The organism is Pseudoxanthomonas sp. PXM04 (genome assembly GCF_014851695.1).
GTDB classification, from domain to species: Bacteria; Pseudomonadota; Gammaproteobacteria; order Xanthomonadales; family Xanthomonadaceae; genus Pseudoxanthomonas_A; species Pseudoxanthomonas_A beigongshangi.
In genome coordinates, this window is record NZ_JACVAG010000005.1 from 339,400 (window position 1) to 396,114 (window position 56,715).

The 56,715-nt window shown below is 68.3% G+C and carries 47 protein-coding genes and 1 pseudogene (1 of these 48 only partly in view); 5 read left to right on the top strand and 43 right to left on the bottom strand.

The window, feature by feature from the left end; translation table 11 throughout:
* The 8 genes from flgH to IB228_RS14440 all read right to left on the bottom strand — a co-directional run.
* On the bottom strand, window positions 1–562 hold the 5' portion of the coding sequence (gene flgH / locus IB228_RS14405; protein WP_192198982.1) for a flagellar basal body L-ring protein FlgH. Its footprint begins 125 nt before the window's first position; only the first 562 of its 687 coding nucleotides appear in the window; it begins with the start codon at window positions 560–562; its stop codon lies off the left edge, out of view.
* Between the two features lie 8 nt (window positions 563–570).
* A complete protein-coding gene (flgG, locus tag IB228_RS14410) occupies window positions 571–1,356 on the bottom strand; it encodes a flagellar basal-body rod protein FlgG (RefSeq protein WP_141452527.1) in 786 nt (261 codons plus the stop codon).
* 196 nt (window positions 1,357–1,552) lie between these two features.
* Window positions 1,553–2,305: a flagellar basal body rod protein FlgF gene (locus tag IB228_RS14415; RefSeq protein WP_192198983.1), complete on the bottom strand. Its 753-nt coding sequence runs from the start codon at window positions 2,303–2,305 to the stop codon at window positions 1,553–1,555.
* Between the two features lie 110 nt (window positions 2,306–2,415).
* Window positions 2,416–3,636: a flagellar hook protein FlgE gene (flgE, locus tag IB228_RS14420; protein WP_183637044.1), complete on the bottom strand. Its 1,221-nt coding sequence runs from the start codon at window positions 3,634–3,636 to the stop codon at window positions 2,416–2,418.
* A 51-nt stretch (window positions 3,637–3,687) separates the two neighbouring features.
* A complete protein-coding gene (locus tag IB228_RS14425; RefSeq protein ID WP_192198984.1) occupies window positions 3,688–4,368 on the bottom strand; it encodes a flagellar hook capping FlgD N-terminal domain-containing protein in 681 nt (226 codons plus the stop codon).
* 26 nt (window positions 4,369–4,394) lie between these two features.
* On the bottom strand, window positions 4,395–4,802 hold the full coding sequence (gene flgC / locus IB228_RS14430) for a flagellar basal body rod protein FlgC (protein WP_192198985.1): 408 nt from the start codon (window positions 4,800–4,802) through the stop codon (window positions 4,395–4,397).
* Between the two features lie 3 nt (window positions 4,803–4,805).
* Entirely contained in the window at window positions 4,806–5,195 is a 390-nt protein-coding gene (gene flgB / locus IB228_RS14435) for a flagellar basal body rod protein FlgB (RefSeq protein WP_192198986.1), read from the bottom strand.
* A gap of 298 nt (window positions 5,196–5,493) precedes the next feature.
* On the bottom strand, window positions 5,494–6,447 hold the full coding sequence (locus tag IB228_RS14440) for a chemotaxis protein (protein ID WP_183637035.1): 954 nt from the start codon (window positions 6,445–6,447) through the stop codon (window positions 5,494–5,496).
* A gap of 194 nt (window positions 6,448–6,641) precedes the next feature.
* Between IB228_RS14440 and flgA the strand changes: the two genes are divergently transcribed.
* The 4 genes from flgA (at window position 6,642) to IB228_RS14460 (ending at window position 9,434) form a co-directional block, all read left to right on the top strand.
* Window positions 6,642–7,283 (top strand): flagellar basal body P-ring formation chaperone FlgA, encoded by a 642-nt coding sequence (gene flgA / locus IB228_RS14445; RefSeq protein WP_183637032.1) that lies wholly within the window; start codon window positions 6,642–6,644, stop codon window positions 7,281–7,283.
* A gap of 166 nt (window positions 7,284–7,449) precedes the next feature.
* A complete protein-coding gene (gene flgM / locus IB228_RS14450) occupies window positions 7,450–7,758 on the top strand; it encodes a flagellar biosynthesis anti-sigma factor FlgM (RefSeq protein WP_141452535.1) in 309 nt (102 codons plus the stop codon).
* Window positions 7,755–8,105, top strand: coding sequence for a flagellar protein FlgN (locus tag IB228_RS14455; RefSeq protein ID WP_192198987.1), 351 nt, complete (start codon window positions 7,755–7,757; stop codon window positions 8,103–8,105). The genes flgM and IB228_RS14455 overlap by 4 nt, the downstream gene beginning before the upstream one ends.
* A gap of 168 nt (window positions 8,106–8,273) precedes the next feature.
* On the top strand, window positions 8,274–9,434 hold the full coding sequence (locus IB228_RS14460; protein WP_192199019.1) for an ATP-binding protein: 1,161 nt from the start codon (window positions 8,274–8,276) through the stop codon (window positions 9,432–9,434).
* Between the two features lie 101 nt (window positions 9,435–9,535).
* On the opposite strand, the gene IB228_RS14465 is transcribed toward IB228_RS14460, so the two are convergent.
* The 33 genes and pseudogenes from IB228_RS14465 to IB228_RS14625 all read right to left on the bottom strand — a co-directional run bounded on the left by IB228_RS14465 (window position 9,536) and on the right by IB228_RS14625 (window position 54,148).
* Entirely contained in the window at window positions 9,536–11,251 is a 1,716-nt protein-coding gene (locus tag IB228_RS14465; RefSeq protein WP_192198988.1) for an EAL domain-containing protein, read from the bottom strand.
* A gap of 2 nt (window positions 11,252–11,253) precedes the next feature.
* Window positions 11,254–11,913, bottom strand: a complete 660-nt coding sequence (locus tag IB228_RS14470) for a histidine kinase (RefSeq protein WP_192198989.1) — start codon at window positions 11,911–11,913, stop codon at window positions 11,254–11,256.
* A 138-nt stretch (window positions 11,914–12,051) separates the two neighbouring features.
* A complete protein-coding gene (locus IB228_RS14475) occupies window positions 12,052–13,242 on the bottom strand; it encodes a methyl-accepting chemotaxis protein (RefSeq protein WP_183637020.1) in 1,191 nt (396 codons plus the stop codon).
* 138 nt (window positions 13,243–13,380) lie between these two features.
* Complete coding sequence (locus tag IB228_RS14480; RefSeq protein WP_192198990.1) at window positions 13,381–14,454, bottom strand: chemotaxis response regulator protein-glutamate methylesterase; 1,074 nt, start codon at window positions 14,452–14,454, stop codon at window positions 13,381–13,383.
* Window positions 14,454–15,056, bottom strand: a complete 603-nt coding sequence (gene cheD / locus IB228_RS14485) for a chemoreceptor glutamine deamidase CheD (RefSeq protein ID WP_183637014.1) — start codon at window positions 15,054–15,056, stop codon at window positions 14,454–14,456. The genes IB228_RS14480 and cheD overlap by 1 nt, the downstream gene beginning before the upstream one ends.
* Window positions 15,053–15,937: a CheR family methyltransferase gene (locus IB228_RS14490; RefSeq protein WP_183637012.1), complete on the bottom strand. Its 885-nt coding sequence runs from the start codon at window positions 15,935–15,937 to the stop codon at window positions 15,053–15,055. Before IB228_RS14490 ends, cheD begins: the two co-directional genes overlap by 4 nt.
* A gap of 215 nt (window positions 15,938–16,152) precedes the next feature.
* Window positions 16,153–18,441 carry a methyl-accepting chemotaxis protein gene (locus IB228_RS14495; protein ID WP_183637009.1) on the bottom strand — a complete coding sequence of 763 codons (2,289 nt, stop codon included), beginning with the start codon at window positions 18,439–18,441 and terminating at the stop codon, window positions 16,153–16,155.
* A gap of 106 nt (window positions 18,442–18,547) precedes the next feature.
* Window positions 18,548–18,952 (bottom strand): hypothetical protein, encoded by a 405-nt coding sequence (locus IB228_RS14500; RefSeq protein WP_183637007.1) that lies wholly within the window; start codon window positions 18,950–18,952, stop codon window positions 18,548–18,550.
* Between the two features lie 131 nt (window positions 18,953–19,083).
* The gene (locus IB228_RS14505) at window positions 19,084–20,619 is read right to left on the bottom strand and encodes a diguanylate cyclase (protein ID WP_192198991.1); all 1,536 of its coding nucleotides are present in this window, start codon (window positions 20,617–20,619) and stop codon (window positions 19,084–19,086) included.
* A complete protein-coding gene (locus tag IB228_RS14510; protein ID WP_192198992.1) occupies window positions 20,616–23,213 on the bottom strand; it encodes an EAL domain-containing protein in 2,598 nt (865 codons plus the stop codon). The genes IB228_RS14505 and IB228_RS14510 overlap by 4 nt, the downstream gene beginning before the upstream one ends.
* Window positions 23,214–23,418: 205 nt before the next feature.
* On the bottom strand, window positions 23,419–25,710 hold the full coding sequence (locus tag IB228_RS14515) for a methyl-accepting chemotaxis protein (protein ID WP_192198993.1): 2,292 nt from the start codon (window positions 25,708–25,710) through the stop codon (window positions 23,419–23,421).
* 581 nt (window positions 25,711–26,291) lie between these two features.
* Window positions 26,292–26,768: a chemotaxis protein CheW gene (locus IB228_RS14520; protein WP_141452547.1), complete on the bottom strand. Its 477-nt coding sequence runs from the start codon at window positions 26,766–26,768 to the stop codon at window positions 26,292–26,294.
* A gap of 134 nt (window positions 26,769–26,902) precedes the next feature.
* Window positions 26,903–27,682: a flagellar brake protein gene (locus IB228_RS14525; protein WP_192198994.1), complete on the bottom strand. Its 780-nt coding sequence runs from the start codon at window positions 27,680–27,682 to the stop codon at window positions 26,903–26,905.
* A gap of 317 nt (window positions 27,683–27,999) precedes the next feature.
* The gene (locus IB228_RS14530; RefSeq protein WP_192198995.1) at window positions 28,000–30,645 is read right to left on the bottom strand and encodes a methyl-accepting chemotaxis protein; all 2,646 of its coding nucleotides are present in this window, start codon (window positions 30,643–30,645) and stop codon (window positions 28,000–28,002) included.
* Between the two features lie 522 nt (window positions 30,646–31,167).
* Entirely contained in the window at window positions 31,168–33,414 is a 2,247-nt protein-coding gene (locus IB228_RS14535; protein ID WP_192198996.1) for a methyl-accepting chemotaxis protein, read from the bottom strand.
* A gap of 208 nt (window positions 33,415–33,622) precedes the next feature.
* Complete coding sequence (locus IB228_RS14540; protein ID WP_192198997.1) at window positions 33,623–34,846, bottom strand: porin; 1,224 nt, start codon at window positions 34,844–34,846, stop codon at window positions 33,623–33,625.
* Window positions 34,847–34,938: 92 nt separating this feature from the next.
* Window positions 34,939–36,912 carry a chemotaxis protein CheA gene (locus IB228_RS14545; RefSeq protein WP_183636987.1) on the bottom strand — a complete coding sequence of 658 codons (1,974 nt, stop codon included), beginning with the start codon at window positions 36,910–36,912 and terminating at the stop codon, window positions 34,939–34,941.
* A 58-nt stretch (window positions 36,913–36,970) separates the two neighbouring features.
* Window positions 36,971–37,336, bottom strand: a complete 366-nt coding sequence (locus tag IB228_RS14550; RefSeq protein WP_183636985.1) for a response regulator — start codon at window positions 37,334–37,336, stop codon at window positions 36,971–36,973.
* Window positions 37,333–37,644: an STAS domain-containing protein gene (locus IB228_RS14555; protein ID WP_183636982.1), complete on the bottom strand. Its 312-nt coding sequence runs from the start codon at window positions 37,642–37,644 to the stop codon at window positions 37,333–37,335. The genes IB228_RS14550 and IB228_RS14555 overlap by 4 nt, the downstream gene beginning before the upstream one ends.
* A 349-nt stretch (window positions 37,645–37,993) precedes the next feature.
* Window positions 37,994–39,271 (bottom strand): chemotaxis protein CheW, encoded by a 1,278-nt coding sequence (locus IB228_RS20085; RefSeq protein ID WP_192198998.1) that lies wholly within the window; start codon window positions 39,269–39,271, stop codon window positions 37,994–37,996.
* Entirely contained in the window at window positions 39,268–40,050 is a 783-nt protein-coding gene (locus IB228_RS14565; RefSeq protein WP_192198999.1) for a ParA family protein, read from the bottom strand. Before IB228_RS14565 ends, IB228_RS20085 begins: the two co-directional genes overlap by 4 nt.
* Entirely contained in the window at window positions 40,050–41,018 is a 969-nt protein-coding gene (gene motD, locus IB228_RS14570; protein WP_183636976.1) for a flagellar motor protein MotD, read from the bottom strand. Before motD ends, IB228_RS14565 begins: the two co-directional genes overlap by 1 nt.
* A gap of 12 nt (window positions 41,019–41,030) precedes the next feature.
* Window positions 41,031–41,771, bottom strand: coding sequence for a flagellar motor protein (locus IB228_RS14575; RefSeq protein WP_183636974.1), 741 nt, complete (start codon window positions 41,769–41,771; stop codon window positions 41,031–41,033).
* 353 nt (window positions 41,772–42,124) lie between these two features.
* A complete protein-coding gene (locus IB228_RS14580) occupies window positions 42,125–43,969 on the bottom strand; it encodes a chemotaxis protein CheA (protein WP_192199000.1) in 1,845 nt (614 codons plus the stop codon).
* Between the two features lie 38 nt (window positions 43,970–44,007).
* Window positions 44,008–44,622: a protein phosphatase CheZ gene (locus tag IB228_RS14585; protein WP_183636970.1), complete on the bottom strand. Its 615-nt coding sequence runs from the start codon at window positions 44,620–44,622 to the stop codon at window positions 44,008–44,010.
* Window positions 44,622–45,002: a chemotaxis response regulator CheY gene (gene cheY / locus IB228_RS14590; protein ID WP_141452861.1), complete on the bottom strand. Its 381-nt coding sequence runs from the start codon at window positions 45,000–45,002 to the stop codon at window positions 44,622–44,624. Before cheY ends, IB228_RS14585 begins: the two co-directional genes overlap by 1 nt.
* Before the next feature lie 372 nt (window positions 45,003–45,374).
* Entirely contained in the window at window positions 45,375–46,121 is a 747-nt protein-coding gene (locus IB228_RS14595) for an RNA polymerase sigma factor FliA (protein ID WP_183636968.1), read from the bottom strand.
* Window positions 46,118–46,930: pseudogene (locus IB228_RS14600) on the bottom strand (MinD/ParA family protein); the annotation flags it as partial. The pseudogene IB228_RS14600 and the gene IB228_RS14595, both read right to left, overlap by 4 nt.
* 55 nt (window positions 46,931–46,985) lie before the next feature.
* Window positions 46,986–48,515: a flagellar biosynthesis protein FlhF gene (gene flhF / locus IB228_RS14605; protein ID WP_192199001.1), complete on the bottom strand. Its 1,530-nt coding sequence runs from the start codon at window positions 48,513–48,515 to the stop codon at window positions 46,986–46,988.
* Between the two features lie 165 nt (window positions 48,516–48,680).
* The gene (gene flhA, locus IB228_RS14610) at window positions 48,681–50,762 is read right to left on the bottom strand and encodes a flagellar biosynthesis protein FlhA (protein WP_192199002.1); all 2,082 of its coding nucleotides are present in this window, start codon (window positions 50,760–50,762) and stop codon (window positions 48,681–48,683) included.
* The gene (gene flhB, locus IB228_RS14615) at window positions 50,759–51,889 is read right to left on the bottom strand and encodes a flagellar biosynthesis protein FlhB (RefSeq protein ID WP_192199003.1); all 1,131 of its coding nucleotides are present in this window, start codon (window positions 51,887–51,889) and stop codon (window positions 50,759–50,761) included. Before flhB ends, flhA begins: the two co-directional genes overlap by 4 nt.
* A gap of 225 nt (window positions 51,890–52,114) precedes the next feature.
* Window positions 52,115–53,095: a GGDEF domain-containing protein gene (locus IB228_RS14620; RefSeq protein ID WP_192199004.1), complete on the bottom strand. Its 981-nt coding sequence runs from the start codon at window positions 53,093–53,095 to the stop codon at window positions 52,115–52,117.
* A gap of 285 nt (window positions 53,096–53,380) precedes the next feature.
* A complete protein-coding gene (locus IB228_RS14625; protein ID WP_192199005.1) occupies window positions 53,381–54,148 on the bottom strand; it encodes a hypothetical protein in 768 nt (255 codons plus the stop codon).
* A gap of 144 nt (window positions 54,149–54,292) precedes the next feature.
* Here IB228_RS14625 and IB228_RS14630 point away from each other — a divergent pair, with 144 nt between their 5' ends.
* Complete coding sequence (locus IB228_RS14630) at window positions 54,293–55,147, top strand: LysR family transcriptional regulator (protein ID WP_183636954.1); 855 nt, start codon at window positions 54,293–54,295, stop codon at window positions 55,145–55,147.
* Between the two features lie 226 nt (window positions 55,148–55,373).
* Here IB228_RS14630 and fliR read toward each other — a convergent pair whose 3' ends face one another.
* Both fliR and IB228_RS14640 read right to left on the bottom strand, forming a co-directional pair.
* The gene (gene fliR, locus IB228_RS14635) at window positions 55,374–56,165 is read right to left on the bottom strand and encodes a flagellar biosynthetic protein FliR (RefSeq protein WP_141452584.1); all 792 of its coding nucleotides are present in this window, start codon (window positions 56,163–56,165) and stop codon (window positions 55,374–55,376) included.
* 144 nt (window positions 56,166–56,309) lie between these two features.
* Window positions 56,310–56,579: a flagellar biosynthetic protein FliQ gene (locus tag IB228_RS14640; RefSeq protein WP_183636952.1), complete on the bottom strand. Its 270-nt coding sequence runs from the start codon at window positions 56,577–56,579 to the stop codon at window positions 56,310–56,312.
* Between the last annotated feature and the right edge of the window lie 136 nt (window positions 56,580–56,715).

Here is a 56,715-nt window from a genome sequence, read left to right on the forward strand (position 1 = left end):
TGTCCGGCGAAATGTCGGCCGGGCGCACGATGCCCTGGATCTGGACGAGCTCGTCGCCCTGGTTCAGGCGCATGTTCTTCTGGCCCTGCACCACCAGGTTGCCGTTGGGCAGGCGCTGGATGACGGTGACGGTCACGCTGCCCTGCAGGCGATTGCTCTGCGCGCTCTTGCCATTGCCGTTGAAGCCGCGATCACCCTTGACCGAGGCGCTCAGCAGATCGCGGCCGTTGTAGGTCAACGGCGCGCCGGCGATGTTCGGCGCCGCCATGGTGACCTCGCTGGTCTTGTCGACCTGGGTGGTCGCGCTGGTCTGCGCGTTGGTGTTCTCGATCAGGTTGATCGTCAGCAGGTCGCCGACGTCGCGAGCGCGACGGTCGGAGTACAGGTTCAGGCCCGGGCCGGCGCGGTAGATCGCGCCGGAGGTGGGTTCGGCCTGCGCCGCCATCACCACCTGCACCGGCTGCATCGGCGCGAACGGGCGCACGTCGCCGAACGAGCGCGAACAGCCGGCCAGCGCGAAGACGCAGCAGGCGAGGGTGGCGGTGCGGGACAGGCGGGTCATGGCGGGCCTCAGACGTTGTTGTTCAGATAGCCGAGCATGGAGTCGGTGGTGGAGATGGCCTTGGCGTTCATTTCGTAGGCGCGCTGGGTTTCGATCATGCTGACCAGCTCTTCCACCACGTTGACGTTGGAACCTTCCAGCGAGCCCTGCACCAGGTTGCCCAGGCCATTGAGGCCGGGCGTGCCGTTCTGGGCGGGGCCGGAGGCGGTGGTTTCGACGTACAGGTTCTCGCCCTTGGCCTGCAGGCCGGACGGATTGACGAAGTCGGTGAGGGTGAGCGATCCGATTTCCACCGCCTGCGCCTCGCCGGCCATGGTCACGCTGACCGTGCCGTCGTTGCCGATGGTCATCGACTGCGCGCCCTCCGGCACCTGGATGCCGGGCTGTACGGCATAGCCGCTGTTGGTGACCAGTTCGCCCTGGGCGTTGATCTGGAACGAGCCATCACGGGTGTAGGCGGGCGTGCCATCGGGCAGCATCACCTCGAAGAAACCGCGGCCGTTGACCATCACGTCCAGCGAGCGCCCGGTCTGCTGCGGATTGCCCTGCTGGAAATCCTTGGAGGTGGCGACCACGCGCACGCCGGTGCCCAGCTGCACGCCGGACGGCAACTGGGTCTGCTGCGAGGTCGAACCGCCGGGCTGGCGCAGCTGCTGGTACAGCAGATCCTCGAAGCTGGCGCGGTCGCGCTTGAAGCCGGTGGTGTTGGTGTTGGCCAGGTTGTTGGAGACCACGGACATGCGCGTCTGCTGCGCATCGAGCCCGGTCTTGGCGACCCAGAGTGCCTGGTTCATGGCGTGGTCCTTTGAGCGATGGGATTGGGGATTCGGGATTGGGGATTCGACGTGGGCGTCGGATCCTTCTTCGCATGGGGAAGAGGCAAGGTCCGTGCCAACCCGGTGGTCGGGATTTCGACGCGGACAAGAACCGGGACGACGGCCACAAAGTCGCTGTTACCAATCCCTAATCCCGACTCCCCAATCACGGCCCCTAACCCCCCAGCCGCAGCAACTGATTCGACGATTGCGCCATGTCGTCGCCGGTGCGGATGACCTTGACCTGCATTTCGAACTGGCGCTGGAGCTGGATCATCTGCACCAGGGCGCCGGCGGCGTCGACGTTGCTGCCTTCGAGCACGCCGGTGGTCAGGCTGTTGCCCTGCGCCATCGGCGGGGGCGGCTGGGTGGGGTCGGCCGGACGCATCAGGCCGTCGGCGCCGCGCGCCAGTTGCGAGGCCGGCACGTCGACGATGCGCATGCGGGCGACCATCGCCATGGTCTGCGGGCCTTCGCCCTGCGGCACGATGGAAATGGTGCCGTCGGCGCCGAGATCGAAGGACTGCGCCGGCGGGATGGCGATCGGATTGCCGTTCTCATCGAGCACGGCGCGGCCCCCGTTGGTGACCAGCTGGCCGTTGGGGGTGACGCTGAGTTCGCCGTTGCGGGTATAGGCGGTGCCGCCGTCCGGCGCCTGCACGGCCAGCCAGCGGCCCGGTTGCAGCGAGACGTCCAGCGAACGGCCGGTGACCAACTGGGTGCCGGTGCGCGAATCGAAACCCGGATCCGTCAGCACCGCGTCCACGCGTGAGGGAAATCCCTGGCCGGGAATCTTGAACGCCTCGGTCGCGGCCAGGGCGGCCTTGAATCCCTTGGTGTCGACGTTGGCGAGGTTGTGCGACACCGCGCCCTGGGCCTGCAGCGAGGCGCGGGCGCCGGTCATGGCGACGTAGAGGGCTTTGTCCATGGGCAGGGATTCGGGATTGGGGATTCGGGATTGGGGAAGAGCGGGGAACGGAGCGGGATGGGGCGCGCTTTAGACAAATCCCCAATCCCGAATCCCGAATCCCCCCGTCATCAACGGATGTTGATGACGGTCTGCGTGATCTGATCCTGGGTGGACAGCATCTGCGAGTTGGCCTGGAAGTTGCGCTGGGCGACGATCATGTTGACCAGTTGTTCGGTCAGGTCGACGGTCGAGGCTTCCAGCGCGCCGGAGGCGACCTGGCCGAAGTCGGACGTGCCCGGCGCGCCGGTGCGCGGTTCACCCGAGGCGTAGCTGTGGGTCCAGGTGTTGTTGCCCTGCGAGACCAGGCCCTGCGGGTTGGTGAAGTTGGTCAGCGCGACCTGGCCGATGGCGCGGTCCACGCCGTTGGAGTAGCGCGCGAACACCACGCCTTCCGGCGACACGGTGAATTCGTTGAGCTTGCCGCTGGCGTAGCCATCCTGCCGCTGATCCTTCTTGGCGAAGGCTTCGCCGTACTGGTTGGTGCCGGTGATGTCCAGGGTCATGTTGAGCACGCCGGCTCCGGTGGTCGGGGTGAATGGCGCCAGGGCGATGCGGCCGTTGGCCGGCAGGGTCAGCGCGCCGTTGTTGTCGAACTGCACGGTGGTGGCCGGACCCATCGAGGTGCCGTCGACGTAGACGTGGGCTTGCCATTCGTTCGGATTGGCGGTCTTCACGTAATAGACCGACTGCTGGTGGGCCACGCCGAGCGAGTCGTACACGGTGACCGAGGTGGTCTCGTTGTAGCTGTTGCCGTCGTTGGGCGTGAACGGCGTGATGGTCGGCTGCGCGGCGTTGCCGGGCAGAGTGACGCCCAGGTTGACCAGGGTGGTCGGCGCCGGCGGGCTGTCGCTGGTCAGCAGTTGCAGGTCGACCAGGCGGCCGGTATCGAAACCGCTGCCGTCGGCGCGAGGCGGGAACACCTGCAGGCGGAAGCCGTCCGGGGTGGTGACGAAACCATTGGGATCGCGCTGGAAGTTGCCCGCGCGGGTGTAGACGTTGGTGCCGTTGTTGCTGACCGTGAAGAAGCCTTCGCGGTCCACCGCCAGATCCAGGTAGCGGCCGGTCTGGTTGATGTCGCCCTGCGAGAACTGCTGGGCCACGTTGGTCAGACGCACGCCGGCGCCGATGCCGTTGCGCAGCAGGCCATAGCCGGTGGTGGAAAACACTTCGGCGAACTCGGCACGCGATTCCTTGAATCCGGTGGTGCCGACATTGGCGATGTTGTGCGAGGTGACGTTGAGGTCGGCGTTGGCCGCCTTCATGCCGGAGAGCGAACTGTTGAAAGCCATGGAAAACTCCTTAGCGGATGCCGGGTCGGAATGGCCCGTGGATGTCAGGGATCAGGAAGCCGACTTGCCGATGCGCAGCACGTAGTCGAGCGGAGCGGTGCCCAGGCCGGGCAGGTTGAGATACAGGCCGTCGGAACCGATGGTCACGCTTTCCACGGTGGAATCGACGTAGGTGTTGAGTTTGGTGGCCTTGCCGGTGTCGTCGGTGTGGGTGGCCTTGATCGCATACATGCCTTCCGGTGCGCGTTCGCCGTTGGCCTTCACGCCGTCCCAGGCGAACGCGGTCTCGCCCTTGGCGGCGTCGAGTTCGATGGTGTCCACGACCACGCCGCTGGCGTCGGTGATTTCCACCTTGAGCGTGCCGGTGGCGGGCGACATGACCAGGCCGGTGGCGCTGCCCTGCGCGCCGAGCGCGATCTTTTCCGACGGCACCAGCACGTCGTGGCCGACCAGCGAGGCGCCCTTGAGCACCTGGTCGCCGGTCAGGGCGGTGGTGAAACCGTTGACGGTGGTGTTGAGTTCGCTGATGCCCTGCACGGTGGAGAACTGCGCGAGCTGGCCGATGAATTCGCTGTTGGACAGCGGCTTGAGCGGATCCTGGTGCTTGAGCTGCTCGGTCATCAGGCGCATGAATTCGGCCTGGCCCAGGCTTTCCTTCTTCTTGTTCGATCCGGTGCCGGTGGTGCTGTTGTTGATCGCGGCAAAGGGATCGCCATTCACGGCGGTGGTCATGCGGTTGCTCCGGTAGGCGGGACGCGTCAGCGGCCTATGGTCAGCGTGGCCAGCGCCAGTTCCTTGGCGGTGTTGAGGACTTCGACGCCGGCCTGGTAGCCACGCGAAGCGGAAATGAGGTTGACCATCTGCGCGACCGGATCCACGTCCGGCGCATAGACGTAGCCTTCGGCGTCGGCCATCGGGTGGCCGGGCTCGTAGCGCTTGATCGGCGGGGCTTCGCTCTGGGTGATCTCCTTGACCTGCACCGAGGTCAGCGAGCCGTCGGCGTTGAGCGGGCGGGCCTGGAAGATCGGTTCGATCGGCTTGTACACCGCCTCCGGCGAGGAGGCGATGGAATCGGCGTTGGAGAGATTGCTGGCGATGGTGTTCAGGCGCACCGACTGCGCCTGCAGGGCCGAACCGGCGACGTCGAAGATCGGCAGGTTGCTCATGGCTTATTGCCCCGTGATGGCGGTGAGCATGGTGCGCACCTTGGATTCGATGAAACTCAGCGAGGCGCGGTACTCCAGCGCGGCGCGGCCGTAGGCGGCGCGCTCGGTGTCGGCGTCGACGGTGTTGCCGTCCAGGCTGGGCTGCACGCCCTGGCGTTCGTAGATCTGCGGGCCGAATTCCAGTCCGTTCAGATGGCGCCCGTCGGTGGTCTGCAACGGCGCGGCCTGGCGGGCGGCGGCGTTCTCCAGCACGGCCTGGAAGTTGAGATCCTTGGCCTTGTAGTTGGGGGTGTCCGCATTGCTGAGGTTGCTGGCGATCAACTGCATGCGCTGCTCGCGCAGCGGCAGGGCGGCGGCATGGACACCCAGGTAATCGCGGATGGGATTGGACATTGGCGGGCCCCGTTGGGAACGTTGCCCGGGTGGGTGCAAGGCTTGTGCCAGTCCGGGGGAGATGCTTCCCCCACTAAGTGCCGGTGCCATTCCTTCTCATGGGGAACGATGGGCACCTTGTGGCTTTGCCTCCCCCTTTAAAAAAGGGGGACCGAGGGGGATTTGCTCTTCGCCGGTGCTCCTGGCACCGCGCGCAAATCCCCCGTCGTCCGCTGACGCGGCCGCCCGCCCCCTTTTCCAAAGGGGGCTATCAATCCCGAATCCCGAATCCCCAATCCCGGCGGCCAACCGGCCGCCGTCAGGCCGCCCGCTTCGTCGCCACCACCTGCTTCAGCCGGTTCAGCACGTAGTCCGCCAGTTCGTGCGGGCTGTACTTGGCGACGAAGGCGTTGGCGCCGACCCGTTCGACCATGGCGTTGTTGAACACGCCCGAGAGCGAGGTGTGCAGAAGTACGTACAGACCGGCCAGGCCGGGGTGGCGACGGATTTCCGTCGTCAGGGTGTAGCCGTCCATGGCCGGCATTTCGATGTCGGAGATGACCATGGCGTAGCGCTCGGCCGGGTCCTCGCCGGCGGCGTGGATCTGCACGAGGTGGTCGAGCGCCTGCTTGCCGTCGGAAAGCAGGGTGGCGCTCACCCCCAACTGGTCCAGCACGCTGCGGATCTGCGAACGGGCCACCCGCGAGTCGTCCACCACCAGCACCTGCAACGGCGGGGCGTCGGCCGGCAGCGCCATTTCCGGCGCCAGCGGCGCGTCCATGCGCGCCTGCGAGATGTCGGCCAGCACGCTTTCCACGTCGATCACCTGGATCAGCTCGCCCTGGAAGCGGGTGACCGCGGTCAGGTAGCTGGCCTCCGCGCCGAGTTCCGGCGGCGGGTGGATGTCCTCGACCGCGATGTTGACGATGCGCTCGACGTCGCTGACCAGGAAGCCCTGCACCGATCGGTTGAACTCGGTGACCACCAGGTAGTTGGGCGCGCGCGCCGGATCCGGATCGCGCTCGGGATGGCCGATGCTCAGGCCCAGGTCCAGCACCGGAATCGAACGCCCGCGCACGTCGGCCGCGCCGGCGAACTCGGCGGGCAGGCCGGGCAGCTGGAACAGCGGCGGACGGCGCAGGACCTCCTGCACCTTGAACACGTTGACGCCAAAAAGCTGACGCCCGCCCAGGCGGAACAGCAACAGGGCGAGCCGGTTGTGGCCGGCCAGGCGGGTGCGCTGGTCGATGCGGTTGAGCAGATCCTGGGTCATGCAGGCATATCGGCCGGGTTGCGCACGGCTTGAGCGGTGCGGGGGCGTCCGGCGGCAGGGAAGGGCTCGTCCTCGAGGGACGGCGGTCACGCAGTCGATTTCGCCGACGCGCACCGCGGCAGGCGCGAGGACCGCCGGTTTCGGCACATCGCTTGCATTCCTTGTCGCCGATGAACCGACGATGGAGCCCGCTCATGCGACGACTCGTGCTGCTGCCCGCGCTGCTGGCGGCGTTTGCCGTGCCCGCCGCGGACTTCCAGCCGGTGGACAGCATCCGCCAGGCCGCGATTGGCGCGATGGCGTCGGCCGGCGAGGCGGAAGCGACGCTGGACCCGAACCTGCGCCTGCCGCGTTGCGCCGCGCCGCTGGAAGCGCGGGTGCAGAACAGTGGTTCGGTCGAGGTCGGTTGCCCGCAGGGCTGGCGCCTGTTCGTGCCGGTGCGGGTACGCCGCAGCCAGACCGTGCTGGTGCTCAATCGCGGCATCGCACCGGGGCAGGTGGTGACCGCCGATGCGTTTGTCGCCGAAACCCGTGACGGCGGCCGTATCGCCGCCGGCGCCTTGACCGACCCGGCCCAGGCCGTGGGCCAGGTGGCGCGGCGGATGTTGACCGCCGGCTCGGTGCTGGGAGCCAACGATCTGGTCGCGCCGCGATTGATCCGGCGCGGCGACAACGTGGCGCTGGTGTCGCGTCGCGGTGGCGTCGAGGTACGGGTGGCCGGCAAGGCGCTGGCCGACGCCGGCGAGAACGAACGGGTGACGGTGGAAAACCTGTCCTCGCGCCGGGTGGTACAGGGCGTGGTAGGCCCGGGCGGCGACGTCTGGGTGAGCCGTTGAGGAAAAAAATGGAATCGGCCCTAAAGTCCCCGGACGGGCGGCCGATACCGAGCTGGCAGGGAAGTACGCCTCGGGTGCGCTTCCGATAGAAAAATGTGGATTCCGTCACTAAAGCTTTGCCTTTGACGGCCGATATGCTGTTTGAACCCGCAACAGGTAGACCGACATGAGCCAGAAAATCGAAGGCAACGCGCCTTCTGCCATCCGCACCACCGGTCCGATCGGTGGCAAGGTGGCGGCGTCCGGCGCCGAACGTTCCCGGCCGGTGGAAGCCAGCGCGGGTGGCGACAGCCTGCGCCTGACCGGCGAAGCCACTGGTCTGCAGGCACTGCAGCGCGAGCTGTCCTCGGCCTCCGCGGTGGATACCGCGCGGGTCCAGCAGGTCCGCGATGCGCTCCAGGCCGGTACGTACCGGATCAATGCCGAGGCGATCGCTGACGGCATGCTGAGCCTGGAACGCCAGCTCGGCCAATGAGCGCCGAACTGGAGACCCAGTTCGAGCGTCTGGCCTCGGCGCTAGCCGAGGAGCGCCGCGCGATCCTGGAACACGATGTCGAAGCCCTGGTGTGCTCGACCCGGGAGAAGCTGGCCTCGCTGCGCGAACTGGAAAACCGCATGCCCGCGGCCGCGTCCGCGCCGTTCGAGCAGCGGCTGCGCGAGCTGTCGGAGGCCAACCAGTCCAACGGCGCGCTGCTGGCGCGGCGTCGCCGCGAAGTGAACTGGGCACTGCGTCACCTTGGGCGCAGCGAAAGCAGCGGCGCCTACGACGCCAACGGACAGACCGAAGTCCTGCGCGGCAGCCGCCCGATCGCGGTGGCCTGAGGCGCGCGGTGCGCGCGGCTTGCCGCCGCCGCGACGCTTGCCGATACTGACGGCCCCTTTTTGCCGCAACTCCCTTTCGCGGGGTCATCCGTCGTGAGTGTTTCCTCCGCTTCCCGTCTTCCCGCGGACATCCCGTCCTTCGTCGACATCCAGGCGCTCACCGAGCTGATGGACGATGGCGTGCTGCTGTGCCGCGGCGATGATCGCGCGCTGCATGCCAATGCCTCCGCGCTGGCACTGCTGCCCGAGGGCGAGGAGCCGGAATCGTTGCAGGCCGTACTGGAGCTGGTGCCGGCCGAGGCGCGCCGCGCCGCCCGCGCGACGGGACGCTGGAACGGCGAACTGGCGCTGGAGGATGGCCGCATCCTGCAACTGCGCATCTACCATCACCACGCGCCCGGCGACGACGGCTACGCGCTGATCCTGTTCCACGACATCAGCGAAGGTCACGCGCGCCAGCAGGAGTTGCAGCGCCGGCACGCCCAGTTGCGGCAGACCCTGATCCGCCTGGCCGGTACCCAGGAGCAACTGGTGCAGTCGGAAAAGATGGCGTCCATCGGCCAGCTGGCCGCCGGCGTGGCGCACGAGATCAACAATCCGATCGGCTACGTGCATTCCAACCTGGGATCGCTGCAGGAATACCTGCACAGCCTGTTCGCCCTGATCGAAATCTACGAGCGCGCCCTGCGCGCGCCGGACCCGAAGGCGCTGCTGCCGGAAATCGACGACATGCGCTCGCGCTTCGACATCGACTTCATCACCAGCGACCTGCCGCAGCTGATGTCGGAGTCGCGCGAGGGCATCGAGCGGGTGACCCAGATCGTGCGCAGCCTCAAGGACTTCTCCTACTCCGGGCGCGACGACTCCTGGAAGCTGGCGGATCTGCACCACGGCCTGGACTCGACCATCAACATCATCTGGAACGAGCTCAAGTACAAGGTCACCCTGGAAAAGCGTTACGGCAAGCTGCCGCTGGTGCAGTGCCTGCCGTCCGAGCTCAACCAGGTGTTCATGAACATCCTGCTCAATGCCGGCCACGCGATCGAGGAAAAGGGCCGCATCAGCGTCACCACCGGGCTGGCCGGCGAAGAGGCGTGGATCGAGATCGCGGATACCGGCAGCGGCATGCCCGAGAGCATCCTGCAGAACATCTTCGATCCCTTCTTCACCACCAAGCCGGTCGGCAGTGGCACCGGCCTGGGCCTGTCGATTTCCTACGGCATCGTGAAGAAGCACAACGGCCGCATCGAGGTGGACAGCAAGCCCGGTGAAGGTTCGCGTTTCCGCATCACCCTGCCGGTGCGGCAGCCGGTGAAGGACGCGGGCTGAGGTTCGCGTGGGGTTTGGCGAATGGCAAGGGCAGCCGAGCAGGCCCGGCTCTACGCATCGGTAGAGCGGAGCTTGCTCCGCTGCTCCCCGAACCGAGGCAATCAGCCAACCACGCGGTGGTGCGGCTGGTTCTCGTAGGCGGTGAAGGCCTGGCGGATGTGCTCGCGCAGGTCGTCGTCGTTCCAGGGCTTGGTCAGGAAGCGGTAGATTTCGCCGCGGTTGATCGCTTCGGTGACGGTGGCCAGATCGGTGTAGCCGGACAGCACCAGGCGCACGGTGTCCGGATACAGCACGCGCACGCGGCCGAGGAACTCGGTGCCGCTCATGTCGGACATGCGCTGGTCGGACAGGATCACCTGCACGTCGTTGGTGGCCAGCAGCTCGAAGGCGTCGTTGACGCTGGAGGCGGCCAGGATGCGGTAGCCGTCGCGGCGGAACAGGCGCACCAGCGAACGCAGGATGTTCTCTTCGTCATCGAGCAGCAGCAGGGTGCGATCCGGCTTGGTGGCGGCGAAGGCGTCGGCGCGAAGGTAGCGCCGGCGCAGCACCGCGCCGGCATCCTCGGCCGACATCGGTTCGCCGAACAGGTGGCCCTGGAACATGTCGCAATGGTTGCGGCGCAGGAAACCCAGCTGGATGTCGGTTTCCACGCCGTGCGCGATCACCTTCATGCCCAGCTGGTGGCCCATCGCGATGATCGCGCAGGTGATGGCGACCTCGCGGTTGCTGGCCGGAACGCCCTTAACGAAGCTGCGATCGATCTTGATCTTGTCGACCGCGAAGCGCACCAGCGAATCCAGGTTGGAATCGCCCATGCCGAAGTCGTCCAGGGTCAGGCGCACGCCTTCGCGGTGCAGGCTGGCGAGGGTGCGATGGACCAGGTGGGTATCCTTGGCCAGCGCGTTCTGGCGTACTTCCAGCACCACCATCTGCGCCGGGATGCCGGCGACCTGCATCGCCTCCAGCACTTCCATGACGAAGTTGGGGCGCAGCAGCTGCAGGGTGGAGACGTTGATCGCGATCTCGAAGTCGTCGAAGCCCCAATCGCGCCAGACCCGTGCCTGCCGGAACGCCTCGCGCAGCACCCAGTCGCCGATCTGCACGATCACCCCGAGTTTCTCGGCCACATGCATGAAGCGCTCGGGGACCAGCACGCCCAGTGCCGGTGAATGCCAGCGCAGCAGCGCTTCCATGCCGACCACGCGGCCGTCGTGGGCGTTGATCTGCGGCTGGTAGTGCAGGCGGAACTCGTTGTTGTCGATCGCGTTGACGATCTGGCGCGCGATGATGCTGTCGCTGCGGATGCTGATGGCGGCGTCGCGGGCATAGCGGCGGACCAGGTTCAGGCCCTCGTGCTTGGCCTGGCCGACCGCGGTCTCCGCGCATTGCAGCAGGCCGGTGACGGTGGTGGCGTCTTCCGGGCACAGCGCCATGCCGACGGTGGCGGTGAGGAACAGCGTATAGGGCAGCACCGCCATCGGCAGTTCGACCTGATCGCGCACGAATGCGCCGAACGCATCCGGCGACGGCACCTGGGGCAGCCGCGGCATGGCGACGATGAACTCGTCGCTGCCCTGGCGCCAGACCCGCGCCTCCGGGCCCAACTGGGTGGACAGGTGCTGGCCGAGCAGCAGCAGCGCCTGGTCGCCGACATCGGCGCCCATGTTCTCGTTGATGGAGCGGAAGTGATCGATGTCGACGTGCAGCAGCATCAGCGGCGTGCCGCCCTGCACGGCGGACTCGACCATGGCCTGAAGATCCGGATCCAGCGCGCCAAGGCGGGCGATCGATGGCGGCGCGACGGGGTAGGCGGACATGCTCAAGCTTCCGCCATCGTGGCGGGCAGTTCCACCCGCAGGCGCATTCCGGCCTGTGCCTCGCCGGGCAGGTGGAGCGCGAGGCCGGCGGCGGTGGCACGCGATTGCAGCAGGGCGGCAGTCAGCGGATCCGGCGCAGGACCGTCGTGGTGGACTTCCAGCACGGCGACGCCGCCGCGCGCGGCGGACAGCCGCAGTTCCAGCGAGGCGAGCGTGGGCAGCGGCAACAGCAGATCCTGCACCAGGCGAAACGCGGCCAGTTCGATCGCGGGCTCCGCGCGCGGCGCCGGGTCGGCCATTTGCAGCCGCGGAGCCACCCCCCAGCGTGCCTGCCAGCGCTCGGCTTCCCCACGCAGCGAGGCGGCCAGTCCGAGGGTGTCGATCTGCGGGGGGCGCAGATCCGCGTAGAGGTCGCGCAGGCGGGCGACGGTGTCGTCGGCGATGCGCACGATGTCGGCCAGATCCTGGCGACGCTGGACGGCGTCGTCCTCATCGCCGGCCAGGTGGGCGGACATCTTGATCGCCGACAGCGCCTGGCCGATTTCGTTGTGCAGGGCCCGGGCGACGACACGGCGCTCGGCTTCCTGGCGCGCGTACAGCTCGCGCAGGGCGTCCGCGGGGATGGATGGCGTATCGGGGGCGGCGGGTGTGCGGGCCGTCATTGGCAACGGTCAGGTGGACAACCGCGCCAGTATGCCAGTTGCCCGCCGGACCGGCGCGGCGGATACGACGACGCCGGCACCGCGGAGGCGGTACCGGCGTCGCGGAAAACGGATGTGTCGGAACGTATTCGTCAGAAATCAGAACAGTTCGACGGTGCCCGCGCCCATGTTCTGCTGCGCCACCGGCTTGTGCGGCGGGCGTTCCCATTCGCTGCGGCGGTCGCGCAGGCGGCTGCCGATATGGCGCAGGGCCGAGAGCAGCTCCTGGTCCATGACGCCGCCACTGCGATGCAACAGTTCTTGCAGGGCCAGGGCTTCCTGGTTGATGGTGGTCAGGCGGTCCAGGTGGGTGACCGCACTGCCCAGCGACTGGGTGGCGATGTCCTCGAACTGCAGGGCGCGCACCGCCTCGGCCACGCTCAGGTCGATGGCATGGCCGCACTGGGAGATCTCGCGCATGCCGTCGCCCAGCGAGGCGTTGATGGCGGCGACCTGGGTCAGCATGTTGGCCGCTTCACCGCGGGCCTCGCGGGACCGGTCGAGATCGCGCGAGGCCATGTGCGAGACGGTCTCGCGGACCTTGGCGATGGCGTCCTTGGAGCTGTGGGCCAGTTTGCGGATCTGCTCGTTGAACGCGGTCGAGCGTTCGGACAGGTTGCGCACCTCGTCGGCGACCACCGCGAAGCCGCGACCGGCCTCGCCGGCGCGGGCGGCTTCGATGGCGGCGTTGAGCGCCAGCAGGTTGGTCTGGTCGGCGATCGACTTGACGTCCTCCAGCAGCGAGAAGATGCCGTCCAGGTGCTGGGCCATCTCGTCGATGTGGTGCACGGTGGTGGTGCTCTGGCCGCTGACCTGCTCGAGCGCTTCCACCAGTTGCTCCATGCGCTGGCTGGCGTGCTGGGCGAAGCGGGCCACGTCCACCCCGGCGCGGTCGCCGTCGCCGGCGCGGTCGACGATGCGCGACACCGCCAGGCTCTGCTCGCGGGACTTGCGCATCATCGCGTCGAAGCTTTCGCCCAGGCCGCCGACCGCGTCGCGGATCAGGCCGCGCGCGCGGTCGATCTCGGCGCGAGAGCCATCGATTTCATTGCCGACGAAGCGACGCAGTTCGTTCAGCAGGCTGTCCTGCTCGCGCAGGATGCTGGTGTGCTCCGCGCTGGGTTTCTGCGCGCCCCAGACCGACAGGAAGGCGAACAGCAGCCAGGCCAGCGTCATCGTGGTCAGGATGGCCCATTGGACCGCACCGGGCCAGTCGAAGGCGACCGACAGCGGGAACACCAGCGTCAGGATCAAGGGAGCGGCAAGACGAACCAGGATGCGCGAATACATGGGTGCTCTCTGCTGAATCACGGTATGGATATCGGCCATGGGGGATGGCTCTTTAGCGTTCGTCGCGGCAATGCGCGATGCGCGGGGAAAACTGTGACCTGGGTGGAGATCCGCCGGGAAAACGGCGGAAACGGGCGGTCAGCGCGATTGCGCGGACAGTTGCACCAGGCGTTCGGCGACGGCGTCGAGCGGTACGGTTTCGCTGGCCGCGCCCAGCCGCACGGCCGCGCCGGGCATGCCCCAGACCACGCTGGTGGCTTCGTCCTGGACGAAGGTCGGGGCGCCGGCCTGGGCGATTTCCAGCAGGCCGCGCGCGCCGTCATCGCCCATGCCGGTGAGGATCACGCCGATGGCGTTGTCGCCGGCGGCGTGCGCCACCGAACGGAACAGCACGTCCACCGCCGGCTTGTGCCGGTTGACCGGCGGACCATCGTCGATCCGGCAGCGCCAGCGCGCACCGTCGCGGATCACCCGCAGGTGGCGCCCGCCGGGCGGCAGGTAGGCATGGCCGGGCAGGATCGCCTCGCCGTCGCCGGCTTCGCGCACGGCCATCGCCGAATGCCGATCCAGGCGTTCGGCGAAGGCGCGGCTGAAGCCGGCGGGGATGTGTTGGGTCATGACGATCGCCGGGGCATCGGCGGGCATCTGCTCCAGCACCACCCGCAACGCCTCGGTGCCGCCGGCGGAGGCGCCGATGGCGATCAGGCGATCGGTGGTCTGGAAACGCAGCGCCCGCGCAGGCTGCGCGGCGGGCAACACCGCGTCGGCGCTCTGGCGCACGCTGGCCGGGCGCGCCAGCGGGCGCACCTTGGCGCGCGCCGCGGCCTTGACCTTGGCGATGATTTCGTCGGCGTAGGACTCCAGTCCGCGGACCACGTCGAGCTTGGGTTTGGAGACGAAGTCCACCGCGCCCAGCGCCAGCGCCTGCAGGGTGGTGTCGGCACCGCGCTCGGTCAGCGAGGAGATCATCACCACCGGCAGCGGACGCAGCCGCATCAGGTTTTCCAGGAACGCCAGCCCGTCCATGCGCGGCATTTCCACGTCCAGGGTGATCACGTCCGGATTCAGGCGCTTGATCTTGTCGCGCGCGATCAGCGGATCGCTGGCCGAGCCGACCACCTCGATGCCGGCGTCGCTGGACAGGATCTCGGTGAGCATCTGCCGTACGACGGCCGAGTCGTCGACGATCAGGACCTTGCAGGGCGCACCCATCAGAACAGCTCCACGCCACCGCTGACCGGCGTGCGCGACAGGCGGGCGCGGGCGGCGGATTCGGCGGCGGCCACTTCGGCGTCGTGGGCGTGCGGCAGGCGCTGCACCACCACCCGGCCGGTGGCGGGGAAGAACCATACCTTGCGCGGATGGATGCCGCACAGGTCCTCGGCGACCACCGGGATGCGTTCGATGTCCAGGTAGCGGCGGACGAACTCGGCGTTGCGGGTTCCGACCGGATTGCTGGTGAATCCCTTCAGCACATTGGCGCCGCCGAACACCTTGGCCTCCAGGCGCGCGCGGCTCGCGCCGCGCTTGAGCAGGTCGTTGATCAGCAATTCCATGGCGAAGCTGCCGTAGCGCGAAGGAGCGCCATCGTTGGCCTGGCCGTCGGGCAACAGGAAGTGGTTCATGCCGCCCAGCTTGAGCAGCGGATCCCGGATGCAGGCGGCCACGCAGGAGCCGAGCACGGTGACCAGCGCGGTGTCGTCATCGACCACCAGGTACTGGGTGGGCAGCAGCTTGGCGGCCGGGGTCTGGAAGCGGGCGTCGTGGTAGCGCAGCACGCTGCCGTCGGCGAAGGCGAGGGCGGCGGCGCTCATCCGCGTGCCCCGGCGCGGCGGTACAGGGTGCGCCCGCACGGCTGGATGATGTCGGCGGCGTGCAGGTAGTTTTCGGAATGGCCGGTATAGAGCATGCCGTCGTCGGCCAGGTGCGGCACCAGCCGCGACAGGATGCCGCGCTGGGTCGGCTTGTCGAAATAGATCATCACGTTGCGGCAGAAGATCGCGGTGTACGGACCTTCCACGTCGTAGCGCGGCGCCAGCAGGTTGAGCGGGCGGAACTCGATCAGTTGGCGCAGGGCCGGATGGATGCGGCAATGGCCTTCGTTCGGGCCGGTGCCGCGCTGGAAGTAACGGCGACGCAGGCCGTCGTCCAGCCCGGCGATGCGTTCCAGCGGATAGATGCCGCGCCCGCCGGTCGCCAGCACCTGGGTGTCCACGTCGGTGGCGAGGATGCGCACCGGCGGCGCCATCGTGCCGAAGGCCTCGCACGCGGTGATGGCGATGGAGTAGGGCTCCTCGCCGGTCGAGGCGGCGCATGACCACAGCCGCAGCGTGCCCGCGCCGCTGCGGCGTTCCAGTTCATCGCGCAGGCGATCGAAATGATGCGGTTCGCGGAAGAACGAGGTCAGATTGGTGGTCAGCGCGTTGGTGAACGCCTGCCATTCGTCGCCACCGTCGCTTTCCAGCTGATCCAGGTATTCGCGGAAGCTGCGCAGGCCGAGCGCGCGCAGGCGCCGCGAGAGCCGTCCGTAGACCATGTCGCGCTTGCCGTCGGCGAGCGCGATGCCCGCGCGCTGGCGGATCAGATCGCAGACGCGGCGGAAATCGCGATCGCCGAACTCGAACTCGCGCCCATGCGCGCGCGGGAGTTCGTCATCGTGCGTGGCGGTGTCGCGGGAACGGAGCGGGGCGGACATGGAGGACTCGTCGTAGCGCCGAGCTTGCTCGGCTGAAGGGAGAGCGGATGGGGCGGTGTTTCGCGTTCGGTGGAGCAAATCCCCCTCAAGCCCCTTCTTCGCTTTCAACAGCCGCATGGCTGGTCAAGGGGGAGGCGTAGAGCCGAGCTTGCTCGGCTGTCGGGATGTTGAGCCGATGGGGACATCGTGGAGCGGAGCAAGCTCCGCTCCGTGGATCAGAACTCCTGCCAATCGTCTCCTTCGGTGGCGAGCGCCGCTTCCACGATCGCGGCAGGGGTCTGACGCGATGAGGTGGATCCCATCCGGGCAGGAGCGGCCTCCGGCCGCGAGCTCTTGGCGGGGTGGGTACCGTTCGCGCGAGAAGCTCGCGCCGGGGACGGCGCTCCCACCGACGGGGATGCGGCCATCGCGCTGTCTTCGATGACGAACACATCGACGGCTTCGGCCAGGCCCTGCGCCTGCTGCTCCATGCTGCGGGCGGCGGCGGAGGCTTCCTCGACCAGGGCTGCGTTCTGCTGGGTGGTCTCGTCCATCTGGGTGATGGTCTGGTTGACCTGCTCGATGCCGGCGGATTGCTCCTGCGAGGCGGCGGCAATCTCGGCCATGATGTCGGTGACCCGCTGGACCGAGGCGACAATCTCGCCCATGGTCGCGCCGGCCTGGTTGACCAGCGCCGAGCCGGTGGCCACCTGGTCCACCGAGGCTTCAATCAGTCCCTTGATTTCCTTGGCCGCATTGGCGCTGCGCTGGGCCAGGGTGCGCACCTCCGAGGCCACCACCGCAAAGCCCCGGCCCTGTTCGCCGGCGCGGGCCGCTTCCACCGCCGCATTGAGGGCCAGGATGTTGGTCTGGAAGGCGATGCCGTCGATGACGGCGATGATTTCGGCAATCTTGCGCGAGGCCGCTTCGATGTCGCGCATGGTGGTGACGACCTGGCCGACGACGTTGCCGCCTTGCGAAGCCACCGAGGCGGCGCCGATGGCGAGCTGGTTGGCCTGGCGGGCGGAGTCGGCGTTCTGGCGCACGGTGGAGGTCAGTTCCTCCATGGAGGCGGCGGTTTCCTCCAGGTTGGCGGCCTGCTGCTCGGTGCGGCGGGACAAATCCGCATTTCCCGAAGCAATCTCGCCGGCGGCGGTGTTGATGGCGGTGGAGGCGTCTTGAATCCGGCTGACGATGTCGGTGAGCTGGGCGACGGTGGCGTTGGCGTCGTCGCGCATGCGGGCGAAGACGCCGTGGAAGTCGCCGTCCATGCGGGTGGTCAAATCGCCGCGGGCGATGGCCTGCAAGAGTTGGGAGACCTGGTCCAGGTTGCCGTCGGTGGTTTCCATCAACTGGTTCAGGCCGGCGACCATGTCGCGGAAGTCGTACTGGTAGCGGTCGACCTCGCCGCGCTGGCTGAAGTCGCCGGCGGCCGCGGCGCTGGCCAGGCGCTTGATTTCGGCGTTGATGGCCGAAAGGCTCGCCTTGGTGGCGTCCATGGTTTCGGTCAGCGTCGCCTTCTCGCCGGGCAGGCGATCCATGTCCGGGCTCAGATCACCGATGGCATAGCGCTGCATGATCCGCTGCGCGCTGCCAATCGCTTCCAGGTGCGAGGCGACCAGCGCGTTGGTGTCGCGCACCATCCGGCCGTACTCGCCCGGGAACGCGCTGTCGTCCATGCGGTAGCTGATGGAACCTTCGTCATGGCGCTGCGCCATCTCCGACTGCGCGGCGATGACCGACTGCACCTGGTGCTGCATGCGCTGCATCGAGGCCAGCAGTTCGCCGACCTCGTCCTTGCGCGAGGTGTCGATGCTGCCGTCCAGCTTGCCGCGCGAAACGTCGTTGGCCACCCGCACGGCCTCGCCGACCGCGCGGGCGATGGCGCGGGCGAAGAACCAGGCCAGGACCAGGCCGCCGACGATGCCGGCCACCAGCATGATCAGCAACAGCGAGCTGGACGCGGTGTAGGTGCTGGCGGAGTTCCGGGCGGTGACGGCGGTCTGGCGGTTGACTTCCTTCAGCAGGGCATCCAGCGAGGCGGCCGCCTTGGCGTGCGCGTTCCAGGTGCCGCCGATGAAGGTATCGATGGCGTCGTCCTGCAGATCCAGCTCCAGCATCTCGTTGACGTCCTGGTAGGACTTGTACGCCTTGCCCCAGTCGGCCACGAAGGCCTCGTAGGCCTTGCGCTCGGCGGCGGTGGAAATCAGCGGCTTGTAGGCGGCGATGGCCTTGTCGATCTCCCCATGGATGCGCTTGGCCCGGCCACGCGCATCATTCTTCACCGCGTCGCTGGCGCGGACCAGGGTGGTGAAGGAGGTGGCGCGGTATTCGCCGATCAGGCCACGCAGCGCGCCCGCGGTGCTCACGCTGGGCAGCGTGTTGTCCGCCATCTCGCGGGTCACGCCGTTGAGCGACTTCAGGCCGATGAAGGAGGAGACGCCCTGCACCAGCATCAGCACGAGCACGATGCCGAAGGCCAGCATCATCTTCTGGGTCAGGCGGAGGTTCTGGATCCACTGCATGAAAGGTTTCCTCGGTCCGGGGCGGACGACGTCGCGGGCGGAGTGGCTGGCGAAGGAAGGGGACACCGGCGGCCCGCAGCGCGGCGCCGCCGACGGGAACGGGCGATCAGCGCATCGATGCCAGCTTGAGGTTGCTCGGCGAGGTCACCACGATTTCGGCGCGCGAGCTGTCGCGCTGGATGCTGCCGATCACGCACACGTCCTTGCCTTCCAGGGTTTCCGGCGCGGGCTTGAACTTGCCGCGGTCCGAACCCGGGATGCGGGCGGTGAAGGTGTGGCGCGGGAAGTCGCCGCCCATGTACAGGAAGGTCGGGGTGCCTTCGGAGTTTTCGGCGAAACGGGCCTTGCCGACCTTGCCGCAGACGGTGCCGTCGCGGCCGGCGAAACGCACCGCCTTGTCGGCCGGGATGGCGTCGGTGATCTGGGCCTGGCCGTTGGCGCGCTCGGCCGGCAGCAGAAGGGCGGCGCCCACGACGGCGGCCGACAGGGTAACGAGGGTGGCGATCTTCATGGGTGCTCTCCGGGAAGGGACAATCGATGACGCCGAAGGCGTCTTGAAGGCAGTCATCGGCCCCTCCGGGGCGAACTTGAGTCGGCGCGGCCGCCGGCCCGCGTGTTCGCGGACGGCGTCACATTTTTGCGTCAGGCCGGACTGGCCAGACCGGTCGGTGCGGCCGCCACCAGGGTGGTCAGGATCCAGCCGTCGTTGAAACACACCTCGATGCCCTGGAAGCGGACACCGTCCAGGGTCGTCACCGGGAACAGCCGGCGTGGCGCGCGACGGCGCTGCCGCTGCACGTCCCGCAGCCAGGTTTCGGGATCGCTGTCCAATGCCACGCCCTGCCGCAGGCGATGCGCATGGCGGATGACGTCGGCGAAGCGGACCACGCCCGGTGGAATGCCGTGCAGGCGGATGTAGGCGTCGTTGGCCATCACCAACTGATCGTCCGGGTTGTACATCGCCACCGGGGTATCGGCGATGTCGATGCCCTGCAGCAACTGCGCCAGCACCGCGGGGTCGCGCGGCGACAGCGCCGGGCGCAGGGGCGAACGTGGCGGCGAACGCGGCGGGGTGCCGTCGATTGCGGAGGAAGCGGCGGGCGCGGCGCTGCGTTCGGCGATGCGGTCGCGGCCGTCGTACTTGGCGCGATACAGGGTCAGGTCGGCCTGGCGGATCCAGGTCTCCGGACTGTCGATGTCGGCGGACAGCTCGGCCACGCCGAAGCTGGCGGTGATGGTGCGATGGCGTGAAAGCGGCGCCTCGTGCAGGCGCCGATGCAGCCGGCGGACCACTTCCATCGCCTCGGGCAGCGGCGTCAGCGGCAACAGGATGCCGAACTCCTCGCCGCCGTAGCGTCCGGGCACGTCGATGTCGCGCAGATTGGTGCGCAGCAGATCCGCGAACCGGCGGATCACGGAATCGCCCTCCGCGTGGCCGTACAGATCGTTGATCTGCTTGAAGTGATCCAGATCCGCCAGCACCAGCGTGGCGGGCTGGCCGGTGCGGCGGCTGCGGGCGAATTCCGCGCGCACGGTGTCTTCCCAGTGGCTGCGGTTGAACAACCCGGACAGCCCGTCGTGCCAGCCGCGCAGTTCCAGTTCGTTGCGGCGGTGGTGCAGGCCGCGGGTGACGTCGTAGCCGACGTGCAGCAGGGCCAGCGGCGCCAGCAACGCCAGCGGCAAGCTGGCCAGGAACGAGAGCCCGTCCAGCCCCGGCAACCAGTGCAGGCCGTAGATGGGAATGCCCACCAGCACGCCCAGCGCGAAGGCCAGCAGATTGCCCGCGAGCAGGCGCGGGCCGCCGCCGAACATGGCGGCAAAGCAGGTCACCGCGAGCAGCGCCGCGCTGATCGGCAGGTTGAACGCGATCAGCGGCAGCGCCATCCCGGCGAGTACGCCATCGACCAGGACGTTCTGCATCTCCGCGCGGTTGGGATGGCGGCTGCGGCGATAGCGCCAGCGCGCCAGGTGCGGCCAGCCCAGGCCGATCAGCAAGGTGCTGATCCAGTGTCCGGACGAGACCTGCAGCGTCCACATCGCCGGCACCATCGCCGCCAGCGCCAGCGCGCTGGCGATGACATGCAGCAGGTACAGCCGATGCGGATAGATGAGGTGCGGTGTGAGCGAATACGCCGCCGGCAACCGCTGCACCGGCGGCGTGCGCGGGACGGCGCTCATGGCGCGTGCGCGGCCTCGTCCCCGGACACCGGCATCGTCACGTAGTCGTTGTTGCCCAGCCAGTGCTCCAGTGCCGGCGCGGGCAGCGGCGCGGAGAACAGGTAGCCTTGCAGCACCGGGAAGCCCTGTTCGGCCAGGAACGCATGCTGCGCACCGGTTTCCACGCCCTCGGCCACCACCTTCATGCTCAGGCTCTCGCCGATGCGCAGCACCGAGGTGGTCAGGGTGCGGGCGATGGCGCTGCTGTCGATGTCGCGGACGAAGCTCTGGTCGAGCTTGAGCTCGTAGATGGGCAGTCGGTGCAGGTGGCTGAGGCTGGAGTAGCCGGTGCCGAAATCGTCCAGCGACAGGCGCACGCCCATCACGTAGATCGCCTCGATGTTCTCCAGCACGTCCGGATTGGGATCCAGCATCACGCTCTCGGTGATTTCCAGGATCAGATCATCCGGGTGCAGGCCGTGGGCATCCAGGCAACTGGCGATCTGCAGCGACAGATCCGGATCGCGGAAATTGATCGCCGAGACGTTCACCGCCACCCGCGGCACCCGCAGTCCACGACCGCGCCAGTCGGCCATCTGCGCGCAGGCGTGTTCCAGCACCCACAGGCTGAGGTCGGCGATCAGGCCGCATTCCTCGGCCACCGGCACGAAGCGCGAGGGCGGCACGGTGCCCAGCTCCGGATGCTCCCAGCGCAGCAGCGCTTCCACGCCATACAGGGTGGGTTCGCCGCCGCCGCTGATCTGCGGCTGGTAGTGCAGGCTGAACTGGTCGGCCAGCAACGCCTCGCGCATCGCGGTTTCCAGCGATACGCGTTCCTGCGCGACCCGGTTCATGTCGCCGCTGAAGAAGCGCACGCTGCCGCCGCCGTCGGACTTGGCGCGATACATCGCCATGTCGGCGTGGCGCAGCAGCAGATCGATGTCGCGGCCGTCGTCTGGATAGATCGCCACGCCGATGCTAGCGCTGGGATGCAGGGTCATCACGCCGGCGGTGGCCGGGCGCGCGATGGCGCCCAGCAGGCGTTCGGCGACGCTGGCGGCCTGTTCGGTCGAACATTGCGGCAACACCGCGACGAACTCGTCGCCAGCCTGGCGGCCGATCAGGTTGGGGCCGGGCAGTTCCTCGGCCAGGCGCGCGGCGATGTCGCGCAGCAGGCCGTCGCCGGCGGCGTGGCCCTGCGCCTCGTTGACGCGCTTGAAGCGATCCACGTCGATGAACAGGACCGCCGCCTGGGCGCTCAGCTGGGCGGAGTTGGCCAGGACTTGTTCGGCCTTGGCGCTGAACATGATCCGGTTGGGCAGGCCGGTCAGGGTGTCGTAGAAGGCGAGTTGGTGGACCCGCTCGTTGGTCTGCTCGCGTTCCATCGCAAGCGCGCACAGGTGCAGGCAGGTGTCGGCGATGCGGCGGTGCAGATCATTGGGTTCGCCCCGTTCCCGATAGTAGAAGCAGAGCGTGCCGAGCACGCGCCCGCTGCTGGATTTGATCGGGCTGGAGAAGCAGGCATGCAGGCCGTTGCCGAGCAGCAGATCGCGGAAGCCCAGCATCAGCGGATCGGTGGCGACGTCCGGCACGTGCACCGGGCGGCCGCGCCAGGCGGCGGTGCCGCAGGCGCCCACGCGCGGTCCGATCGCCAGGCCATCGCAGGCGGCCACCAGCGCGGCCGGCAGGCTGGGCGCGGCCAGCGGCCGCAGCCGGCCATCGCCATCCACCGCCAGCACGGACACCGCGACTTCCGGGGCGATGCGCTCGACTTCCCGGCACATCAGGGTCATCACGTCGGCCACCGGCTGCTCGCGCACCATTGCGTCCAGCACCTTGTGATGCAGGACCTGGTGGGCCTTGGTCTGGGTGATGTCGGTCAGCACGCTGACCAACCCGATGGTGCGGCCGTCGTCATCGAGGACCGGATTGATCGCGGCCGATACCCACAACGGACGTCCGCTCTTGGTGTAGAGCAGCACTTCGGTCTGCATGCCTTCCGACAGTGCGAGCGAGCGCTCGATGAGGTCGCCCAACTGCGGCTCGGTGTGCGGGCCGGAAAGCACTTCGCTGGGCTTGCGGTTGCGCAGGTCTTCCAGCTCGTAGCCCAGCATGCGGGTGAAGCCGCTGTTGACGTACAGGACCTGGCGGTTGGGTGCGCTGACGAAGATGGCGTTGTCGCTGCGATCCACCACCAGCGAAAGCTGGCGCATGCGCTCACGCTGCAGGCGCACGTCGGTGAAGTCGCGCAGTGCGGCGGTGTGGAACTGGCGGCCGCCGGCTTCGACCGGCGACATCGTCAGCGAGGCGGTGATGCGGCGGCCGTCGCCGCGTTCCAGCATCACCTCGCGATGGCCGCCAATCCAATGCGCGGCGCAGGCGTGGTCGGACAGATCCGCGCCACCTTCGACCGGACAAGGCAGGAAGTGGTGCAGCGGCTGCCCCAGCGCCTGCGTCCGCGGCACGCCCCAGAGCTTCTCGGCGGCGGTATTGAACAGCACGATGCGATTGCGCTCGTCGAGCACGAGTACCGCGTCGTTGGACTGCTCCAGGGTCTGGAACAGCAGATCGAATGCGGTGTCGGCCGAGGCGGGCGCGTACACGGATGCTTTCATGCCCTGTCACCGCGCAAGGAGCACCGCCCCGATGCGAGGATCGGGCGGGCATGGCGGCGATGGGGAGGAAAGTCGGGGCTCATGCGCCATCCGTTGGTTCCAGGCGGGATCAGATATCGGCCACGGACGCGTTCGCTTGAGGCCGACATGCCCGGTGGTCGGACCAATGGCATGTCGGGCGCGGTCATGGGCGACTCGTGGTTGCTCAGAAGGTCTGCCACTCCGCGTCCGCCAGTGCGGGCGCGGGTTCGCGATGCGGCATGGGCTGGCGTGGGGAGAGCGTGCGGCTGGAGGCCACGCGGGTAGGAGCGGCCTCCGGCCGCGAGCTCTTGGCGGGGTGGGTACCGTTCGTGCGAGAAGCTCGCGCCGGGGACGGCGCTCCCACCGACGGGTTGCTGTCTTCGATGACGAACACATCGACGGCTTCGGCCAGGCCCTGCGCCTGCTGCTCCATGCTGCGGGCGGCGGCGGAGGCTTCCTCGACCAGGGCGGCGTTCTGCTGGGTGGTCTCGTCCATCTGGGTGATGGTCTGGTTGACCTGTTCGATGCCGGCGGACTGCTCCTGCGAAGCGGCGGCAATCTCGGCCATGATGTCGGTGACCCGCTGGACCGAGGCGACAATCTCGCCCATGGTCGCGCCGGCCTGGTTGACCAGCGCCGAGCCGGTGGCCACCTGGTCCACCGAGGCTTCAATCAGCCCCTTGATTTCCTTGGCCGCGTTGGCGCTGCGCTGGGCCAGGGTGCGTACCTCCGAGGCCACCACCGCAAAGCCGCGGCCCTGTTCGCCGGCGCGGGCGGCTTCCACCGCCGCATTGAGGGCCAGGATGTTGGTCTGGAAGGCGATGCCGTCGATGACGGCGATGATTTCGGCAATCTTGCGCGAGGCCGCTTCGATGTCGCGCATGGTGGTGACGACTTGGCCGACGACGTTGCCGCCCTGGGAGGCCACCGAGGCGGCGCCGATGGCGAGCTGGTTGGCCTGGCGGGCGGAGTCGGCGTTCTGGCGGACGGTGGAGGTCAGTTCCTCCATGGAGGCGGCGGTTTCTTCCAGGTTGGCGGCCTGCTGCTCGGTGCGGCGGGACAGGTCGGCGTTGCCGGAGGCGATTTCCCCTGCCGCCGTGTTGATGGCGGTGGAGGCGTCTTGAATCCGGCTGACGATGTCGGTGAGCTGGGCGACGGTGGCGTTGGCGTCATCGCGCATGCGGGCGAAGACGCCGTGGAAGTCGCCGTCCATGCGGGTGGTCAGGTCGCCGCGGGCGATGGCCTGGAGCAGCTGGGAGACCTGGTCCAGGTTGCCGTCGGTGGTTTCCATCAACTGGTTCAAGCCGGCGACCATGTCGCGGAAGTCGTACTGGTAGCGGTCGACCTCGCCGCGCTGGCTGAAGTCACCGGCGGCCGCGGCGCTGGCCAGGCGCTTGATTTCGGCGTTGATGGCCGAAAGGCTTGCCTTCACCGCATCGACCGTTTCGGTCATCAGCGCCTTCTCGCCGGGCAGGCGCGCGATGTCGACCGACAGATCACCGATGGAGTAGCGCTGCATGATGCGCAGCGCGTCCAGGATTGCGGCCACGTGCTCGCCGACCAGACCGTTGGTCTCGCGCACCATGTCCCCGTACTCGCCGGGGAACGCGGATTCGTCCATGCGATAGCTGATGGTGCCTTCGTCATGGCGGCGCGCCATCTCGCGCTGCGCGCCGATCACCGCGCGCAACTGGTCCTGCATCCGGTGCATGCTTTCCAGCAGGCGCCCGGGTTCGTCGTGCGGCTGCTCGCCGATGGCGTTCTCCAGCCGGCCCGCGGCGATGGACTCGGCCACGCGGGTGGCGTGCCGCAGCGGCACCACGATGCGGGTGCCGATGATCCAGCTCAGCAGCACCACGATGATCACCAGCGTGCCGCCGGCCAGGGTCATGATGCCGGTGAACATCCAGGCCTGGCCCTGTACGTCGTCCATGTACACGCCGGTGGCCACCACCCAGTTCCAGGTCTTGTAGGGCGCGGCATAGACGACCTTGGCGATCGGCTCGTCGCCGCCCGGCTTGGGCCAGCGGAACTCGACGAAACCGCCACCGCGGCGCGCGGCTTCCACGCCCTCGCGATACAGCAACACGCCGTCCGGGCTGCGTTCGTCGCCAATCGGCTTGCCGGCCAATTCCTTGCGGATCGGATGCATCAGCATGACCGGCTGCATGTCGTGGATGTAGTAGTAGTCCACGCCCTTGTTGCCGCGCATGCGCTCGATTGCCTTGAGCGCGTTCGCGCGGGCCGCCGCGGGGTCCAGTTCGCCGGATTTTTCCAGGCCCGCGTAGTGGTCGAGGATGCCGAAGGTCAGCTCCACCCGGGTCTTCAGGCCCGCCTTGCGGGTCTCGTAGAGATCCAGGTACTGCATGCGCGCGGCGATCACGGCCAGGGCCACGATGCCGATCGCGATCAGGACGGTAAGCAGGTTGAGTTTGTGCCGGACCGGCAGGTTGGCGAAGCGGCGGGACAGGTTCATGGCGAACTCGGGGAAGGAAAAGAGGATCAGGCGATACGCCGGCGGACGGCGTAAGCACGAAGGGATGCTTGGGCGGGAACCCGGACGGGAACCCGGGCAGGAGCGGCCTCCGGCCGCGAGCTTTCCGCCGGGGGCTCGTCCGCGCGAGAAGCTCGCGTCGGGAACGGCGCTCCTGCGGTCGGGGGCGGCACCATTACAGAATCGGATTCGTGCGCACCCTGCGTGGTGCCGAACCATGCCTGCCATTGCCGCCGTCCGCGATGATTCCGGCGCCCGCTCGCGCTGCACGGAGCGGCAACGCCGATGACCGGCGCGGCCGGTATCGAGAGGAACTTGCCGCACCGGGAGGGATCACTGGAACGCGGGCGGGATGCAGCGGACTTCATGGGGACTTCCGTTCACTTCTGGCAGAGGGGCGCTGGGCCCGGTAGTGCTATCGGCGCGGAGCGCGCGGGCGTTGAATCATCCTTGGTCGTAGGGGAATGCCTGACAGCCGGCCGCGCGGGGCGTGCGCGGACGCGGGGGAAGCCTGGCTCCCCCCGCGCGGGCGGTCATGCGATGGAACCGTCGCGCGAGCGGCGTCAGGCCGCTTCGGCTTCGGCGGTGTGTTCGGTCAGGTCGGCGCTGTCGATCAGGGTCTCGATGTCCAGCAGGATCAGCATGCGGTCGTCGACGGTGCCGATACCGGAGATGAAGCGGGTATCGACACTGGCGCCGAACTCGGGAGTCGGGCGGATCTGATCCTGCTCCAGCGGGATCACGTCGGAGACGCTGTCGACCACGATGCCGACCACGCGGTCCTCGACGTTGAGCACGATCATCACGGTGAAGGCGTCATAGCGCGCTTCCTTCAGGCGCAGCTTCAGGCGCAGGTCGATGACCGGGACGATGGTACCGCGCAGGTTGATCACGCCCTTGATGTACTCGGGCGCATCCGGCAGCCGGGTGACGGCGTCGTAACCACGGATCTCCTGGACCTTCAGGATGTCCACCCCGTAGTGCTCCTCGCCCAGCGCGAAGCTGAGGAACTCCGCGGCCGTGGTCTTGTTGTCGCTCATCGCAATGCTCCTGTGCATTCTGGCTGGGACGCGGAGGCGTCCTTCCCGCTACTCATCGGCCGGGAGGGCGGGGACTTTAGGTGGGGAGGCGAGGCGGCGCGTGGAACCGGGATGGGGGCCGCAGAATCGGAGCGTCAGCCGATCCCGCGCTCGCGGGCGCTGCGCTGCCGTTCCATGCGGAAGATGTAGCGCTGGATCTGGGCGTCGCCGCCGCGCGGCAGGTCGGTGAACTGGCAGCCGGCCCGCCAGATTTCCCGGCCGTTGGGGCGGGACTGGCGAAACAGGTTCTTGACCATCAGCCGCACCTGCAGCGGCTCGCCGTCCGGCAGCAGGAGCCGGCAGTCGGTGTATTCGCGGAAGGGACGGAATTCCGGGCGCTCCGGCGGCACTTCCACCGCCAGGCCCCCGCCGCTGATGTCCAGCACCCGCATTTCCACCCACTGCGGTTCCTCCTCGCCGGCGGCGAACGGGATCAGGCAGCGCACCGGGTACGAGACCGGCACCTGCAGGCGATAGAACTCGCGCCGCTGCAGGCGCAGCACGCGCTCCGGCAGCGGCGCGCGGAAGGCGGTCTGGCCGTCCACGCGCAGGCGTTCGCAATCGGTCAGGGGAAACTGCACGTGCACGCGATCCAGCTGCGAAACGCAGATGATCTGGGCCGCTTCCTCGACCGCGCGGTTGATGGTTTCGCTGATGCTGCCGTCGAACAGCAGGCTTCCCTCATCGGCGGCGAGCTCGATGAGCGCGGTGGGAAAGACATGGCCGCGCGGCACCAGGTGCGCGCTGATCAGGGCGCGGCGGTCGGTCAGTGCCTGCAGCACCTGGCGAATGTCGCGCGGGTGCCGGAGCAGGTACTTCTCTTCCTCGTCGTACCGCACGGGTTCCTGGGTGGCGGCCTCGATCTGTTCGGACATGGGCTCGATGTGGGAAGCGGAAAATGGCCAGGCCCGGTGGGGAGCGGGACACCTGTCGATATATCGACCTCGTCACGGATTCTTTAGAGAAGGGGAGAGCGATCGTGACGGGGATTGACCCGCGCGGGGGGAGTCGAGCGGTGTTTGTTGCTGGCGGAAAGAGCCAATCCCCCTCAATCCCCCTTCTTCGAAGGGGGAGGCAAAAAGCGGGTCATCCGTGGAGTTGTCAGCCCCCTTTTGCAAAAGGGGGCGGACGCCTGCGAAGCAGGTGACGGGGGATTTGCTTTTGGCGGTAAATCCCCTCTTGTTCGTGGGGCTTAGAACTCCTGCCAGTCGCCGTCGGCCAGGGCCGGCTCGGGCTTGCGGCGAACGGACGCGGCGGGTTTGCGCGATGCGGGCCGCACGGGCGCGCGCACGGCCGGCGCCGACGTGGCGGCCACCGGTGTCGGCATCCGCGCGGCCGGGGCATGGCCGTCGAGCTCGAACACATCCACCGCTTCGGAGAGCAGGCGTGCCTGGTCTTCCATGCTGCGGGCGGCGGCGGAGGCTTCCTCGACCAGGGCGGCGTTCTGCTGGGTGGTCTCGTCCATCTGGGTGATGGTCTGGTTGACCTGCTCGATGCCGGCGGACTGCTCCTGCGAGGCGGCGGCAATCTCGGCCATGATGTCGGTGACCCGCTGGACCGAGGCGACGATTTCACCCATGGTCGCGCCGGCCTGGTTGACCAGCGCCGAGCCGGTGGCCACCTGGTCCACCGAGGCTTCAATCAGCCCCTTGATTTCCTTGGCCGCGTTGGCCGAGCGCTGGGCCAGGGTGCGTACCTCCGAGGCCACCACCGCAAAGCCCCGGCCCTGTTCGCCGGCGCGGGCCGCTTCCACCGCCGCATTGAGGGCCAGGATGTTGGTCTGGAAGGCGATGCCGTCGATGACGGCGATGATTTCGGCAATCTTGCGCGAGGCCGCTTCGATGTCGCGCATGGTGGTGACGACCTGGCCGACGACGTTGCCGCCTTGCGAAGCCACCGAAGCGGCACCGATGGCGAGCTGGTTGGCCTGACGGGCGGAGTCGGCGTTCTGGCGGACGGTGGAGGTCAGTTCCTCCATGGAGGCGGCGGTTTCTTCCAGATTGGCGGCCTGCTGCTCGGTGCGGCGGGACAAATCCGCATTTCCCGAAGCAATCTCGCCGGCGGCGGTGTTGATGGCGGTGGAGGCGTCCTGGATGCGGGAGACGATGTCGGTGAGCTGGGCGACGGTGGCGTTGGCGTCATCGCGCATGCGGGCGAACACGCCGTGGAAGTCGCCGTCCATGCGGGTGGTGAGGTCGCCGCGGGCGATGGCTTGCAAGAGTTGGGAGACCTGGTCCAGGTTGCCGTCGGTGGTTTCCATCAATTGGTTCAAGCCGGCGACCATGTCGCGGAAGTCGTACTGGTAGCGGTCGACCTCGCCGCGCTGGCTGAAGTCACCGGCGGCCGCGGCGCTGGCCAGGCGCTTGATCTCGGCGTTGATGGCCGAAAGGCTCGCCTTGGTGGCCCGCATCGCTTCGGTGATGACCGCCTTCTCACCCGGCAGGTCTTCCATGTCCACCGACAGATCGCCGATGGCGTAATGCCGCATCACCTCGACCGCGCGCATCTTCACCTTGATGTGTTCGCCGATAAGCGCATTGGTTTCACGCGCCATCCGGCCGTACTCGCCGGGGAACGCGGACTCGTCCATGCGATAGCTGATCGTGCCTTCCTGGTGGCGTCGGGTCATTTCGCCCAGCGCGGCGATCAGCGCATGGATCTGGGATTGCATGCGCAGCATCGCGCCCTGCAGCTGTCCCAACTCGTCATCGCGATCCTGGGCAATGCGGTTGTCCAGCCGGCCTTCGGCGATGGCGTCGGAAATGCGCACGGCCTCGGCCAGTGGCTTGAGGATCTGACGGCGCATCAGTACGAACAACGCACCGCACAGCACGCTGGCGGCGATCAGCCCGACCACCATGATGGTCAACAGCAGCGAGTGGGCCTGCTGCATCAGCAGCGAGCGCGGCACCATCACGCCCAGGGCAAAGCGCTGCGCGGCCTGTCCGATCTGCAGCGGCACATAGGCTTCCACCAGATCCTCATCCAGGGTCGCATCCCGGCTTTCGCGGAAGACGGACTGCCCCTTGGCGATGCTGGACAGCACGGCACGGGTGCCGGCGTCTTCCAGCTTGCGCCCGACCTTGGCCGGATCCGGATCGGCGACCACGGTACCGGCCGGCGACAGCAGGCGGACATGGCCTTCGCCCATCGGCCGCAACCTGGCGATGGATTTCTGCAGGGACTCCAGTGCGAAATCGACGGTCATCGCGCCGACAAACCTGTCGTTCTCCACAATCGGCGTGGCCAGCGTGGTCATCAATATCTTGCGACCGCCGATCTCGTATTCGTAGGGCTCCAGCACCACCGGCTGCTTGAGCTTGCGTGGCAGCAGGTACCAGTCGCCATTGCCGGGGACTTCATAGTCGCGCAGCGCTTCCTGCATCGGCTGGCCGTCGCTCCAGGCCCAGTAGCTCATGAACCGGCCGGTGGCGTCGTGGCCTTCTGTGGTGACGTTCTCCGCGTCCTTGCCGTCGAATGCATCCGGTTCCCAGATGGTGCCCACGCCGACCCATTCGGGATGGGTGACCAGTTGCTGGCGGATGATGGCACTGGCGGTGCCGCGGTCCAGGCCGGCATGCGCTCGCTGGCTGAGGAAACTGTCGCGGAGCGTTTCATTGGTGGAGAACGCGCGCTCCAGATCTCCGGAAATGCGTTCCGCCTCCGCTTGCGCGAGGTTCTGCATGCTGGTTTGCGCACTGTCCAGGAGCGCATTGCTGCTGCGGATGTAGGTGATCAGGGCGGTGACGCCGAAGGCGAGCGCGGCGATCAGGGCCGTGCCGGACATCAGGCGGGTGGCGACGCTGCTGCTTGCGAAGTTCCGGAGTGAGCGGGTCATGAAAAAGGCCGGTAGCGAGGACGGAAGAATCACCAGGCCGGTGGGGGAGCGGTCTGCAATGCACTGCATCGGCCGGGCGATGCAGGGCTTTAGGCGTAATCGTGCTTTTGCGGGAGGTTGCGTGCCTGGAGATGCGTGAGGGAGGGAGAGAGAGCAAATCCCCCTCAATCCCCCTTCTTCGAAGGGGGAGGCAAAAGCAGGTCGTCCGTGGAGTTGACAGCTCCCTTGACCCGCCATTCGGCGGTTGAAGGCGCAAAAAGGGGCGAGCGTCTGCGAAGCAGGGGATTTGCTTTTGGCGCGAAGAGCCAATCCCCCTCAATCCCCCTTCTGCGAAGGGGGAGGCAAAAGCAGGTCGTCCGCGGAGTGGATAGCCCCCTTGACCTGCCATTCGGCGGTTGAAGGCGAAAAAAGGGGGCGGGCACCCGCGTCAGCGGGTGACGGGGGATTGGCTTTTGGCGCCAAGAGCCAATCCCCCTCGGTCCCCCTTCTTCGAAGGGGGAGGCAACAGCGGGAAGGCAGTGGTCAGAACTCCTGCCAGTCGCCGTCGGCCAGGGCCGGTTCGGGCTTGCGGCGAACGGGTGCGGCGGGTTTGCGCGGGGCGGGCCGCGCGGGCGCGCGCACGGCCGGCGCCGACGCGGCGACCGGTGTCGGCATCCGCGCGGCCGGGGCATGGCCGTCGAGCTCGAATACATCCACCGCTTCGGAGAGCAGGCGGGCCTGGTCTTCCATGCTGCGGGCGGCGGCGGAGGCTTCCTCGACCAGGGCGGCGTTCTGCTGGGTGGTCTCGTCCATCTGGGTGATGGTCTGGTTGACCTGTTCGATGCCGGCGGATTGTTCCTGCGAGGCGGCGGCAATCTCGGCCATGATGTCGGTGACCCGCTGGACCGAGGCGACAATCTCACCCATGGTCGCGCCGGCCTGGTTGACCAGCGCCGAGCCGGTGGCCACCTGGTCCACCGAGGCTTCAATCAGCCCCTTGATTTCCTTGGCCGCATTGGCGCTGCGCTGGGCCAGGGTGCGCACCTCCGAGGCCACCACCGCAAAGCCGCGGCCCTGTTCGCCGGCGCGGGCCGCTTCCACGGCCGCATTGAGGGCCAGGATGTTGGTCTGGAAGGCAATGCCGTCGATGACGGCGATGATTTCGGCAATCTTGCGCGAGGCCGCTTCGATGTCGCGCATGGTGGTGACGACTTGGCCGACGACGTTGCCGCCCTGGGAGGCCACCGAGGCGGCGCCGATGGCGAGCTGGTTGGCCTGGCGGGCGGAGTCGGCGTTCTGGCGGACGGTGGAGGTCAGTTCCTCCATGGAGGCGGCGGTTTCTTCCAGGTTGGCGGCCTGCTGCTCGGTGCGGCGGGACAGGTCGGCGTTGCCGGAGGCGATTTCCCCTGCCGCCGTGTTGATGGCGGTGGAGGCGTCTTGAATCCGGGAGACGATGTCGGTGAGCTGGGCGACGGTGGCGTTGGCGTCATCGCGCATGCGGGCGAACACGCCGTGGAAGTCGCCGTCCATGCGGGCGGTCAGGTCGCCGCGGGCGATGGCCTGGAGCAGTTGCGACAACTGGCCCAGGTTGGTGTCGCTGACCGCCATCATCGCGTTCAGGCCGTCGATCATCACCCGGAAATCATGTTCGAAGCGCTGCGCGTCGCCGCGCTGGCTGAAATCGCCCACGGACGCGGCGGCCGCCAGACGCTTGATCTCGCCATTGATGGCCGCCAGGCTGGCCTTGGCGCGATCCATCGACTCGTGCAGCATCGCCCGCTGGCCGGGCAGGCGGCGCGCGTCCTGCGAGAGATCGCCCATCGCGTAGCGGTTGAGGATGGAGATGGCGTCGACGATGGCGTCCAGATGTTCGAACATCATCGTGTTGATGCCGCGCGCCAGGTCGCCGTACACGCCGGGGAAATCCTCCGACACGCGCTGGGAGATGTTCTCGCCGGCGTGCATGTGGACCATGTGCTGGGTCTCGTCGGAAAACCGGCGCAGCATCTTCATCATCTCGTCGGTGGAGGCGAGCATCTGGCCCAACTCGTCGCGGTGGCCGCGTTCGACCTTGATCGACAGATCGCCACGCGACACCGCGTTCACCGCGCGCACGACCTGGGCCAGCGGGCCGGTGATCGAGCGCGTGATGGCGATGGCCAGGAACACCGCCAGCAGCACCGCCACGCCCAGGCCGACGCACATCGCCAGCACGGTGCGCGAGTAGGCGCGCTCGGAAGCGGCGACCTCCGCCGCCAGATTGTCCACGTTGTACTGCGACAGTGCCTTGAGCTGGTTGAACAGTTCGCGGCGCAGGAAGCGCGATTCGTTGGTGGAGATGGCTTTCGCGGCCTCGAAATCATCGGCCGCCACCGCCGCCGAGATGCGGTCGTGCGCCTCGAAGTAGGCGGCGCGCGCCTTCTTCACCTTTTCGTAAATCGCCTTTTCCTTCGCGCTTGATTCGATGGGGATGGCGTTGTACGCCGCTTCCTCGGCGTCAATCAGCTTGCGGGTATCGACCAGCTTCTTCTCGTAGTCGGCGATTTCCTCCGGCTGGCCCTGCTTGGTCAGCTGCGACTGCTCGTAGGTGCGGTACTCGCCGAGCTGGGCGCGCATTTCGCCCAGGTGCTGGACAGCGGGCATCCAGTTCTCGTTGACAGCGAGCATCTGCGCATTGGCCACAGACAGCCGCCACAGCGACAGGGCGCCCAGCAGGACGGTGAGGATGACGGTGACGGTGAAGGCTACCGCCAGCTTGCGGGCGATCGGCAGGTTGCGGAACCAGTTCATTGCTTGCTTCTCTCTCCAGGAGGAACGGCGCGCGGAGCCTCCCCGTGTGGCCGCGTGCGTCGGTGACGGAATGTCATGCCGCTACTAGCGGCGGCACCGCCTGGAACTTGACGGTGCGTTGGTCGTAAGGGCGCGCCCGACGTCGAAACGTAATCCGGCGCCGCGTCCATGCGTGGCGCGGACGCGGGGCTTGGCCGGGCAGGTTGAATCAGAAATAGAACTGCGCGCGCAGTTGCAGGATGCGTGGATCCGCCCGCCGTCCCGCCCGCTGGGCATCCACCCGGGTCAGGTTGGCCTGCAGGCGGAAGTAGCGGTTGAGATAGGCGTTCACGCCCAGCGTCCAGTTGTTCTCGCGGCCACCACGGATGCCGTCGTTGTCCAGGTCGATGCGGCTGTGGCGCAGCAGCAGTTCCCACGCGCCGTAGGCATGCGCGGGCACCGGGTTGGCGACGTTGCCGGCGTTGTAGACGCGCGATTCGCCGGTGAGCAGCCAGCTGCCGGCGACATACCAGCCGTCGGCCGAGTAACCGCGCAGGCCGGCGTCGCGGGTGGTCTGCTGGCGCAGGTATTCGCCCTGCAGCGACCATGGCCCTTCGATCCACAGCGCTTCCACGCCTTCGCGGCGGATGCGGTCGACCCGGGTCAGGGTGCCGGAATCGACCAGCCGCGTGTCGGTGAGCGCGGTTTCCGGGCGCGCACGCCAGCGCACGCCGGGCAGCACGGTCTGGCCGCGTCCATTCACTTCGCTGTGCGGATGTTCCTCGGACGCCGACAGCCCCAGGTGCAGTACGTGCCCGGCCTGCTTGCGCGGGGTCCACGCGGCGCGCGCGGCGAGGGTCGTGCCGCGGTTGTTGCCCTGCAGATCGTTGCCGAAGAAGTAGCCCAGGTTCCACAGATGGGTGGGGCGCTCGAATGCCCATTCCACGCCGACACGCCGGCTTTCGTAGAACGCCTGGGTCGGCAGCGAGTTCTCCAGGAAGCTGCCGGCGCGGGTGGAGGTATAGCCCTCGAAACCCACCGGCAACTTGAACTGGCCGATGCGCAGCTTGCCGGCGTCGTGGCCGAACAGCGCCCTGGTTTCCACCCGCAACGCCACGTCCATCCAGGTGTCGGCATGGAAGTCGTAGCTGGCGGTGACGTCGTAGACGCCCTTGCGCTTGAGGGTGAAGCCGAATTCCTTGCGGCGGAAGTCCTCGTCGTCCTCCAGCGCGGTGGCGGCGGTGCCGTAACCCTCGCCGTCGAAGCGGACCAGATCGTAGGGGTAGTTGCCGGTGGCGGCCAGCTCGGTGCCGTTGGCGAACACGATGCGCGGCGGCCACGGCTTGAGCTGCGTACCGGTGGCGTCGCCTTCGGCGGCGGAGGCGTGCGGGGCGGAGAGGGCCAGCAGCGGAATCAGGGCGAGGGAATGGCGGGAAACGACAGCGGATTTCATGATGGAAGGATCTGGCAAGCGCACGCCCTGCGCGGTCACCCGGAGGCGGCCACGCGTGCAGGCGGCGGTGAAGAGGAGAGGTGGCGGGGCGATCAGGCGGCTTGCGGCATGCGCAGCGAGCGCACCAGTCCACCCACGTCGACGATGAGGGCGACGCGGCCGTCGCCCAGGATGGTGGCGCCGGAAATCCCGTCCACGCGCCGGTAATTGTTTTCCAGGTTCTTGACCACGACCTGTTGCTGGCCGAGCAGCTCGTCCACTTCCAGTGCCAGCTTCTGGCCGTCGCCCTCGACCACCACCACCAACGGCTGGGCGACGCGCGCATGGCCGTAGCGGTAGAACTCGTTGAGCGACAACAGTGGCAGGTATTCGCCGCGCACGCGCAGCACGCGGCCTTCGCCGGCCAGCGTGCGCACGTCCTCGGCCTGCGGTTGCAGCGCTTCCAGCACGTAGCCCAGCGGCAGGATCAGGGTTTCCTCGCCCACCGCGACGGTCATGCCGTCGAGGATGGCGAGGGTCAGCGGCAGCCGGATCACCACGCGGGTGCCGTGGCCGGCGCTGCTTTCCAGCTGCACTTCGCCGCCCAACGCCTGGATGTTCCGGCGCACCACGTCCATGCCGACGCCGCGGCCGGACAGATCGGTGACCGCGTCGGCGGTGGAGAAGCCGGGTTGGAAGATCAGATCCCAGACCTGCGCGTCGGAAGGATTCTCCGGCACGTGCAGGCCACGCTCGGCGGCCTTGGCCAGGATCCGCTCGCGGTTGAGGCCGCGGCCATCGTCGCTGACCTCGATGACGATGTGGCCGCCCTGGTGCGAAGCGGCCAGGGTGATGGTGCCGGTTTCGTCCTTGCCCGCGTCGCGGCGGGTGTCGGGCATTTCCAGGCCGTGATCGATCGCGTTGCGCACCAGGTGCACCAGCGGATCGGCGATGCGTTCGATCAGGCCCTTGTCCAGTTCGGTGCCCTCGCCAATCGTGCGCAGGCGGACCTGCTTGCCCAGGCGCGAGGACAGGTCGCGGACCAGCCGCGGGAAGCGGCGGAACACCGCGTCCACCGGCAGCATGCGCACGCCGATCACCGCTTCCTGCAGATCGCGGGTGTTGCGTTCCAGCAGGTCCAGGCCGGCGAACAGGCGTTCGCACTGGCCGGGATCCAGCAGGCCGGACACCTGCTTGAGCATCGCCTGGGTGATCACCAGTTCGCCGACCAGGTTGATCAGGCCGTCGATCTTGTCGACGCTGACGCGGATTGAACTTTCGGCGGTGTCGTTGCCCGCCGGCGCGGGCGCACCCGCGCCGGCGTTGCCGGCAGCGGCGAGGGTGATGGCCTCGACCGGAGCGGACGGCGCGGCGATCGCGGCCGGGATCGGCTGGATATCCAGTTCGCAGTCATCGACGACCCAGGCGAAGGCTTCCTCGACGGCGGTGCGCGGCACCGGCCCGAGCAGGCCGAGATCCCAGGCCAGATAGGCTTCCAGCGGATCCATCTGCTCGAAGCCGGGCAGGCGATCGATCCGGCACGCGACTTCCAGCGGCGCCAGATGCTCCAGTTCGCGCAAGATCCGCAGCGGATCGTTGCCGGTCATGAACAGCGAGGGCGCCGGGGTGAAACCGATGCGCCAGCCTTCCGGCGCGGCGTCCTTCGCCGCCGGCGCGGCGCTGGCGGCGGGCGCGGCGTCGCCGGACAGCACCGCGGTCAGGCGCGCGTGCACGTCCTTGACCCCCGCCGGATCCGCGGGATGGCCGTGCTCGGCTTCGGCCAGCAGGCTGCGCAGCACGTCCACCGACGCCAGCATCGCGTCGATCGCCGGGGTGGCGACGTCGCGCTTGCCGGCGCGCAGTTCGTCCAGCAGCGTTTCCAGCACGTGGGTCAGGCCGGCGACCGCGTCGAAGCCGAAGGTGGCCGCGCCGCCCTTGATGGAATGCGCGGCGCGGAAGATCGAGTTGATCAGCTCGCCGTCGCGGTTGCCCTGTTCCAGTTGCAGCAGGCCCGCTTCCATCGCTTCCAGCCCTTCGCGGCTTTCCTCGAAGAAGGTGGCGTGGAAGCGTTGCATGTCCATGTTCATCGGTGCGGAACCCGGGCGGCGTCAGGAAAGGGCGGAAGTCGTCGGAAGCGGGCGCGGATCAGCCCAGGACTTTCTGGATGGTGGCGACCAGTTGTTCCGGATTGAACGGCTTGACCAGCCAGCCGGTCGCTCCGGCGGCCTTGCCCTCGGCCTTCTTGTCGGCGGCCGATTCGGTGGTGAGCATCAACAGCGGGGTGAACTTGTAGTCGGGCAGCCCGCGCAGGGCGCGGATCAGCGCGATGCCATCCATGTTCGGCATGTTGACGTCGGTGACCACCGCATTGAAACGCTGTCCCTGCGCGCGGCCCAGGGCGACCTGGCCGTCCTCGGCCTCGTCCACGGCGTATCCGGCGGAAGTCAGGGCGAAGGCGACCATCTGGCGCATCGAGGCCGAATCGTCCACCACCAAAATACGTGCGCTCATGCGGCGTTCTCCACAGTTTTCGAATCGTTGTTGTCGGAAGGGGAAAGACCCAGCCGATCGGCCAGGCCCAGCAGGCGGGCGGCGTCGCGGAAGGCGGGACTGCTGCCGGCGAAGGCGGTGGCGCGGCCGGCCTGTTCGCGTTCGCGGAAGAAGGTGCACAGCACCTGCAGGCTGGCGGTGTGCACGCGTTGCACGGTCCCGGCATCCAGCAGCAAGGGCTGCGGCTGGGCCAGGTGCGGCACCAGTTGCTGCTTCAGATCGCTGGCGGCCTCGATGCCGAGGTCCGCGCCCAGGGGTACTGCGCTCATCATCGCTCCGATGGGTCGGTTCCTGCGTGATATCGGCCGGACCGGGCAGGTCTTGAGCCGGCGCGTGGAAAAGTGGGAAGTGCGTCGCGACTTGGGATGTGCCGTGGGAACGAACATGGATGGCCCCCTTTGGAAAAGGGGGCGGGCGAGCGCGTAGCGGTCGAAGTGGGATTTGCTTGGCGCCAAGAGCAAATCCCCCTCGGTCCCCCTTTTTCAAAGGGGGAGGAAAAGCTTGGCTTTCCCAATCCCCAATCCCCAATCCCCAATCCCGAATCCCGAATCCCGAATCCCGAATCCCGAATCCCGGCTTTCAACGGCCGCATGGCCGGTCATCCCGAATCCCGGCCCCTCAGCCCAACAACTCCGAAGCATCCAGCAAAATCACCGTACGCCCGGAGAGCCGGGCGACGCCGCGAAACAACGGATGGGTGATGCGGCACATGCGGGTGTTGTCCGGCGGTTCGATCTGCTGCTCGGTGAGGCGGGTGACGTCCTCCACCGCCGAGACGCGCAGGCCGAGGATTTCGCCGTTTTCCTCCAGCACCACGATGCGTACCTGGCTGTCGGGGACGATTTCGGCGCGTCCCAGGTACAGGCCCAGGTCGATCACCGGCACGACCTGGCCGCGCAGGTTCATCACGCCCAGCATGTGCGCGGCCGCGCCGCGCAGTGGCAGCAGGGTGGCCGGCAGGACGACTTCCTGCACCTTCAGCAGTTCCAGTGCGTAGTGCTGGTCGTCGCAGCGCATCCGCAGCCAGCGGGTGGTGCGGTCGCTGGCGCGCCGGCGCTCGCCGTGCGGCGAACTGGCCGGGGCGTTGTCCTCGTCGTCGCGTTGTCTCTGCAGCATGTCGAACACCGGCTTGGCGTAGGCGGGGATGGTGGGCGACGAAGATGCGGGACGCGCGGGAGGCGGTGGCGCCGGTCGGGATGGAACCGTGGCCGGCGCGGGTGCCGCGGCGACGGACATTGGCGCGGGCGGAGTCGGCTCGGCCTGCGCCGTCGCGGCAACGGTGGGTGCCTGTGCGCCGGGCGCCGCGCCGCCGTGCAACTGGTCCAGCAGCGCCTCGAATTCGTCGTCGGTGATCAGGTCCGCCGTGGCCATCGGCGCCATCGCGGGTGGTGCTGCCGCCGGTGTGCTGTCCACGGACGGGATTTCGAGCGGTTCGGATTCGATGGAGACAGGTTCGATGGCCGCGGTCTCGACAGGCACGGTTTCGACAGCCACGGTTTCGACGGTCATGGGCGCGCGCTCGGTGGCAGTCGCCGGTGCAATCATCGCCGGCGCGGCTTCGACCTGCTGGAGGGCGAGGATGGCGTCGGGATCGTCGGCCACGGCGATGCCGCGGGTGGTCGCCAGCAGGCGTTCCAGGACTTCCTCGTGCGTCGGATCGAAGGCCCCGGCGTCATCGTGTGGCTCGCCGGCCGTCGAAAGCTCCGCCACCACGGCGGGCACGCCAGCAGGCATGTCCGGCGACGCGATGTCCGCCTGCGCGGGCACCGGTGCATTCACCACCGCCAGGAACGGCTGCGGCGGAGCCGGCGCGGCGACGGCCGGGGCAATCGCGGACGCGACGTCGCCGCCCAGCAGATCCCTCAGATAGTCGTCCAGCGCCGGTTGCGCGTTCACGCGGCCTGCTCCATCTGCACGCGATCGCAGCCCAGCAGCCACTCGAGCGCGCGGCGGTACGCGGACAGGCCGCGGCCCGGGTACTGGCCGGCCGACAGCGGCCTGACCAGTTCATCGACGCTGCAGATGCGGGTGTCGTTGGGAATGGCGTCGTCCCACACGCGATCGCCATGGGTCTCCTGCATCTGCCGCAGGGTGTCGTTGCCGGTGCGGGTGCGCTTGTCGTGCAGGGTGGGCAGGACCGAGGCCGGCAGCGGGCGGCGGCGCGAGCGTTCGATCATGTCCACGGTCCGGCACATGCCGTTGAGGCCATGCAGCGCCAGCGGTTCGGTCTGGGTCGGGATGATCACGCGATCGGCGGCGGCCAGCGCGTTGACCATCAGCAGGCCGAGCGTGGGCGGGCAGTCGAACAGCACGTAGTCGTAGTCCTGGCCGCCGCGCGCCAGCGCGTTGGCCAGCGCCATGCCCAGTCCGGGCTGGGTGGCGCTGCGGCGTTCCAGCGTGGCCAGCGCGGTCTGCGCGGCGACGAAGGACAGATTGTCGATGCCGGTTTCGCGCACCAGCGGGCCCAGCTCCGCGGCCGGCTGGTCGAACAGATCCAGCACGCCGGCCGGTGCCGGCTCGGCGGGCAGGCCGAAGGCGCGGGTCAGCGAGGAGTGCGGATCCAGATCCATCAGCAGGACGCGCTGGCCGCGCATCGCCAGGCCACGGCCCAGCGCCAGGGTGGTGGTGGTCTTGCCCACGCCGCCCTTCTGGTTGGCGATTGCCCACACGCGCATCAGTTGGATCCTCCTTCAAGGGTGGGCGCCATCGCGTCGGCGTCGGCGGCCGTCGCGGGCGTCAATGTTTCGGCCTGGGCCGGCGCGATCGCCGGCAGTGCGGGTGCGGCGGCGATCGCCGGCAGCGATCCGCCCGGTGCGTGTTCGCCCTCGCTGGCCAGGATCACCAGCAATACCCGGCGGTTGCTGTTGCGGCCTTCCACGGTGGCGTTGTCGCCGATCGGACGGAACTCGCCGTAGCCGATCATCGCCAGTCGTTCCGGCGGAATGCCGTCGCGCACGAACAGGTGCACCACGCTGGCCGCGCGCGCCGCCGACAGTTCCCAGTTGGACGGGAACTGGTAGGTCCGGATCGGACGGTCGTCGGTGTAGCCTTCCACGCGCACGCCGTTGGGCACGCCGGCCAGCACGTCGGCCAGGCTGGACACGGTGCTCTGCGCGGCCGGTTCCAGGGCGGCCGAGCCGGTGGCGAACAGGATGTCGCTGTTGATCTGCACTTCCAGCCAGAGTTCGGCGCGGCGCACCACCACCAGCTTCTGGTCGACCAGCGGCGCCAGCGCCTTCTCGATGTTGTCGGCGATGGCGTCGAGTTGCTGGTGGGCGTTCTGCATGCCCTTGGCGTCCACGCTCATGTTCATCTGCGAGGCCATTGCCGCCAGCAGGGTCACGTTGGGTGCCGGCGAAGGGGCGGAGGGGCCCTGCTTGGCGCCGGACTTGATCGGCGAGGGGCGATCGAAATCGGCGCCCTGCAGTTGGTGGTTGCCGACCTGGACCGGATTGATCGTGCGCGGCGCGCCGCCGAACGCGGCGGTGAGCGCGTCGGCCATCACCCGGTACTTGCCCTCGTTGAGGGTGGAGATGGCGTACATGACCACGAAGAAGGCCAGCAGCAACGTCATCAGATCGGCGTAGGGAATGGCCCAGGCCTCGTGGTTGACGTGTTCCTCGTGGGATTTCCGGCGTGCCATGCGGGTGCCCGATCAGTGCAGGAAGCCGGCCAGCTTGGATTCGATGTTGCGCGGGTTCTCGCCCTGGGCAATCGCGATCAGGCCTTCGATGATCATTTCGCGCTCGCGGCTCTGTCCGCCGATCACGCTCTTGAGTTTGCTGGCGACCGGCAGGAAGAACAGGTTGGCCGAGGCGATGCCGTAGATGGTGGCGGTGAACGCAGCGGCGATGCCGTGGCCCAGCTTGCTCGGGTCGGCCAGGTTCTTCATCACCGCGATCAGGCCGAACACGGCGCCGATGATGCCCAGCGTCGGTGCATACACGCCCATCGCTTCGAACACCTTGGCCGCGGCCAGATCCTGGTGCTCCTGGCTGTTGAGGTCGATTTCCAGCATGTGCCGGATGGCCTCCGGTTCCAGCCCGTCGACCAGCATCTGCAGGCCCTTCTTCAGGAACGGATCGCTCTGTTCGTTGACCAGCGGCTCCAGCCCCAGCAGGCCCTGCTTGCGGGCGATGTTGCTCCACTCGACGATCTGCGCGACCAGCCCGTCGTGATCGGCGCCCGGTGGGCGGATCACCCAGCGCGCAATCGACACCGCGCGCTTGAACACCGCCGGCGGCGTATGCACCAGGATGGCCGCGACGGTGCCGAGGATGACGATGACGAAGGCCGCCGAGGACCACAGCGACGACACGCCGGCACCCTTGAGGATGCTGCCGCCGACCAGGGCGACCAGGGCGAGGATGAGACCGATGAGGCTGAAGATGTCCATATGCAGTGGTATCGGCGCTGGCGGTCCGGACTTGAGTTGGCGGGTTGGGGACGGGTGCGCTAGCGGGGTCTGTTCGGCTTTCGGTTGAGGGCGGAAGGGCTCGCGGCCGGAGGCCTCCTACCGGTTTGTTTCAGGTTTGCCGCAATGCCGGACCAGGTAGGAGCGGCCTCCGGCCGCGAGCTCCTGCCATCGCAACGAATCCGCGAGTCCGTGACCGGTCTGTTCCTTCGGGGCGGCATTCGTGTGTGTAAAAAGCAGCGAAGCGTGTTCCGCTTTACGGGGGGCGTGTTGCCCCCATCCGCCCTTCGGGCACCTTCCCCCGCGAGCGGGGGAAGGGAGCGGGTGGCGCGGATTCACGCGGCCGCTTCGCGCAGGCCGTCGACGTCCAGGATCAGCGCCATGCGGCCATCGCCGATCAGGGTCGCGCCGGCATAGCCGCGCAGGCCGCGCACCGCGCGCGGCAGCGGCTTGATCACCACTTCCTCGCGCCCGCGCACCTGGTCCACGACCAGGCCGAAGCGCTGGTCGCCCATCTGCAGCACCACGATGGTCAGCAGCGGCGCCTTGACCGCCTCCACGCCCAGCCAGCGCCGCAGATCCACCAGCGGCAGGGTGGTGGACTGCCGATCCAGCACGGCCTGGCCGTCGAACCAGCGCAGGCTGGAGGCTGGCGCGTGCAGCACTTCCATCACCCTCGCCAGCGGCAGCGCGTAGACCGGATCACCGGCCTGCACCAGCAGGGTCGGCAGGATCGCCAGGGTCAGCGGCACCCGGATCAGGAAGCGGCTGCCACGGCCGAGCTGCGAATGGATCTGGATCTGTCCACTGAGTTCGCGGATGCGCGACTGCACCACGTCCATGCCGACGCCGCGGCCGGAGATGTCGGTGATCTCGGTCTTGGTCGAGAAGCCCGGCAGGAAGATCAGCTGCAGGCATTCGTCGTGCGACAGGCGGGCGGCGGCTTCCGGTTCGATCAGGCCCTTTTCCAGCGCCTTGTCGCGCAGCCGTTCCGGATCGATGCCGGCGCCGTCGTCGCGGATCTCGATGGTGACGTAGTCGCCTTCCTGCTGCGCCGCCAGCCGTACCTGGCCGCTGCGCGGCTTGCCGGTGGCCTCGCGCAGGTCGGGCAGCTCGATGCCGTGGTCGATGGCGTTGCGGACCAGGTGCACGAGCGGATCGGACAAGGCCTCGACGAGGTTGCGGTCCAGTTCGGTATCGGCGCCGATCAGCTCCAGATCGACTTCCTTCTTGAGCGAGCGGGCGACGTCGCGGGCGACCTTGGGGAAGCGCGAGAACACCTTGCCCACCGGCTGCATGCGGGTGCGCATGACCGCGTTCTGCAAGCGCGCGGTGGCGATGTCCAGGCCGCTGACCGCGCGATCCAGTTCCTCGTCGCGCAGGCGTGCGCGCAGGGTCTTCAGGCGATTGCGCGACAGCACCAGTTCGCCGACCAGATTGACGATCGCGTCCAGCCGCTTGGTGTCCACCCGGATGGTCTGCTCGGCCTCGCTGGCACGCGCCGGACGGGCCGGTGAGGCCGGGGCGGGCGCGGGCGGGCGTATTGGTGCGGACTGGGGCGCGGCGGCGGGCGCAGGGCGGGCGGTCGTGGCGCCGGGCACGGCGCCGCCGTGCAGTTGATCCAGCAGGGCCTCGAATTCGTCCTCGCTGATCAGATCCCCACCCGCCGGCGCGACGGCCGTGGCAGGCGGTGCGGCGCCGCCATGCAGTTGATCGAGCAGGGCCTCGAACTCGTCGTCGGTGATCAGATCATTCCCGCCGGCGGCGGGCGTGGCCACCGGCGCGCGGACCGGCGCGGGCGCGGCATCGACGTCGAACTGGGCGATCAGCGTGGCCGGTGCATGCGGCGGCTCCTCGCCGGCGGCGACCGCGTCGAGCATGCGCTGCAGCCAGTCCAGCGACTGCTGGGCGGCGTCGAAATGATCCGCTTCCAGGGTCGCCTTGCCGGCGCGGACCATGCCCAGCGCTTCCTCGGCGGCGTGGCACAGGTTCACCATCGCCTGGATGCCGAGGAAACCGGCGCCGCCCTTGAGCGTATGGAAACCACGGAACACGGCGTTGAGCTGTTCGCTGTCGCCGGGATCCTGTTCCAGCGTCACCAGCTGCTCGCCGAGGCGATCCAGGATTTCCTGGGCCTCGATGAGAAAGTCGGCGGCGATTTCGGGCGTGACGGCGGACATGGCTGGCTCGGTATCGGCGGGGATGCGTGGGCGGACGGCTAGAGCCCGAGCCCCGACAGCAGATCGTCGGCGTCGTCCTGCGAGAACGCCGCCTTGTCCAGGCCCGCCACCGCGGGACCGGCCAGGCCGTCGTCCTTCTTCCTTTCCGGCGGCGGCAGGCCCAGTTCGCCGAATCCCTCGTGCACGCGGCGGACGATGCCGGCGACGCGGCGGATGATCTGGCCGGTGAGATCCTGGTAGCTCTGCGCCAGCGCCATTTCCGACAGTCCGGAACGGATCTGGTCCACCAGCTGGGTCTGCTCGGCGCTGAGCGCGGTCGTCTTGAGCTGGTCGGCCAGGCCGCGGCACTGCTCGGCCAGATCCAGGGTCTTGTGGCTGGCCTGTTCGGTCATCGCGACCACGTGATCCAGGCGCGCGCAGGCGTCGTCGAGATCGCCGGCACCGTGGGTCGGCGGCAGCTCGCCCAGCGTCTGCGCCAGTTCGCGGGCCAGCCGGCCCAGTCCCTGCATCATCGGCTGCGTGCGCCAGGCGGCGATGGTGTCCAGCTCGCGCCGCCAGCCGGCCTCGTCGCCCTGTTCCAGCGCGTCCAGCGCGTGCTGCAGGCGCTCGACCAGCGCGGCGCGGGCGCTACCGGCTTCCATGACCGCAGCCATCAGGCGGCGGCTCCGAGGCGCTCGAAAATCTTGCCGAGTTTCTCTTCCAGGGTCTGCGCGGTGAACGGCTTGATGATGTAGCCGTTCACGCCGTTCTGGGCGGCTTCGATGATCTGCTCGCGCTTGGCCTCGGCGGTGACCATCAGCACCGGCAGGGTCTTGAAGCGATCGTCGGCGCGGATGGCCTTGAGCAGTTCGATGCCGGTCATGCCCGGCATGTTCCAGTCGGTCACCACGAAGTCGAAACTGCCCTGGGCCAGCGCGGTCAGCGCGCTGGAGCCGTCGTCGGCCTCGGCGGTATTGGTGTAGCCCAGATCGTTGAGGAGGTTCTTGATGATGCGGCGCATCGTCGAGAAGTCGTCCACGATCAGGATCCGCATGTTCTTGTTGGCTGTCACGAAGGGCTCCGGGTGCAGCAGGGTAGAGGGGGCTCGAGAGCCTTATCGGCAGGTGGCGGGGAAACTTTTGGGCCGGGATTGGGCTGGGGCCGGGATTGGGGAGTCGGGATTGGGGATTGGGGATTGGGGATTGAAAGAGCCCCCTTGACCAGCCAGGCGGCTGTTAAAAGCGAAAAAGGGGGTGGGCGCCCGCGGAGCGGGCGACGGGGGATTGACCAGCCATTCGGCTGTTGAGAAGCGCTTGCTGTTGGCGCCCAAAGCAAATCCCCCTCAATCCCCCTTTTTCAAAGGGGGAGGCAAAAGCGAAGGCTCTTGCGAATCCCCAATCCCCAATCCCGGCTCAAACATCCCCGCTCAATCCTCCAACCCGGCATCCACGCTCTCGAACACATTCAGCCGACCACGCAGGCGCAGCATGGCCTGGCCGTGGATCTGGCAGACGCGGGATTCGCTGACGCCGAGGACGGCGCCGATTTCCTTGAGGTTGAGTTCCTGTTCGTAGTACATGGACAGGACCAGCTGTTCGCGCTCGGGGAGCTGGCCGATGGCCTTGATCAGCGACTGGCGGAACTCGCTGCGCTCGAGTTGTTGCTGCGGGTTGGGGCCGCCGGTGACCACGGTCTGCGGTTCGCCATGGTCCTCGATGTGCGATTCCAGGCTCAGCACCTGGCCGCGGGCGGCGTCCTCCAGCAGGCGCAGGTATTCGGGCAGCGGCATCTCCATCGCCGACGCGACCTCGGTGGCGATGGCGGCGCGGCCGGTGCGCTGTTCGATTTCGCGCACGGTGGCGGCGGCCTGGCGGGCCCGCCGGTGCACCGAGCGCGGCACCCAGTCGCCGCGGCGGATCTCGTCGATCATCGAACCGCGGATGCGGATCGAGGCGAAGGTCTCGAACGAGGCGCCCTGTTCGGCGTCGTAGCTGCGCGAGGCTTCCAGCAGGCCAATCATGCCGGCCTGGATCAGATCGTCGATCTCCACGCTGGCGGGCAGGCGCGCGGCCAGGTGATGGGCGATGCGGCGGACCAGGTCCGCGTGCACCGTGACGAAGTCGGTGGCCGCCGCTTTCTGGACGGCACGGTATTGGGCGGCGCCGGTGTTCATGCTGGCACGCTCCGGTTGATCATGCGTTCGACGAAGAACTCGACATTGCCGCGGGCGCCGGACGGCGGCTGCCAGCGTGCGGTGACCCGGGCGATTTCGTTGATGGCGCGCGCCGACGGGCTGCCCGGATACGCCTTCACCACCGCCTGCTGGCGCTGCACTGCGCGGCGCAGCCAGTCGTCCTGCGGCACCGCCCCCAGGTAGTGCAGGGCGACGTCGCCGAGGAAACGTTCGCACACGCGGGCCAGCTTCTCGTACAGCTTGCGGCCCTCGTTGGGGTCGCGGACCATGTTGGCGATGACGTGCACGCGGTCCACGCCGCGCTCGCGCGAGAGCACCTTGATCAGCGCATAGGCGTCGGTGATCGAGGCCGGCTCGTCACACACCACCACCACCGTGTCCTGCGCGGCCTGGCAGAAGGTCAGTACGCTGTCGGTGATGCCGGCGGCGGTATCCACCACCATCACGTCCAGGGCGCGCTGCAGTTCCGAGAACACGTTGACCAGGCCGACGTGTTCGGCCGGCGAGAGTTCGGCCATGTGCCGGAAACCCGACGAGGCCGGCACGATCAACAGGCCGTCCGGTCCTTCCAGCAGCACGTCCTCCAACTGGCAGCGTTCGGCGACCAGATCCGCCAATGTGTATTTCGGCGCCAGGCCCAGCAGCACGTCGACGTTGGCCAGGCCCAGGTCGGCGTCCATCAGCAGGGTCCGCTTGCCCATCTCGGCCAGCGAGGCGGCCAGGTTGACCGACACGTTGGTCTTGCCCACGCCGCCCTTGCCGCCGGTCACCGCGATCACGCGGACCGGATGGAAGGCGCCGGTCAGCGGCGGCGTGCTGCGCGGGTTGGTCTGCAGCAGGTGTTCATGCGACATGGATGGCCTCCGCGTGGCTGGGTTCGTCGGCTTCGCGGCGCAGCTGGTCCAGGCGCAGCACCAGGTTGGGCGCGCTGGCGCGGTGCAGGTCTTCGGGCACGCGCTGTCCGTCGGTGATCCAGGCCATCGGCAACTGGTGATCGACGATCACCGACAGCGCGCTGCCGAGCCGGCCGGTCTCGTCCACCTTGGTCAGCACCACGCCGTGCGGCTGGGCGCCGCTGAAGCGGCGGACCACCTCGTCCAGGTCGCCGAAGTGCGAATTGGCCGGCAGCACCAGCAGGGTATGCACCTGCCCGGCGGCGCGCAGCCAGTTGAGCTGGCCGACCAGGTTGCGATCGCGCTGGCCCATGCCGGCGGTGTCGATCAGCACCAGCTTGTAGTCGCGCAGGCGTTCCAGGGTCTGGGCCAGGCGTACGTCGCTGTCGGCCTCGTGCACGGCGATGCCGAGCTGGCGGCCGTAGCTGTGCAACTGTTCGCGGCCGCCGACGCGCACGGTATCGGTGGTGACCAGGGCCACGTCGCGCGGGTTGTGGCGATCGGCATAGGCCGCGGCCAGCTTGGCGATGGTGGTGGTCTTGCCGGCGCCGGTCGGGCCGACCAGGGCAATCACGCCGCCCTGTTCCAGCGGATCCACCGGCAGGATCGGCAGCCGGCGCGAGAGCAGGCCCAGCATCAGGCCGCGCCCGCGATGCAGTTCGGTGTCGGCGGGAATCTGCAGGGCGACGTCGCGGGTGATGCCGGCGTCGAAGCCGTAGTCGTCCATCAGTTCCATCGCCTGCGCGCGCACCGGCGAACCGCGCAGGCGTTCGTCGGTGAGGCGGTGCATCTCGCCTTCGATCATCTCGCGCATCGCCGCCAGTTCGGCGCGCATCTGCACCAGTTGCTCGTCCTCGGCGCGGGCGCGCGCGCCGTTGTCGGCGACCACGCTCAGCGCCGGCGCGACGGCTTCCGGCTGCGGAGCGGCGACGGGCGTGGCGGGGGCCGGCGCCGCCGTGGACAGTTCCGCCGGCACCGCCGGCAGGCTCGCGGCAAGGCGCGCGGCGAACGACATCGGATCCAGCGCGAAGGCGGCGGGCGCGGACGGCTCGGCCGGAATTTCCCGCGCGAACGAGGGCGCCGGCGCGATGAACGCCGACGGCGGCTCGACCGGGGCGCGCGATTCCTCGGCCAGGCGCGATTCGATGGGCGCCGCGGCGGCGACCCGGCTGAAGTAGGCCGCAGCCGCTTCGGCCGGCGACATCTCCGTCGCCTGGCGGTTGGCGGCGGCGCGTGGTTCGGCGGACACGGATGCGGATGCGGACGGCGCGGCGCGCGCGAACGAAGGCGCCGGTTCGGCCGGACGCATTGCCTCCAGCGTGCGCTGCACCAGCGTCTCGTCGTAGTTGGAGGCCGCCACGATCTCGACGCCGTCGTCGGTCATGCGATTGGACAGGATCACCGCATCCGGCCCCTGTTCCTGCCGGACCAGCGCGAAGGCGGTGCGCATGTCGGGAGCGACGAAACGTTTGATTTTCATTTGAGAGGCCGGGATTGGGGATACGGGATTCGGGATTGGGTAAAGCAAGGCGACGGCAAGCCGTTCGAGGTGATTGGATATCTAGGTCGTGTCGTGTTCGTCTTCATCGCTGCATCCCCGTCATGAACCCGCTTTTGCGAATCCCCAATCCCCAATCCCGTCGCCTCAACTAATCGTCCCCACCAGCTTCAACCGCTTGTCCTCCGGGACTTCGCTGTAGGACAGGACCGACAGCGTGGGGACGCTGTGGCGGACCAGCCGGGCCAGTGCGGCGCGGACGCCGCCGGGGACCAGCACCACCGCCGGCTCGCTGCGCGCGTCCTGCTGGGCGACGCAGTCGGCCAGGCTCTGGTGGAGCCGTTCGGCCAGGCCGGGTTCCAGCGCGGCGCCGGTGCCCTGCACGCTGTCTTGCAAGACACGTTCCAGTTGTGGCGCCAGCGTGTAGACGGGAAGCTCCGGCGCCATGCCGGAGATTTCCTGGACGATGAAACGACCCAGCGAGGTACGCACGGCGGCGGTGAGCGCGGCCGGATCCGGGTTCTGCGGACCGAACTCGACCAGCGCCTCGACGATCCGGCGCAACTGGCGGATCGGCACGCGCTCGATCAGCAGGTTCTGCAGCACCCGCACGACCGTGGACAGGGTGAGCGTCTTGGGCGTCAGATCCTCGACCAGCTTGGGCGCGGTCTTGCCGAGGTTGGCGAGCAGTTGCTGCACCTCCTCGTGCCCCAGCAGTTCCGGCGCGTGCTCGCGCACCAGGTGCGACAGGTGGGTGGCGACCACGGTCGAGGCATCGACCACGGTGTAGCCCAGCGATTCGGCCATCGCATGCTGGCCCGGTGTGATCCAGGTGGCGTCCAGGCCGAATGCGGGGTCCCGCCCCGGAATGCCGTCGAGGGCGCCGAATGCGCCGCCGGGATCCAGCGCCAGTTCGCGATCCGGATGAATCTCGGCGGTGGCCACCGGCACGCCATGCACCAGCAGGCGGTAGCCGTTGGACGGCAGTTCCAGGTTGTCGCGGATATGCACCGGCGGAATCAGGAAACCCAGATCCTGGGTGAGCTTGCGGCGCACCGCCTTGATCCGCGACATCAGTTCGCCGCCCTGGGCCTTGTCCACCAGCGGAATCAGCCGGTAGCCGACTTCCAGGCCCAGCGGGTCCACCGGACGCACTTCATCCCAGGTCAGTTCGGCCTGCGGGTTGGACGGCGCGGGCAGCGCGGGATCGGCGCCCGCGGAGCTTTCGCCGCCGGCGCCGGGCTGCTGTTTCTTCCACAGCTTCCAGGCGATGTAGCCCAGCACCGCGGCCAGCGTCAAAAACACGACATTGGGCATGCCCGGGACCAGCCCGACCACGCCGATCAGGCTGGCGGCCACCGCCAGCGCCTTGTGCTGGCCGAACACCTGGCCAACCATCGCGTTGCCCATGTCCTGCGCGCGCGAGGCGCGGGTGACCAGCATCGCCACCGCCGAGGACACCAGCAGCGCCGGCAACTGCGCCACCAGGCCGTCGCCGATCGACAGCAGGGTATAGATCTTGGCCGCCTCGCCGACCGGCAGGCCGTGCTGGAGCACGCCGATCGCCAGGCCGCCGACCAGGTTGATGAAGAGGATCAGGATGCCGGCGATGGCGTCGCCGCGGATGAACTTGCTGGCGCCGTCCATCGCGCCGTAGAAGTCGGCTTCCTCGCGCACTTCCTCGCGCCGGGCCTTGGCTTCCTCGCGGGTCAGCAGGCCGGCGTTGAGGTCGGCGTCGATCGCCATCTGCTTGCCGGGCATCGCGTCGAGGATGAAGCGCGCCGACACTTCCGAGATGCGCCCGGCGCCCTTGGTGATGACCACGAAGTTGATGATGGTCAGGATCGCGAACACCACCAGGCCGACCGCGAAATTGCCGCCGACCACGAATTCGCCGAACGCCTCGATGACCTTGCCGGCCGCGCCATGGCCGTCCTGGCCGTGCAACAGCACCACGCGGGTGGAGGCCACGTTGAGCGCCAGCCGCAGCATCGTGGTCATCAGCAGCACGATCGGGAAGATGGTGAAGTCGAGCGGCCGCCGCACGTAGACCACCGCCAGCAGCACCACCAGCGAGATGGCGATGTTGAAACTGAAGAGCGCGTCCAGCACCGGCGGCGCCAGCGGGACGATCACCATCGCCAGCATCGCCAGCACGACCAGCGGCGCGCCCAGGCCGTGGCGCAGCATGTCCATCACCCGGGAGGTGGGGCTGGGCACCGCGCTCATGCCGGCTTGCCCTCATCCACGTCCACCGCCGGCAGGTCCGGATGCTCGGCCACGGTGCCGTCGCGCCAGGCGCGCAACTGGTAGACGTAGGACAGGATCTGGGCGACGGCGGTATACAGTCTCACGGGGATCTCCCGGCCGAGTTGCCCTTCGCGATACAAGGCGCGTGCCAGTGGCGGCGCCGACACGATGGCGACCCGGTGCGCCTCGGCGACCTCGCGGATGCGCAGGGCGATTTCGTCCACGCCCTTGGCGACCACCCGCGGTGCGCCCATCTGGCCGGCCTCGTACTTCAGCGCCACCGCGTAGTGGGTCGGGTTGACCACGATGACGTCGGCGGTCGGCACCTCCTCGATCATCCGGCGCTGCGACAGCTGGTGCTGCATCTGCCGGATCCGGCCCTTCACTTCCGGCCGGCCTTCGCTTTCCTTCAGTTCCTCGCGCAATTCCTGGCGGGTCATCTTCAGCTTCCGCATCCAGTTCCACTTCTGGTATGGCGCGTCGATGGCCGCCAGCAGCGCCAGCGCGCCGGCGCAGGCCAGCAGCAGGCCGCCGGCGAAGCCCATGCCGGTGCGCACGGCCTGCTCCAGCGGCATGGTCAGCAGCTCGCGCAGGGAATTCAGGCCCAGCTTCAGGCTCAGGCCCGCGGCCAGGCCGATGAAGGCCACGCGCAGCAGCGACTTGAGCAGTTCGGCCACGCTCTCGGCGCCGTACAGGCGCTTGAGCCCGGCCATCGGGCTGAGTTGCTTCAGATCCGGTGTCAGCGCCTTGCTGGAGAATTGCAGTCCGCCCATCAGTACCGGGCCGAGGAAGCCGGCCAGCAGGCACAACCCGATCATCGGCAGCATCACCCACAGCAGTTGCAGCAGCAGGCTGCCGACGTGGCCGAACAACTGGTCCGGGTGCTTGAACAGCTGCGGATCCGGGCTGAGCGCGATCTTCATCCAGCCCAGCGAGCCGCGCGCCAGCGGCATGGCCATGGTCAGCAGCGCGACCACGCCGGCGCCGAACACCGCCGCCGTCGCCAGTTCGCGCGAACGCGGGATGTTGCCCTGTTCGCGGGCTTCGCGCAGGCGTTTTTCACTGGGCTGTTCTGTGCGTTCGCCGCTTTCGTCCTGTTCGGCCATGGCGCTGCGTCGGGAAAACCGACCACCACGCTGCAAGTCCCGTTCCAGTCCGGCGACGGGAAACGGGCGTCGCCCCGTTCACGATGTCGTTTTCTCCGAACAACCGGGTAGGAGCGGCCTCCGGCCGCGAGCTTCTCCCGCCATCCACGCGCGCCCCTGAAAAGCTCGCGGCCGGAGGCCGCTCCTACCCGGTCCAAACGAACCGTTCGCGATCGCCGCGGCGGGTCAGAACAGGTCTTCGGCGATCACGTAGCTGTCGCGGCCGTTGGACTTGGCCCGGTACAGGGCGGCGTCGGCGCGCGAGAACCAGTCGTGCCAGTCGCGTTCATGGCCGAGCAGGGCGCCACCGAGCGAGATGGTGATGCGTCCGCCCGGCCCGCGCAGGGAAGCGCGTACCGCCTTGCGCAGGCGCTCGGTGGCCGATTCCAGCTCGTCGCGGCTGGAGACTTTCAGCAGCACCACGAACTCCTCGCCGCCGAACCGGTAGACCTGGTCGTCCTTGCGCATCTCGAAACGCAGGATCGAGGCCAGATCGGCGATGGCGTCGTCGCCCGCGGCGTGGCCGTAGAGGTCGTTGACCTCCTTGAAGTGGTCCAGGTCCAGCACGATCAGGCCGTATCGCCCGCGCCCCAGCGTCTGCTGTTCCACCGCGTGGGTGAGCGCGCGCTCCATCATCCGCCGGTTGGGCACGTTGGTCAGCGCGTCCAGCGAGGCCAGTTCCTGCAACTCGACCCGGTCGTCCTGGCTGCGGGTGGCGAAGATGTAGGAGAACAGCGCGGTCAGCGCGGCCGTCACCAGGGTGGACACCGCATGGAACACGTCCGGGAACACGCCCGGCAGCAGGCACAGCACCGCCAGCATCACCAGGCCCGCGCCCAGCGCCAGCCGGCGGTCGGCGAGGAAGAAGTTGGTCAGCAGGACCAGATAGAGCCAGGTCATGGCGATCGGGCCGATCAGCCAGACGGCCAGCAGGCAGGCGCTGGAATTGAGCAGGCACAGCAGATCGCCGGCGCGCGCGCTGTTGCCGCTGTTCCGGGCATAGACCACCACGCCGAAAATCGCCGCGGCGATCACCCCATCCACCGCCAGCGCCAGGAAATCGCCGTGCAGCCAGCGGTAGACCGCGAAGGCGGCGATCACCACGGTCGTGGTCACGCCCAGCAGGGTGATCAGTTCCAGGCGGATGTCGCGGTTCTTTGGGGTCATCCCGGTCAGGGTCTGGCGCCCGGTGGCGCCGGCATCGTGATTTCGTCGTCTTTCCCGATGCAAGTCTAGTGCCGGAATTCCGACTGCGGGTGAAACCCGTCAAGGAATCGTTGCCCATCCGCCGGATAGCCCTCGTAGGAGCGACGTCAGTCGCGACCGGAACCCCGACATGTCCGCGCCACCCACCGCAAGATGGACCGTCCCCGTGGGAGCGACGTCAGTCGCGAAGGGGGCCGGCATCCCGAATCGCGACTGACGTCGCTCCCACAGGAAGGACCCGGCGGTTCAGCGGGCGGGAATCAGGCTCAGGTCGGCGCGGTATTCCCAGGTCTCGGTTTCCGCCGACAGCACCGCGGTGGCCAGCGCGGCGGCCGCGTCCGCCGCCTGTGGATCGGAGGATCGGGCGAGCAGGGCGTCCAGGCTGCCGTCGCCGCGGTCATGGTCCTGCCAGCCGCGCAGCGCGACCAGATGCAGATAACCGGGCGCGTCGCCACTGACCGGTTCGTACCAGCTGTGCGCGGGCGCATCGGCCGGCAGCGCCGTCCGGGCGAGGCGGACCGCCCGCTCGAACGCCGCGCGTGCGCCGGGCCGGACCACGTAGCGGGTCACCAGCAGGCGTGGCGAAGGCTGCCAGCGTTCCAGCGGGAAGCCGCTGCTCAGATCCCGGCGCAAACGGTAGCTGGCGCGCAGCGCCGGTTCCACGAACGGGGTGACGTTGCGCGCGGCGTCGGCACCGTCGCCGGCCGGATCGACGCGCCGGTCGAACGCCGCGAACGGCGCGCCGAAACTGCCATCGACGAACATCCCGGCGCGCTTGCCGTCGCTGACATACCAGCCGTACCACACCAGCGGATCTCCCGCCTGCCGGTGCCACGCCAGATGGCGGCGATAACCCTCGTCGAAGGCTTCACGCTGGCCGGGCCTGGTCCAGTAGCCGAACAGATGGGCGGCATCGCCGCTGTCGCGGGTGGACGCCGCCGGATGGGCGGCGGAAGCGGCATGGGCGCCGGGCAGCAATGCGGCCAGCAGCAGGCAGGCGGACAGGAATCGCATGACGGGCATCCGGCGAAGGGGAATGGCGACAGCCTAGGCCGGACGCGCGCCACCGGCCATTTCAAATCCCGGCGTCGCCATTCGATGACATGGAATGCTCGCGCCCGGCTTACCATCGGCGTTCCTTCCGCTTTCCTCCGGCCGATGCTTCCCGATTTCCGCCGCCTGGCCGTATTCCGTACCGTGGTTGCCGAGGGCGGCGTCAACGCCGCCGCGCGCAGCCTGCACAAATCGCCCTCGGCGGTGACCTACGACCTGCAGCAGCTCGAACGCCAACTCGGCACGCCGCTGTTCCGGCGCAGCGGCAGCCGGCTGGTGCTGACCCCGCGCGGGCGGGTGCTGGCCGCCTCGATCGAGCGCGCCTACCTGGATCTGGGCCAGGCCTGGCAGAACGTGCGCGAGGACGTCGCCGCCGAACCGATGCGGATCGCCTGCGTGTCCGGCTTCGGCCGCTATCGGCTGGTGCCGCGGCTGCTGTCGCTGCTGCCGCCCGAGCGCCCGCTGGAAGTGCTGTTCCGCACCGCCAGCCAGGTGCTGGCCTTGCTGGAAACCGGACGGGTGGCGCTGGGCGTGAGCTATCGTCCGCTGGTGACCGCCGGCATCGCCTCGGTGCCGCTGGGCGAAGAGGAACTGGCGCTGGTCGGCCCCAAGGCACGTCGCGCGACGCCCCGCGCCGCGCAGATCGCCTCGCTGCCGTTCGTGACCTACGAGGAGTTCGACTACGTGTTCTTCCGCTGGTTCGAAAGCCAGCAGTTGCCGCTGCCGGCGCGCTGGCACCGCAGCGATCATTTCGACGAACTGGAAGAAGCGCTGGAGAGCGTGGCACAGGGACGCGGATGGTCGATCGTCCCGCTGGATTCGGCGCTGGGCAGCGCCTACCGCTCGCGGGTGCGCGTGCACCGGTTGTCCAAGCCGTGCTTGAACGAGGTGCACCTGATCGGACGGGAACGGGATTTGCGCAGCGAGGATGCCGCCTTGCTGCGCAGGGCGGCGGCGTAGACCGTGGCTTTCGCCATCGTGCCGCCCGGTCGACATCGCCGCCGTTCCTCCACGTAGAGCGGGGCTTGCCCCGCTGCTCCTGCTCTGTTTTTTTGCCTGGGTGCCCAAGCCCACGACGCCTTTAGGCGTCATTGATATCGGACGCTGCCACGCGTGATTGCCAGGGGCGATTCGCCCTGGCGCGTTTGCAGAAGGCAAAGGCCAGGGCAGCGGAGCGAGCTCCGCTCTACGGTGTCAGCTGTCGCGCGGCGTCGAAGGTCTGGTCGAAGATGCGCTGCACCGGCGGCCCGAGTTCACCCGACAACAGCGCCAGCAGGAACAACCCCAGCAACAACGCGGTCGGCAGGCCCAACTGGATCGGATTGAGCGCCGGCGCCGCGCGGCCCAGCACACCGAACGCCAGGTTCACCGCCAGCATCGCCACCATCACGGGCAACGCCAGGCTCAGGGCCGCGCGCAGGATCTGCATGAAGAACGCCGGTGCGACCTGCAACACCGCCTGCGGGTCCGGCAACGCGGTCCCGATCGGCAGCGAGTGGTAGCTGTCGACCAGCAGCGCCACCAGCGCCAGATGTCCGTTGAGAGTGAAGAACACCAGCCCGAAGGCCAGGTAGAACCACTGGCCGACCACGCCGGAATTCACGCCGCGCAGCGGATCCGACATCTGCGCGAAGGCCAGGCCGGTGCCCTGCGAGATCAGTTCACCCGCCAGCGCGCCGGCCTCGAACGCCAGTCGCAGCAGGAAGCCGATGCAGGCGCCGACCGCCAGCTCGCGCGCGGCGGTCAGCACGTTGGCCGAATCGAAGGCGATCTGGGTGGGTGGCGACGGCAGCATCGGCGCCAGTGCCAGCGACAGCGCGCCGGCCAGGATCACCCGCACCCGTACCGGCACCGCGCGGGTACCGACCAGCGGCATCGCCATCAGCATGGCGCCGGTGCGCAGCATCACCCACAGCAGCGTGGTGATCAGGCCGAACGCCTGCTGCCCATCGATGACCATCTGGGTGGCGGCATTCATCCGCGCATCCCCGCCGGTTTGTCAACACATTCGACGGGCCGCCACCGTGGAAAAACCAGAACGGCACCCGGACATTCCCCCCTTTGAAAAAGGGGGGGCAGGGGGGGATTCCCCCGCGATGCCTGGCCAACCGTCGCCACCGCCTCACCCAATCAGATGCGGCAAGCGCTGGAACAGCGCCGTGGTGTACTCCACCAGCGTGCCCATCAGATAGCTGCCGGTGGCGAACAGCGCCGCGGTCAGCGCGATGGCCTTGGCGACGAACGCGATGGTCGGCTCGTTCAACTGCGTCGCCGCCTGGATCACGCCAATCACCACGCCGACGACCAGCACCACCAGCAAGAGCGGCCCACCCACCCACAGCGCGATTTCAAGGCCGCCACGGAGTTCGGTCAATGCGGTTTCGGGAGTCATTTGGGTGCCGGGATTGGGGATTGGGGATTGGGGATTGGGGATTGGGGATTGGGGATTGGGGATTGGGGATTGGGGATTGGGGATTGGGGATTGGGGATTGGGGATTGGGGATTGGGGATTGGGGATTGGGGATTGG

Coding starts and splice junctions, on each gene's coding strand:
- IB228_RS14620 (WP_192199004.1), bottom strand. CDS start 53,095: ATGACCCCAAAGAACCGCGACATCCGCCTGGAACTGATCACCCTGCTG.
- IB228_RS14575 (WP_183636974.1), bottom strand. CDS start 41,771: ATGGACATCTTCAGCCTCATCGGTCTCATCCTCGCCCTGGTCGCCCTG.
- IB228_RS14465 (WP_192198988.1), bottom strand. CDS start 11,251: ATGTCCGCCTACCCCGTCGCGCCGCCATCGATCGCCCGCCTTGGCGCG.
- IB228_RS14475 (WP_183637020.1), bottom strand. CDS start 13,242: ATGTATTCGCGCATCCTGGTTCGTCTTGCCGCTCCCTTGATCCTGACG.
- motD (WP_183636976.1), bottom strand. CDS start 41,018: ATGGCACGCCGGAAATCCCACGAGGAACACGTCAACCACGAGGCCTGG.
- IB228_RS14550 (WP_183636985.1), bottom strand. CDS start 37,336: ATGAGCGCACGTATTTTGGTGGTGGACGATTCGGCCTCGATGCGCCAG.
- flhF (WP_192199001.1), bottom strand. CDS start 48,515: ATGAAAATCAAACGTTTCGTCGCTCCCGACATGCGCACCGCCTTCGCG.
- IB228_RS14640 (WP_183636952.1), bottom strand. CDS start 56,579: ATGACTCCCGAAACCGCATTGACCGAACTCCGTGGCGGCCTTGAAATC.
- flhA (WP_192199002.1), bottom strand. CDS start 50,762: ATGAGCGCGGTGCCCAGCCCCACCTCCCGGGTGATGGACATGCTGCGC.
- IB228_RS14470 (WP_192198989.1), bottom strand. CDS start 11,913: ATGACGGCCCGCACACCCGCCGCCCCCGATACGCCATCCATCCCCGCG.
- IB228_RS14540 (WP_192198997.1), bottom strand. CDS start 34,846: ATGAAATCCGCTGTCGTTTCCCGCCATTCCCTCGCCCTGATTCCGCTG.
- IB228_RS14580 (WP_192199000.1), bottom strand. CDS start 43,969: ATGTCCGCCGTCACGCCCGAAATCGCCGCCGACTTTCTCATCGAGGCC.
- IB228_RS14515 (WP_192198993.1), bottom strand. CDS start 25,710: ATGAACCTGTCCCGCCGCTTCGCCAACCTGCCGGTCCGGCACAAACTC.
- IB228_RS14585 (WP_183636970.1), bottom strand. CDS start 44,622: ATGGCTGCGGTCATGGAAGCCGGTAGCGCCCGCGCCGCGCTGGTCGAG.
- IB228_RS14555 (WP_183636982.1), bottom strand. CDS start 37,644: ATGAGCGCAGTACCCCTGGGCGCGGACCTCGGCATCGAGGCCGCCAGC.
- IB228_RS14455 (WP_192198987.1), top strand. CDS start 7,755: ATGAGCGCCGAACTGGAGACCCAGTTCGAGCGTCTGGCCTCGGCGCTA.
- cheD (WP_183637014.1), bottom strand. CDS start 15,056: ATGAGCGCCGCCGCCCTCGCCTTCGCCGACGGCAGCGTGCTGCGCTAC.
- flgM (WP_141452535.1), top strand. CDS start 7,450: ATGAGCCAGAAAATCGAAGGCAACGCGCCTTCTGCCATCCGCACCACC.
- IB228_RS14530 (WP_192198995.1), bottom strand. CDS start 30,645: ATGACCCGCTCACTCCGGAACTTCGCAAGCAGCAGCGTCGCCACCCGC.
- flgE (WP_183637044.1), bottom strand. CDS start 3,636: ATGGCTTTCAACAGTTCGCTCTCCGGCATGAAGGCGGCCAACGCCGAC.
- IB228_RS14425 (WP_192198984.1), bottom strand. CDS start 4,368: ATGACCACCGCCGTGAATGGCGATCCCTTTGCCGCGATCAACAACAGC.
- IB228_RS14535 (WP_192198996.1), bottom strand. CDS start 33,414: ATGAACTGGTTCCGCAACCTGCCGATCGCCCGCAAGCTGGCGGTAGCC.
- flgC (WP_192198985.1), bottom strand. CDS start 4,802: ATGAGCAACCTGCCGATCTTCGACGTCGCCGGTTCGGCCCTGCAGGCG.
- IB228_RS14440 (WP_183637035.1), bottom strand. CDS start 6,447: ATGACCCAGGATCTGCTCAACCGCATCGACCAGCGCACCCGCCTGGCC.
- fliR (WP_141452584.1), bottom strand. CDS start 56,165: ATGAATGCCGCCACCCAGATGGTCATCGATGGGCAGCAGGCGTTCGGC.
- IB228_RS14545 (WP_183636987.1), bottom strand. CDS start 36,912: ATGAACATGGACATGCAACGCTTCCACGCCACCTTCTTCGAGGAAAGC.
- IB228_RS14500 (WP_183637007.1), bottom strand. CDS start 18,952: ATGAAGATCGCCACCCTCGTTACCCTGTCGGCCGCCGTCGTGGGCGCC.
- IB228_RS14630 (WP_183636954.1), top strand. CDS start 54,293: ATGCTTCCCGATTTCCGCCGCCTGGCCGTATTCCGTACCGTGGTTGCC.
- flgG (WP_141452527.1), bottom strand. CDS start 1,356: ATGAACCAGGCACTCTGGGTCGCCAAGACCGGGCTCGATGCGCAGCAG.
- IB228_RS14595 (WP_183636968.1), bottom strand. CDS start 46,121: ATGAACACCGGCGCCGCCCAATACCGTGCCGTCCAGAAAGCGGCGGCC.
- flgB (WP_192198986.1), bottom strand. CDS start 5,195: ATGTCCAATCCCATCCGCGATTACCTGGGTGTCCATGCCGCCGCCCTG.
- cheY (WP_141452861.1), bottom strand. CDS start 45,002: ATGCGGATCCTGATCGTGGACGACTTCTCGACGATGCGCCGCATCATC.
- IB228_RS14495 (WP_183637009.1), bottom strand. CDS start 18,441: ATGCAGTGGATCCAGAACCTCCGCCTGACCCAGAAGATGATGCTGGCC.
- IB228_RS14415 (WP_192198983.1), bottom strand. CDS start 2,305: ATGGACAAAGCCCTCTACGTCGCCATGACCGGCGCCCGCGCCTCGCTG.
- flgA (WP_183637032.1), top strand. CDS start 6,642: ATGCGACGACTCGTGCTGCTGCCCGCGCTGCTGGCGGCGTTTGCCGTG.
- IB228_RS14505 (WP_192198991.1), bottom strand. CDS start 20,619: ATGAGCGCCGTCCCGCGCACGCCGCCGGTGCAGCGGTTGCCGGCGGCG.
- IB228_RS14480 (WP_192198990.1), bottom strand. CDS start 14,454: ATGGGTGCGCCCTGCAAGGTCCTGATCGTCGACGACTCGGCCGTCGTA.
- IB228_RS14565 (WP_192198999.1), bottom strand. CDS start 40,050: ATGCGCGTGTGGGCAATCGCCAACCAGAAGGGCGGCGTGGGCAAGACC.
- IB228_RS14625 (WP_192199005.1), bottom strand. CDS start 54,148: ATGCGATTCCTGTCCGCCTGCCTGCTGCTGGCCGCATTGCTGCCCGGC.
- IB228_RS14490 (WP_183637012.1), bottom strand. CDS start 15,937: ATGTCCGCCCCGCTCCGTTCCCGCGACACCGCCACGCACGATGACGAA.
- IB228_RS14525 (WP_192198994.1), bottom strand. CDS start 27,682: ATGTCCGAACAGATCGAGGCCGCCACCCAGGAACCCGTGCGGTACGAC.
- IB228_RS14460 (WP_192199019.1), top strand. CDS start 8,274: ATGGACGATGGCGTGCTGCTGTGCCGCGGCGATGATCGCGCGCTGCAT.
- flhB (WP_192199003.1), bottom strand. CDS start 51,889: ATGGCCGAACAGGACGAAAGCGGCGAACGCACAGAACAGCCCAGTGAA.
- IB228_RS14510 (WP_192198992.1), bottom strand. CDS start 23,213: ATGAAAGCATCCGTGTACGCGCCCGCCTCGGCCGACACCGCATTCGAT.
- IB228_RS14520 (WP_141452547.1), bottom strand. CDS start 26,768: ATGAGCGACAACAAGACCACGGCCGCGGAGTTCCTCAGCTTCGCGCTG.